The following is a 57671-nucleotide window of genomic DNA, read 5'->3' on the forward strand; positions in this document are numbered from 1 at the left end:
ATTATTAGGTTTACAAAAAAGGACATCATGTTAATTTATTCTTTTGAACGGAATAAAATAACCTTTGTTACTTTATAATTCTCAAGAATCAAGCCGCAATTTTTTTATTTCCCTCAATATTTAACTGTTCCTGCTTTTGATAAGTAATCTTTATTTTTATTAGAACTCTTTAATAAATTAACATCTTAAAACTATTATTAGGTTTACAAAAAAGGACATCATGTTAATTTATTCTTTTGAACGGAATAAAATAACCTTTGTTACTTTATAATTCTCAAGAATCAAGCCGCAATTTTTTTATTTCCCTCATTCTTTTACTGATACAAAGGACACCTTTTTGTACCTATGACACTTAAAAGTACGTACTATACATCTGTGAAGCGCCCCCCTATACTAGGCTCAGAAATCTATAAGGGGGCTTTTTCATGATTCATTCATTAACAGACAAAGTGACATTTAACAACGGAACAGAAATTCCCGGCTTAGGCTTAGGGGTTTTTCAAATTCCTGATGAAGATACTGCGGAAGTAGTCAGCAAGGGGATCAGCAACGGCTATCGTTTGATTGATACTGCTCAAATCTATGGCAATGAAACGGGAACGGGGATCGGGATCAAAAAAGGCCTAGCCGCAAAAGGACTAAGCCGAGAAGATTTATTCGTGACCTCTAAGGTTTGGAACGATCATTTGACTTACGCTGAAACCATCAGCGCATTCGAAGAAACACTGGATCGTCTAGCGTTAGATTATTTAGACCTCTATTTGATTCATTGGCCCGGAAAGGACGCCTTCAAAGAAGCTTGGCACGCTTTAGAAGATCTTTATGCCTCTGGAAAAATCAAAGCGATCGGTGTCAGCAATTTCGAGATCCATCATTTAGAAGAATTATTGGCCTTCGCTAAAGTCGTTCCCGTAGTCAACCAATTCGAGCTGCATCCAAAATTATCCCAACAGGCGCTGCGGGACTTCTGCGAAACACACGATATCAAGGTCCAAGCATGGTCGCCTTTGATGCAGGGTAAATTATTGGCTGATCCTACTATTAAGACGATCGCTGAAAAGCATCAAAAAACACCGGCACAGATCATCCTGCGTTGGGACATTCAACAAGATATTTTACTCGTTGTAAAATCGGTCCACGAAAAACGGATGCAAAGCAATGCCGCTGTATTTGATTTTGCATTAGATGAAACGGATATGATGCGTTTAAATCAATTAAACGAATCTTTACGCAGCGGACCTGATCCAGAGGCGTTTGATTTTTAGTTCGATTAAACCTCTAGATAAATCCCTGTCTCAGTTGAAGGAACTTCCAACTCATTCACCACTTGATTGAAGGCAGCCGCTCGCGTCCATTGAGGAAAGTGAGCGGCTGACTTCATGCAGATAAAGCTTTTAGGCGATTCGAGTTTTTGATAAAAATCAAAGGCGACCCTTTTTGAGACATGATAATCCTGCTCGCCCTCAATCAAAATAATCGGCACTTCAAATTTCCTCTCATTCGTAAAATCGACCCGCGCTACTTCCTGCCACAATCGTTCAATCGATTGCTTCGAGCCTTGGATGCGGTGAACACAATCCCGCAGCGTATAATTTTTAGAACGAATAAAGTGAGGATAAAAACCCGCATACGATTTTTTTCCATAAAGCGAACCGCCCGTCTTGATCAACTGATTCATAAAATACATCAGATCGTCGAACCACTCCCCTTGATCAAAATGGGTATCAATAGAAGAAATTCGTTGCTTAACTGCTGTGCTGGAGGAATGCTCCAGAATATAAGCCCGGCTATCCGCAAACATTTCCTGAGAACTGATCACCTGCCCGACACCAATATAGTGGTCAATCCATTCAGGGTAACGCTTGATAAATTCCATACCAATAATACTGCCCCACGAATGACCCATTAGACACGCTTGCTGCTCATTCCGCTCACTAAGAAGCCGTTCAACCAAAACTTTCAAGTCTGACACAAGTGTGTCAATCGTAATTTCTTCATCTGCTTTAAAGGGATAATAGGATTTTCCAGCACCCCGCTGCTCCCAAATAACCAGTGTGTATTTTTTTGCCAAATCCAGATTAAAATGTTCGATCAAGGGCAGCGCCGCATCTCCCGGTCCGCCATGCAGATAAATCAACAGCGGATTGGCTAAATTTTCGCTGATTATTTGAATGTACTGTTTTACACCGTTGATTAGATACCATTTTCCATACTTTTCCATCGCTATTTCCTCCATTGACACACCTGTGTCATATAGTTATAGTTTAGAAAAGAACTCAACTCGTTTCAATCAAATGAAACAGATTAACTATAAGTGTGTCAGGAGGTCCTCATGGGAAAAGAAGCTCAAATTATTGCAAGTCTATTTGCGGTGATGGAAGTCGATGATTTTTCATTGATCACAGTTACTCAGATTGCTCAAGAAGCAGCAATCGGCAGAAAAACCTTTTACCGCTATTTTAAAAATAAAGAAGAAGTCTTGGAACGCGCCGTCGAAATACTTTTTTCAGAATACGCCGCTTTTGAGAAAAATTACAGTGCCTCAAATTTTGAAACCTTGATCTATTATCATTTCTCTTTTTGGCGGCAGCACTACGCCCAATTGAAAATCCTCTATAAGAATGATTTAATGCTTTATCTATTCAAGCAATACCAGCAGCGCATTCCGCAATTGAATGCGGCCTACATTCGTCGGGCGAAGCTCGATCCCTCGACCGCAAAGTATGCCAATGCCTTCACTACTGGAATCTTTTGGTCGATTCTCTACACCTGGATCGAAAATGGCGCAAAGGAACGCCCCGCCGAGTTAGCCAAAATCTGTGCTGCATTTCTGAAATAAAAAGGAGGAGGGATACTATGTTGTATGAATTTGAGGGACACTGCCTGCAGGAAGGAAAGCGCCATTTTATAAAAATACCTTTTAATGTGTGGGAGGTTTGTGAGACCAAAGGAAACATTCCGGTGAAAGTCGCCATTGAAGAAATTACTTTCGAATGCAAACTGATTCCTAAGGGACACGGAGAGTATTATATTCCGATCGCCAAAAAATATTATCAACAGCTGCCGGTCATGACTCACTATGCCTGCTCCTTTGAGATTCTAAAACAATTATCCCGTATCAACCAGCATAGTCCCTACAATCAGCCCATTCGAACAATCGACACAATCAATCTGGTTTTACAGCCTGATGAGGGCTTATGCGGGCAGGCCTGTCTAGCCATGCTGAGCGGACTGCCGCTAGAAGAAATCATGACGATCATGCAGGCCAAAAAATGGCAGGCTTCTTTGAGTAAAGTAATCGAAACCCTAGATTATTTTAGACTAAAGCATGCCGACAAAATGAGCTATCAAAAGTATAAATTTTCTCACCTGCCAAATTTGTGTTTATTAAACGTAAAGGCAGACGACGATAAGTTGAGCCATCTATTGATTTACTTCAATGGAAAATACTATGATCCTACATCAGGAATACGTGCAAGTTATGATCCCGAACGAATCATCAGCTATTTAGAAATTTTTAGTCCGTAAGTGATCCAGCATTCCTAGAAAAAGCCGCTTAAATTACTGAGTGATTCAGCAATTTAAGCGGCTTTGATCTATTTAAAATACTGATGATAAAAGATATAGCTGGAAACCAGCGACGTAATCGGCAAAATGATCACCGCCGCCATCCCGGTCAGCAAACTAATCAACAGCTCGCCGACAAAGGCTTTTGAGTTGATGATCTCAAGAAAGGAATAATTCAAATCTTGAATCCAAATAATCAGCGCCAGACTGGAACCCATAAAAGCAAACAGCAGCGTATTGATCGTCGAGCTTAATATTTCATGAACGACAGTCATGCTGGAAGCGACCAATTCTTTAAACGTAAGTTTTTCCGTCCGTCGATAGATTTCATAAGTCGAACTGCTGACGGCAATACTGCTGTCAATCACGGCTCCCGAAAAACTCATTAAAATAATCGAGAGATTGAGAGCGGCAAAAGGAACAGAGACTGAAAAATCCATCATCTGCAATTCATCTAATTCCTCTATCGCAAAGCCGTGGACCTTAACCAGCTGAATAAGCGGCAATGTGACCAAAGTAAAGGCGACGAGGAAAAACAAGACACAAAGAAAGGCCGCCTTGGTTTTTTGATTAAAGTCATTGATGTAAAACAGCGTCACGACCGTTACACCTAGAAAAATCAAAAAGGTCACAGGATAAACCGGCAAGCCTTTGCTAAATAAATACAAAAGCAGGATAAACAAGACAAAATTAGCAAATGTCCCGGTAATCATGTAGATGGCGCTTTTTTGAAAAATCAGCAGCATCAAACCCATCAAGATCAAGGTAAGACAGATCAAAACACTCATCGCACCTGCCTCCTTCCCAGTTTTTCAGCCAGACTAAAGGCGAATAAGGCTGCCGGAACAGATAATACGATCGCAAAGCCGCCGCATAAAGTCCGCAAGATTTCTAGAGACAGATGCATCCCGATCACCTCAGAAAAATTCCAACCGTTCGCCAGATAAAAGACGACCGAGGGAATCGCTCCGCTGAGATAAGCGAACAGCAAAACATTGATCATCGACGAAGCCGTATCCTGCGCGATTTCCCGGCCGGATCGCACCAGCTTTTTTAATGGAAGCTGCTCATTTTGGGCGCGGATCTCATCCAAAGCAGAAATGATCGTCACGACATTGTCCATGCTGGCTCCGATCGCCCCGATCAACAAGCCCGCTAAAAAGACCGAACGATATGGCCGAGTGATAAATTGCATTTCTTCGTAGCGCAGCCCTTCGTCCTTCAATAAATTCATCGCGATTAAACAAATCAGAAAAGCCGCAAAAACACTCACCAATGTCCCAAAGATTTTCCGGCCATCAAGTTTTTTAAATCCGTAAGAAGTCCCCATTGCCACAAACACCGCAATGAAGGTGAAAACTACCATCAAAAGCATGAGGGATAAACGGCTGTTTTGTTGACTGAGCCATAAAAAGAATAGCAGCAATCCGCTATTTAGCGCTAAGCCGATCAATGCACGAATCCCTCCTTTTCCGCTGATGAACAACACAATCAAAATAAACAGACCAATCAGAATAAAGACATAGCCGTCGCGTTTCATTGAGAGAACCCGCCAATAATTATCTGACTTTTGTAAAATCAGCTGATTCCCTTTGCGGTATAACGGGGAGACACTTTCATTCTCATAATAGGTCGTTTCTAATGTGACGCTGCCCTTTTGGTTCAGTAATTTTCCTTTTATTTTTTGTGTTTGCTCTGAAGCGTTCGCCTCAACCTCCTCCACCCGCAGCACCGGCTCTGAGTAAAAAATATAGCTCTTGGTTTGAATAAAAAAGCCCAGCAGGATAATAGCGGCTAAAGCGATTATGTACGTTAGATTCTTTTTCATGGAATCCTCCATTCTAGTTCCCATTCATTCTACCATCTAACAATAAAGTTAGGCATACCTGTAAAACAAACATTATGAATATTTAGTTGAATCTTTAATTAGACATTTGCTTTTCAGCACTTCTAGCGGCAAAAAAGACTTCAAGCCAGTTGTAGTTACTAACTTGAAGTCTTTCCTTCTATTTAAATACTGCTAAGTCGGAAGGTTGAAGCTTGCTGCTGGCGGCTTTTTCTAGCTGGATCGTGCGCCGTCCGAAGCCTTTGGCAAATTCCAGATCATGGGTAATGATCACAAAGGTAATGCCTTTATTGGCATAATCGACGATCATTCGTTGGACCCGCCGCATATTTCCGGCATCCAGCCCCGATGTCGGCTCGTCTAAAATCAGCAGCTCCGGTTCCCGCATCAAGCCCACCGCAAACACCAAACGCTGCTTTTGTCCGCCGGATAAGGTCGCCGGATGCTGTTCCTTGAGCTTCCAGAGATTTAGTTCTTTAAGCAGGCGCTCTGCTTTTACTAAATTTTCCTCCGTCTTTTTCGTTCCCAGCAGCAGTTCATTTAGAACACTATCAGAGAACAGCTGATAATCGGCGTCTTGTAATACGAACCAGCATTTTTCACGGCGTTTTTTGGCGGTTTGCAGCTGGCCATTGATACTGATCGAGCCTGCCTGTTCTTTATTCAATCCGCAAAGCGTGCGAGCCAAAGTAGTTTTACCCAAACCGTTTTCACCAGTAATTAGAGCGATCTCGCCTTTCGCCAAAGTTAAATTAAGGTCTTTGATCAGACTAGGCGCTAAACGATGGTAGCCGATCGTTAAATTCTGCAAGGCTAAAAAAGCCGGCTCCTGATTTTCCTCTCTTAACAGCTCCGAGATATAAACTTCCTGTTTCTCACGAATGTCAAAGGAGTGCAGCACCGTTTTTGAAAGCTGTCGGAACTCATCGATCGTCCATTGGGCATTAACTTCGCCTTTTGCCAGGTAAACCACCCGATCCACAACCTCCATCAAATAATGGATTCGATGATCCGCGATCAAAATCGTTTTGCCGGCTTGCTTCAGCTGCTTCACTGTGGCGGCTAACTGTGCATTGCCTTGATTATCTAAATTTGCCGAGGGTTCATCCAATACGAAGATCTCAGGTGAATGAACTTCCACTGCCCCCATCGCAACCTTTTGCTTTTCACCGCTCGAAAGCTGGGCCAGCTTGCGCTTCTTTAAATAATCTATTTGATTCTGCTTCAGCACCGCTTCGATCCGTTGATTAATTCTTTCTGCTTCAAGACCATAATTCTCCGAGGCAAAGGCCAATTCATCTAACACATTGGAGGTAAAAAATTGCGAACGGGCATCCTGAAAGACACTTCCTACTTGCTGGCCGTATTCCCACTCCTCCAGCCCCCGTGCATTTTTGCCATTTAAATGAAGCTCGCCAGTCAGTTCTCCTTCATAATAATGAGGGATCAGTCCATTGATCAGGCGGGTCAAAGTCGTTTTCCCGCAGCCTGAAGCCCCGGTCACCAGAACGCATTCTCCTTTTTCGATCTCCAACGAAAGATTTTTCAGCTGCGATTCCTCCGCGTCATAACTAAAAGTGATATTTGCTAACTTGATCGCTGTTTCTATCATCTAGACCTCCAAAAAGTTAAACGTAAAAATACAAACCATATAGCCGCTAAAAAGTGCGACCAGAATCAAATCTTTGCTGGTTAAGCGGGTCTGGTAAATCGAGGTCCGCTGATCGGGACAGTCGATTCCTTTAGTCATCGCCGAAGCGGTCAGTTCATCTGCGATCTTCATCGTTCGCATCATTAAAGGAACAAAGGTATATTCAAAAACCTGCAGCGGGCGCAGCCAATTTCTCGGCTGTGAATAAGAAAGCCCTCGTAAGCGAGCCGACATTTGAATCGTATCGTTCTCCATTTTAATGATCGGAAAAAAGCGCAAGGTCACAGCTAACGTGAGAATAAAATTTTTCGGCAGCCGCAATGATTGCATCGCAGCCATCAAATGCCCCGTCGGCACCTCCTGCAGCACTCGAGCCATTATGATCACCGGCCCAAAACGCAGAACGAGGAAACATAAAAAGCCCAGAAATTTCACCCATTGCTGATCCGACAGCAGCATATAACCATACAATGCCACTGTCGCTGCAATCACCGCCCCCATTTTACAAGCCGTTTGATACAGACCCGCATACACTAAATAAAATAGTGCAAAGACATTCAGTAGAATCAATTGCCCCATTCCGGCACACAGCACCAAAACACTTTGAACTATCAAGAGCAGAAATTGGATTCTTGGATCAATACTTTTTTTCATAAGCGGCTCCTCCAAGCTAGGCAGATTTGATCACGCCTGCTTTTACAAAATGCTTATTCAGCAGCTTGTAACCAAAGAGACAGCCTAAGCAGATTGCAGCGATTAACGCGACAGTCGAAATCACGATCCAAAATGGGGCCGTCAGATACTCAAGATGATTATCGGTGTAGCCGGTATTTTCCATCATTTTAAAATAGTAATCGGCAGAAATAGCCAAGATAATGTAATTAGAAAAACCATACAATAAATTGTAGATCGTAAACGCAATCGTTTGCGGACCTAATTTTCGATAGCCGTCGGTTTTGGCTAAAATCACTTCACCGATGAAGCCGCCTAAAAGTGTGATCGGCAAAATATAAATGGTTCCCATGATGGCATAAAACACTCCGTTGATGGCACCGAAAAGCAGCAGCGTGCCTTTTTTCCCTACCTTGAAGGCCATCAATAAATAAATCGGGCAAGTAAAAAATAGTACAAAGGCCGTCGCATACGGATAGAACCAGGCCATAAACGGCAAGGTCGCCATGGATAAGACCATCATGACAACAAATCCAACGACTGTATATAAACCGATCGTTAAATAATCTTTTGAGATAAGCGTAGCTGTTTTTTTCTTTTTCATCGTGTCTCCTTTTTTCTATTAAGGAATTACTCTTTGCTAAATTTCCAATTCGTCGCTTCATTTTGCATGTCGACTAAGGTGCGGTAAAGCTCGCAGGTTTGGTACAGATCAGGGTGTTTTCCCTTTGCCGCAACTTTTCCTTTTTCCAATACAACGATTTGATCGGCATTCATGACCGTTTTTAATCGGTGAGCGATGACGACAACTGTTTTGTCTGCGACCAGATTTTTGATCGCTCGCTGAACCCCTGCCTCATTTTCTAAGTCGAGAGCAGCCGTCGCTTCATCCAGCAAAATGATTTCTGATTGCTTAATGAATGCGCGGGCAATACTGATTCGCTGCTTCTCACCGCCGGACAGTGTTGATCCGCCTTCACCGACCAGTGTGTCGTAGCCGTCTGGAAGAGCGCTGATAAATTCATGGCAATGCGCCTTTTTAGCCGCTTCCACCACTTCTTCAAAGGTCGCCTCCTGTTTGCCGACACGAATATTATTTAAGATCGTATCCTTAAATAGATAGACATCCTGAAAAACCATCGATAAATGACCATATAGATTTTCTGGATTCACCGTCGTGAGATTCTTTCCGCCGATTTCAATGACCCCTGTTTGAGCATCGTAGAAACGCGCCAAAAGTTTCACGATCGTAGATTTCCCGCTGCCAGACGGGCCCACCAAAGCGGTCAATGTTCTAGGATGAATCTCTAAATTAATGTTTTGCAAAACGGGCTCTTCTTTATAAGCAAAGCCAACATCGTTAAAACGAATCGTATAATCATCATTCAGCTCTTCTGTTCCCTGCACCTCCGGCTGATTTCGAATCGCCATAATTCGTTCACCGCTGATCAAGGCATAACGCATCTCTGTGTAATTGATCATCAATGTAGTGAAGGGATCATAGATACGGCTGGCTACCACGATAAAGACTAAGAATACCGACTCGACCAAGCTTCGTTGCGCCAGCAGATAAGAACCCATGAAAACTAGGATCGGCAAGCCCATCCGTAAAAGAGAAATAGCCACCATTACAACAGGGCCTAACACGCCTTCGATCCGAATCGATTCCTTCCGCAGATTATCAAACGCCTGCTGAATTCTGGCAAACTGCTGACCGCCTAATGAATAAGCTTTGATCTCTTTGATTCCCTGCAAATATTCTTGAAGACGAGAAGCACTTTCGACCTTCGCTTGAATGTGGCGGCCGCCAAGTTTGTTCATTAAAATATTTGATCCTTTGACTATAAGCAAGACAATCGGCAGCATCGCATATAGACACAGCGTCATCCGCCAATCAATCAAGCATAACGAAACAAACGCCATAAATAATAGAATGACTGCACCCAGTGCTTGCGGCACCAGATGAGAAACCGCGGTTTCTAACAGAGTATAGTCTCCCAGCATCATCGTTGTTAAATCACCAGGATCGCGACTATCTAAAAAGCCCAACGAAAGATTTCGCAAATGATTGGCTAATTTGGTCCGGCCTTTTTCCGACACATCATAAGCGGCTGTATACTGTCTGTCATATGCGATCGTGGAGATCAAGACCTGTACCCCAAACCACACGACACTGGCAAGCAGCAAATAAAGATAGAGACGTGTGTCTAACGGACGATTTTGCTGATAGGATTCGTACAATTCAAAAATACCGTAAAAAGCAATGACCGCCGGCAGCAGGCGCGCGATCGATTCCAGCGTCGCCCAAAAAGTTGATTGAGCTAATGATTTCGGTTCGCCCGAAGTAATATTGTAAATTGCCTCTTTCATCCTACTTCACCTCCCAATCTTTGGTCTCTTCGTTGATCGTCCACAATTTTTGATAAAGCGGATTGCTTACCAATAATTCATCATGGGTTCCAGCGGCTTGGATCTCGCCCTTGTCGCAAACTAAAATTTGATCGACATGCTGGATCGTCCACAGGCGATGCGCGATAATCAAAACGGTTTTCCCCTTAACAAGCTCACTGATCGCTTGCTGGATATACACTTCATTTTCTGCATCCGCATAAGCAGTGGCTTCATCTAAAACTAAAATCGGCGAATTTTTCAACAGCGCCCGCGCAATCGAGATCCGCTGCGCTTCACCCTTGGATAGAAAAACTCCCTGCTCACCAATCATCGTGTCATACCCATTTTCCAGCGCTTGAATAAATTCATCACAGCGGGCTAATTGCGCTGCCCAGCGAACTTCCTCCAAGCTCGCATTTTTGTTGCCCATTCGGATATTGGCTGCGATCGTGTCATTGAATAGAGTGACATCTTGGAAAACAAAAGAAACGTCCCGCATCAAGGTATCGATCGTAACCTCCCGAATATCGGTCCCGCCGATTTTGATCGCACCTTCTGTCGGATCATAAAAACGTAAAAGCAATTGAGCAATCGTACTTTTCCCGCCGCCAGAGGGTCCAACTAAGGCGTTCATCGTATTGGGCTGCAGTTCAAAGCTGACTTTTTTCAGTACAGGATTTCCTTTGGTATAAGCAAACGAAACCTCTTCAAATGAAATCCCATTACCCGAAAAGTTCGTGGTTGTCTCTTTTTCGATCACCGGCGCCTCAGCGAAAATCTCATCGACCCGTTTGACCCCTTCATTAACATTGCTGAAGGTAGAGGCCGCATACATTAATTTCATAAAGGGTCCGGTCGTTCCTGAAGCTAAAATAATAAACATCATCACTGTTAGCGACAGCGTTTTGTCTTGCGGACTTTGACTGATCAAAAAAGCGCCAAAGGGCATCACGAACAAAACAACAGATGTTATTAAAGTAGTAAACAGAACATAGCCAGAACGAAAACCATTCGACCAATCCATGACTAAATTCCGATAATCCTTGATGCTTTGATGGAATCGTTTGAAGTTCCCAACGGATAAACCAAAGACCTTGACCGCCGGCATTGCCCGCACATATTCCACACCATTACTATTCATCGCTTCTAGTGCGTCATGATATTGCTTCACCTTATTGTTCTTCATTGTATTTCCCATCAAATATGAATAAATGCCGACTGCCAGAAAAAGCGGTACTAGCGACATTAAGCCTAAGCGCCAATCAATTTTCAGCATCAAACCGATATAAACCAATGGAAATATCAACGCCGAAACTATATCCGGAATTTGATGTGCGATAAACGACTCCATTTTTTCTACACATTGATCAATGATCTTCATTAATTGACCGCTCGATTTTCGTGTGAAATAGCCCATTGAAACCTTTGATAAATGCTGCAGAATATCCATTCGAATTTCATACAAAATATCAAAAGCGGCGACATGCGAACACATGGAAGAGGCATATAACAAAATCACCCCGGCCAACACGCTTCCCATAGAAACTAAACTCCAGTGAATCATTCCACTGGCTGAATAATCACCGATCATCAATAACTCAATGATTTTATAAATACTGTAAAAAGGAATGAACTGTACCACTGTCGAAATTGTCGCCAAAATTCCTGATACGGTTAACAAGCCTTTCTTCTTCTTGATGTAACGAATCAATACCGATTCATCTTTCATCTATCTAACTCCTTTCTCACTTTTAACTAATTTACCAACAACTGCGAAACTCAAATGATAATGAGATTCATTCTCATTTAACCACTTTTTCTGGCTGTTTACAATATTCTTTTGCATTTTATTGCACAAACTAGCTGCTAGCAGAGCGTTGCTTTGGGAGTTTAGATACATATTTTCTTTTAAGAGTCGCTTATAAATAACAGAATCTATCTCCTAAAAAGGAGATAGATTCGATTATTTCTTTGATTGATTTCTTTTGGCTTCTTTGATGATTTTCAGCGCCCGCTTGCGCGTCTTGATGTTGGGACTTTTCAAGCGGCGATAAGCACTGGCTAGATCGGTCTTTTCCATGAAAGCTACCTCCCAATAATTAGTGTGCCAGCATTTCTTGAGCGATCGCATGACTGCTCATTTTGCTTGGGTAATAGGTCGGCCAATTATCCAGCTCGTTAAACAGGGCCTTTTGACTTTCACCGCCAAAATAAATATGGAAATGTGCGGCTTTGGCAGGAGCGATGCCGTGATCGCTGAACTGAACATATTTATACTCGCCAGCATCAGGGTCCTTGGTTTCAAAGGTGAAGCGTACCCCGCGGTTGCCTTTTTCGTATGTCAGAATTTCATGTCCTGCATATTCGTAGGTATATTTGTGATTCTTGCCGCCGACTATAAAATCAATTTGCTTATCCGTAATTTTGATCTCATCCACATCGGTCTTATAGCCTTTTTCATAATAGGACTTATACTCTGTCGCAGTCTTATCCTTTTTCAGCTTTGCTTTATAATCAAAAACCTGATCCAAGCTTCCATCCTTCAGCAAAGGATAAACCGATTGCCAATCCCCTGCATAGTCAGATAATTTGCGATCCTTGACCTGTGAATCTTTGAAATAGCCGTTATAGGTCGTTTGCTCGGTCTTCGTTTCCTCAAGTGGTTTGATTTCTTTGCCCGCAGCCTCCGTCGTTTTCTTTAAGGCAGCTAGATTTTCTTTCATCACAGATACGTAATCCTCGCCCGCATCTAGTTGCTTTTTCGTCAAACTTTCTAGCGGATTGAGAACCTCCAGCTTGACCTTGGTTTCATCCGCAAGTGTTTGTGCGGCTTTTCCTTGGTTGTTGTTCTCGAAATAAATGTACTTGATCTCATTGTCTTCAACATAATGCTTCAACTCTGCGATACGCGAAGGATCAGGTTCCTGATCCGGGTTAAGTCCGGAAATACCGACTTGATTCAAGCCGTAATCCAATGCCAAATAACCAAACGCTGTATGCTGTGTAACGAAATTCTTTTGCTGGGCATTTTTCAGCGAAGCTGAAAATTCTTGGTCCAATGTCTCAAGCTTCGCTAGATATTTTTTTGCATTCGCTTCAAATTCAGTCTTCTTCTCTGGATACAATTTAATCAATTGATCTTTGATCGAGGTAACTTCCTTGATCGCGCGATGCGGTGACACCCACGTATGAGGATCTAGTTCATGATGATGATCTTCTTCGCCGCTGTGTTCATGCTCTTCCTCGCCGCCCGGCAATAAAAGCATCCCCTTCGTCCCCTCGATAACATTCGGAGCCCCTTTCTTCCAAGACTTGGCCGCCTTTGGTACCCATGTTTCCATGTTCTCGTTATGATAAACAAAGACATCCGCTTCAGTGATTTTCGCCATGTCTTTGGCTGACGGTTCATAATCATGCGGTTCCGAACCAGCTGGTATCAGCAAGCTGACGTCGCCCGCATCGCCAACGATATTTTTCGTAAAATCATACATCGGATAAAAAGTAGTGACGATCTGCAGCTTGTCATTCTTATGCTCTGTTGCCGCCTGATTTCCCTTGCAGGCACCTAAACCGACAAGTGCCAGCAAACTAATCACAATAAATCCTAATTTCTTCATTTCAGACCTCTCTCTTCTTTTGAATTCGCAAACTAAGCGCCTCACGTTAAAAAAACATCACCTGCTTTATACAAGTTGTTTTAGCTAAAATCGAATCGCCGCTGCAAAATGATCCCCACAATACCATTTTGCAATCGTTCATCAAATAGACTTGATTTATCCATTACTATTTGCAGAACGCAAAGCGTAACCGTTACGATTCAACATCGATACTTTATCACTCACAAAAAAGCGTGTCAAGATAAAATAACATGAAATATTATTCATGTGAATGGAGATTCATTTTTACAGGTTCATCCACACAAAAAAAGCGATCAAAGTTCCGCGCCTTTGATCGCTTTTCTTTCTTATGCCAGCTGTTCTTTCTCAAACTGACTATTATACAAATCTGCATAGAAACCGTTTTGTCCCATCAATTCTTCGTGGTTTCCTTGTTCGATGATATTTCCTTCGTTCATGACTAGAATCAGGTCCGCATTGCGGATCGTCGATAAACGATGGGCAATCACAAAAGAGGTACGGTTGTTCATTAGTTTGTCCATCGCTGCTTGGATCAATTCTTCGGTTCGCGTATCAACAGAACTGGTCGCTTCATCTAAAATCAGCATCGGTGCGTCTTTGATGATCGCACGAGCGATCGTCATTAATTGTTTTTGTCCGACTGATAAGCTGACACTGTCATCCAGATACGTTTCATAGCCTTTTGGCAAGGTGCGGATAAAGTGATCGATCCCGACTGCTTTGCAGGCCTTCACGACTGTTTCATCAGAGATATGCTGCTGGTTGTAGATCAGATTTTCCTTGATCGTCCCTTCAAACAGCCACGTATCCTGCAATACCATACAAAATTGATCATGAACTTCTTCACGACTCATGTCTTTTGTGGAAACACCGTCGATCACGATCTCTCCGCGATTCGTTTCATAAAAACGCATCAGCAGATTGACGATCGTCGTTTTCCCTGCGCCGGTTGGACCAACGATCGCGATTTTTTGTCCGGCCTTTGCTTCGACATTGAAATTATGAATGATCGTCCGCTCTTTATCATAACCAAAGCTGACATTTTCAAAACGGACATTGCCTTCTGCGTTGTGCAATTTGATGGTTTTTTCTGACTCATCGGCTAGTTCATCTTCTTCTAAGAACTCAAAAACACGACTCATCGCAGCTCCTGCCGATTGCAGGTTAGAAAAGGCTTGTGCCAGTTGGGATAAGGGTTGTGAGAACAACCGGATGTACACAGTAAATGCCACGATGACACCTAACGTAATATCCCCTCGTAGTGCCAAAACAGCTCCAACCACACAAACTGCGACATATCCGAAGTTGCCGATAAAGCCCATCAACGGCTGCATGATCCCAGACAAGAATTGCGCCTTCCAAACACTGCCATAAAAATCCTGATTCATCTCACCAAATTCTGATTTCATATCTTCGGTCGCGTTGTAAGCATTGATGACTTGCTGCCCAGAATAAGCTTCCTCCGCAAAGCCGTTGATCTTAGCTAATTTTTGCTGCTGCTGATTAAAATGAACCTGTGATTTTGCCATAATAACGGCCATTAATAAAAAGCCTAGTAAAACGGAAACCACCGCTGTGATCGTCAATATCAAATTCGTCCGAAACATCATGACCAGACAGCCGATAAATAGCGTGATCGACGGAAACAATGAACTCAAACTTTGATTCAGCGATTGGCTCACGGTATCCAAGTCATTGGTTACGCGGCTCAATGTATCACCTTGACTGTGTGAATCAAAATAATTCAAGGGAACGTTGTTGATTTTTTCTGAAATCTGACGCCGCAGCTGTTTAGAAAAACGCTGCGTGACGGTCGCTACGATGAAGCCTTGGAAATAGGAAAGGATCGAACCCATCCCATAGAGAATAACTAAACTCAATCCTATCTGACTAATACGCGTAAGGTTGATCGAACCACCCAATCCTTGAGTGATCAGATCCGTGATCTCGCTTAAACGATTCGGACCAACGATTTGCGTAATGCTTCCGATCGTGGCAAATACGATCGCCATGATCAAAGGCCATTTGAACTGATTCAGCGCCTTTAGAATGTTAGATTTTAAAGGCTGTTCTTGTGATTGTGTTTGAATACTATCTAATGTGTTATCCATTAACTAATTCCTCCTTCGACAGCTGTGAATAGGCAATCTCTTGATAGACGTCGTTTGTCTCCAGCAATTCTTCGTGGGTGCCTTGTCCAACGATCCGGCCTTCATCCAAGACAATGATCTGGTCGGCATCCATGATGGTACTGATCCGTTGAGCGACGATCAATTTTGTCGTATCCGCTAACTTCTCCTTTAGCACCTCGCGTAATTTTTTATCTGTTGTATAATCCAACGCCGAGAAGGAATCATCGAAGAGTAAAATCTCAGGCTTGCGGGCAATTACTCGGGCAATCGCCAAACGCTGCTTTTGACCCCCGGAGAAGTTGCTGCCGTTTTGAGCAACATGGCTTTTCAGCTTGTCTTCTTTTCCATTAACAAAATCACTAGCTTGTGCGATCGAAAGTGCTTCTTCCATTTTTTCTTCATCCAAAGGATCATTCTTGCTGTTCCCAAAATCCAGATTCGACTGGATCGTTCCGCTGAACAACACTGGTTTTTGCGGAATATAGCCGACGATATCATTCAGATTCACATGGCTGTAAGTATTGATCGGCTGACCATCGATTGAGATCGTTCCTTCGCTGGTTTCATAAAAACGCGGAATCAAATTCAAGATCGTGCTTTTCCCGCTGCCCGTCGAACCGATAAAGGCGACTGTGTCTCCTTGTTCTGCTTTAAAGTTGATTTCATGAAGTACGGGTTCAGAAGCATCAGGGTAACGGAATGATACATGATCAAATTCCACCGTTCCTTTGACATCCGGCTGAACCTTTTCGCCTGCTTCCGGAAACTCTACGGAAGAATCCTTGGCTAAGACTTCATTGATCCGTTTTGCGGAAACCGTCGCCCGCGGCAAAATCATGAAAATCATCGACATTAAAACAAAGCTCATGACCACCTGCATCGCATAAGAGGAGAAGACGATCATGTCACTAAACAATGTGAGCTTCACCATCCCTTGCGCCTGCTGAATCATATAAGCCCCGATCCAATAAACCGCAAGCGTCAGTCCGCCGGAGATCAAACTCATCCCCGGACTCATCAAGGCCATTACTCGTCCTGTAAATAAGTTCGTCGCTGTTAGTTCTTGATTCGTTGCTTCAAATTTTTCTTCTTGGTAGTCTTCAGCATTGTATGCCCGTACCACCCGTAGTCCGGTTAAATTTTCTCGTGTAACACTATTTACTTTGTCAGTCAGCTGTTGAACTTTGGCAAAGCGCGGCTGCACCAAGGTTAAAATGACCGACAACATGATCAGCAATACCAATACGGCGATGCCTGTCGTTGTCGTCCACTGCCAGTTTTTTCCAGCGATCTTAAAAATTGCCCAAACCGCGGTGATCGGTCCTTTGATCATCAGCTGCAAGCCCATCGCCACTATCTGTTGAATTTGGGTTAAATCGTTGGTCGTCCGAGTGGTCAAACTGGGAATCGAAAATTGCTGAATCTCATGAGCGGAATAATCCATAACCTTGCCGAACATATCCTGACGCAAGCGGCAGGTTAAACTCGCTGCCAATTTTGCAGCAAATAAACCGACGATTGATGAAAAGACAAAGCTCATCAAGGATAGCAAGACCATCCAGCCGCCGGGTTTTAAAATTTCGCTAATAGCTGTGCTCGGTGTCTGCAGCAAAGTTGTGATCTGTGACATATAATCGGGTACCTTCAAGTCCATCCATACCTGACAAATGATAAATAGAACACTTGCCAGCACCAGTAATCGTTCTTTTGTATTGGTTCGTTTTATTAGTTGTATCATAAGCGTCCTCCTTGCTTGTACATTAGCATGCTAACTATTAGCGGGAATAGAAATCTGATCGTCTTAACAACCAGATTAGCGTTGAATGTTTTGTTTGAACTTTTCCAGCGTAGCAAAAAACTGCGCTAACTCTTCCTCTGAAACGCCCTGCTTCATCCTTTTTTCGCTATCTTCGATCTGTTTTTCTATTTCGATCGTAGCTTGGATCGCTTTTTCGGTCACGATCAGGCGTTTCAGGCGTTTGTCCTTTTGAGACGGAGCAGTCGTCAAAAAACCATTTTTGATCATACGGTCAACTAAATTGCTGGCGGTGGGTTTTCGAATCGATAATCGTTCTTCCAAATCTTTTTGATAAATTTCTTTATCTCGATTATTGACCAAGTACCCTAGTGCAAACCCCTGCGGACCTCTAATATGTCCATCTTCATTCGTTCGCTCCATATACCTGCCGATCAATAGAGATAACTCTCTGATCTTGAAACCAATAGTTTCTGGCTCATTCATACGATTCTCTCCTTAAATAGTTATCATGCTAACTATGTTAAACGCAATTTTTTATTTTGTCAACCTTCGTTGTTAATTAGGTCGTCGTTTTACATATAACGTAATAAGATCGCTGATAAGGCTGCAAATAAAGCAAGTAATTATCGCGATAATCGCCTTATTACCAGCAGAAATATCCCCTAACTTAAACAGTAAATACAGCAGAAACGCGCCTAGCGTAAATAGCCCGCCAAACAAGCGATTGGAAAACTGCCAGATTCGTTTGCCGTAAGCTACAAAGGCGATCCCGCGATAACCGAGTCCACCAGTATACGGCTGTAGGCTAACAACCAAAACAACTATTCCTAAAGCACCGAATAAGAACGGGATTGAGTCGACCTCTGCTTTTTCAATAAGACTTACAACCAACATTTTTCACCCTCCTGACTTCTGCCTTCATTATAGTCTCTTCCAATCCTTGAGTGCAAAAAAGAAATGAATATGCTCATTCCACGAAAAAAAGGCATGTCAAAAGTGACATACCTTCGTTTCATAATAGCTTTATTCCGCTTCGTAATTCAATTCTTCCAACGCGGACTCTTCTTTGCTCAGGCGTTTGACCCCGATAACATAAAAGACACCCGTCAAAAGTCCGGCACCCGCATCAGCAAAAGGCGCCGCGTGGAGCAAACCGTCCATTCCCCACATTTGAGAGAAAAGTAAGATTGCTGGAATCAATAAAATGATTTGGCGCGTCAACGTTAAAAAGATCGCTTGACGAGTCCGTCCGGTTGCCTGGAAAAAATTCGAAGCAACGATTTGAAACCCAATGACCGGCAAACACAGGAACCAGATTTGTAAAGCTTTTGCCCCAAAGGTCAGCAGCTCAGGCTCATTGTTAAACATCCGTACCAATTGCTCCGGCATTATTCGAGTAGCCAGCCAACCGAGACAAACAATTATAGTTGCGACCAAGATCGCATATTTTTGCGTTTCTTTCACCCGTTTGAATTTCTTGGCACCAAAGTTAAAGCTGATGATCGGCTGTGCCCCTTGAACAAGACCTGTAATAGGCATCAGTAAAATCGTCTGGATACTGTTGACGATCCCCATGCCGGAAACGGCAATATCTCCGCCATAATTCAGAAGGGTCATATTCAATACGACATTCAGCACACTATTTCCAAGTTGTAATAAGAAATTGGGCATTCCCAATGCTGTTATTCGAGTAGCGACATGAGCCTTGATCGCCATATTTTTTACTTGAATTTGATGATGACTGCGTTTGCTTAGAAAATAAGATAAAATCCAAACCATTGAAATAAATTGCGAAAGGATCGTCGCAAACGCTGCACCGGCCATCCCCATATCAAAGACGTAGATAAATACTGGATCAAGAATAATATTGACCCCGGCACCCATGAACATTGTGATCATCGCCAGCTTAGGCTGTCCATCTGCGCGTAAAAAGTTGTTCAGTCCGATGCTGACAATTTGAAAAACGGCACCTGAGAAAATGATCCGCATATAGCTCATCGCAAAAGGCAAGACCTTCTCACTAGCACCAAATGCTGACAAGACTGGCGACAAGAATAAATGCCCCATAACCATAAATAAAAGTCCGCTGAAAACCAGCAGAGAAAAAGCATTGCCTAACGCAAGCTCAGCTTCTTCGGATTTGCCTTCTCCTAATTTCATCGAAAAAAGAGTCGCACCGCCTACACCAAACAAAATACCGATTGATAATAAGATGATCATGATCGGAAAGCCGATCGTGATCCCTGCCAAACCATTCGCTCCCAACCCCGGAGCATGACCGATATAGATTCGATCCACCACATTATACAGCGCATTTACGACCATTCCGATGATGGCTGGAATCGAGAAACGCCATAGTAATTTTGAAATTTTTTCAGTCCCTAACGGATTTGCTGCTTCCATTTTTTATCCTCCCTTTAAATCATACTGCTCAGTTTTTTCAACCATTTCCTCTAACAGCTCAAAAAGCAATTCACGCTTCGATTCGTCCATTCCTTCTAGCATGATCTTGTTCCAGCCGACAAACTTCTCCACCATCGCTTCGCGCATATCAAAACCCTTTTGAGTCAAAGAAATCTTGTTGCAGCGCTTGTCCTGCTCATCCTTTTCCTTTGTGACCAGACCTTTTTCCAATAATGATTGAATGGTTCGCGTCGTTAAAGCCTTGTCTACTTGAAGATACGCACTAATTTCTTCTTGCGTCACCGCGTTATGACGATAAAGATACATTAAGATCGGCTGCTCGGCTGTCGAGATATTTAGCGGCTTCATCACCGAATTTAAATAAATTTGATTTTTTCGATATAAAATCGAAATCAAACGTCCCACACTTCGCTTCATGATTCACACCTTCCAAATAAAATAGTTGACTACTCAACTAACTTATCAAACAATAGTTGAGCGGTCAACCATTATTTCAGAAAAAAAACGATTGAAATTAAATTCAATCGTTTCATCCTAACAATGGTTGTATTTTCTTTCCGCAATATTGGGTAGTCACCTTCAGCAGCGGACCAATCAGCACCACGCCGATGATCGGTCCCACCATGAACTTTCCGCCTAAAAACATGCCGGTCACAAAACAGATCAGATCCAGACCGATCCGAATCTTCGCTAAATCGATCGACAAGCGATTCGCTAGAGCAAAGCTCAGAGCGATATAGCCTTCTTTTCCTGCATTCGTTGCCGCTGCAATTCCAGAGCCGATCCCGATAAAGGAAATCCCAAGTATGACAATCAGCAGCTTTAGAACTACTTCTCCTTGTATCGTTACTTGTTTGATCATCAGATCCGTAAAAATACTGGTAGCGATCGGGTTCAAAATGGTCGCCAAGCCTAGCTCCTTTTTATCAATTAAAGCTACGATGAGCAAACAGGTGCAGGTAACCAGCAAAGATGCCTGACCCACTGTAATCGGCAGATGTTTTGCTAATCCTTCCCATAAAACGCCCAAGGCATCCGCCCCTAAACCGGTCACAACACAAAGCCCCACACCGACTCCGACCAAGGAGGAGCCCAAAACGGAAATCACATTTCGTAAAAGCATCTTCATTAATCCAAGTTCGTGCCGTCTGAAGCAATTACCTCTTTATACCAATAGAAGGAATCTTTTCTGATTCGTTTGCATTCTTTGACATCATCGTCTGTGCGATCAACGTAGATCAAGCCGTAACGTTTCTTGTAGCCGTTGCTGGTAGACAGCAGATCAATCGCTGACCAAGGCATATAACCAACGACTTCTACCCCCATATCCATCGCTCGTTTCGTTGCTTGGATGTGTTCTCTTAAATAATCGATACGATAGTCATCATGAACTTTCCCATCCGGCGTCAGCTCATCATAGGCACCTAACCCATTTTCGGTGATCATAAATGGCACACGGTAGCGCGTGTATAGATCACGGTAAACATATTCCAAGCCGATTGGATCGATCGCCCAATCCCAATCAGTTGTCCGCAATTCCGGATTTGAACACATTTGATAGAAGCCGGGATGTGTTTCAAAGCCGGACATATCGCCTTTTTTACCAGATAAGTTATAGCCGGACCAACGGCGTTCCTCACCTTCGGGACAAGCATGGGCACATTGGCTGTCATAGTAGTTGATGGCAAAGAAATCAGATAGATTTTCTGCGAAGAACTGTTCATCGCCCTCTTCCATTTCCGGAGCCAAGCCGGCTTGTTTCAAATAGGTCAACGCTGCGACATTGTAGTAACCGCGGAAATAGACATCTAAATAATAGGCATTACGCAGATCATTGGCGTTTAACGCGGCAATCTGATCTTCTGGTTTACAAGTTCGCGCGTAGACTGGTGCATAACCTAAGGCCGGTCCTGCTTTAGCGCCGACTTCATGAGCTAGCTTAACGGCTACCGCTTGTGCCAAATTCATATGGTGATTGATTTGATAGCGAAGCTGATTGTTATCTTGATATTCTGGCAGCACATAGCATTTTTGCGTCCAGTACTGCACGATGATGCTTTGCTCATTGATGGTGATCCAATATTTGATATCATCTTTGAACTCATTGATGACATATTTCGCGAACACTTCAAAATCCTTCACCACTTCGCGAGACAGCCAGCCGCCATATTTTTCGACTAATGGCCACGGCAGATCATAATGGTACAACGTTGGGATCGGTTCAATGTCATTGTCTTTTAATTCCTTGATCAAATCGCGGTAGAATTGGATACCTGCTTCATTGACCACATCATCGCCATTTGGAAAAATCCGCGACCAAGCAATCGAAAATCGATAGCTGGTAAAACCCATTTCCTTAAAGAGGGCAATGTCCTCTTTATATTTATGGTAATGATCACTCGCAACGCTGGCATCGGCAAAGCCGAATTTTTCGTGCCGTTCACTGTTGATGATATCTTGTTGGGATAGTCCTTTCCCATCCTCTTGTGCCGCGCCTTCTACTTGATACGCGCTGGTTGCCGCTCCCCATAGGAAGTCTTTTGGAAATGCATTGTTCATATTCTTCTCGCTCCTCATCTTTTATTAAAACTGAAGGATGAGTCAATAACGGACTGCTTCAGGTTTTACTGATTTATTTTGCCGGGAACAGTTCCCAGCTATTTGTTCTTCATTACTAATTCAAACATATCGACCAAATCTCTGGTCATGTTGACTTCACTCGTAATCGTCATTAAATGATCTTGGGCATGAGTAAACAGCAGACATGGCTGATAGCTTTTTCCCGCCGCTTCATTTTGAATGATCGTTGTTTGCGAGCGATGCGCCAAAACAATATTTTCTTTCGCTTCTTTCAACGCTTCGTAGGCCGCATCAAAATCCTGCATTTTAGCAAACTTGATTGCTTCTTGTGCTTTTGTCCGTCCATTTCCCGCATGCAAAATAATCTGCATTGCGACTGGAATCAGTTCGTTTTCCTCTTCAAGCAATTCTGTTTCTTCCATCTTTTTTCACCTCGTCCATTTTTATACAGCTTCTACAGGAGCAGACAATTCTTCTGCCGCTTGTTCTTCTTTGACTTCATCCGCCAATACCTCTTTTTCATAAACCTTGAAAAATGGGTACCATGTAATCAAGTACATCGCGAACAAAAGAACATACCAGAGAACCGCTCGGAAATCTTGCAGGATCATTACACTGGAGATTGGTGCCGGAATCTGAGCCACCTGCATCAACTCCTGTGGAATATTCAGCAAGCCGCCCCGCATCGCAAACCAAACAACACAGCTTCCGGTGATGGAATTGATCCACATCGGCATCATCAAGATCGGATTCATAACGACCGGCGTACTGAAGACGATCGGTTCATTGATATTAAAGAGTGATGGTCCGATACAAATGCGACCGAGTGTTTTTAATTTCTTGGCTTTTGAGAAGCACATCAATAGATTCAGTGTTAACGTAGCACCTGTTCCGCCCATCATAATCAAGCCTAAACTGTAGACGGTCTCATTCGTTACGATATTCATGCCGACATCCCCATTTTTAAGGGCCAGTGCATTGGCAGCAATCCCTGCGATAAAAATCGGATTTTGAATAGCTGACCACAACCACGTTGAGATCCCCATTGAATAAAAGAAAGCCGGAATCAAAACAAGTAAGATTAACCCTGGTAATGATTGACCAAAGCTTTGGATCGGTTCAAACAAGTTGATGATGACTTCGAAAACATCAATCTTCAATGCAAAGATCATGGTTGACCATAGTGCTAAGCTCAAGAAAATCGGAATGATATTATTGATCCACTCCACGACAAAATCCGGCAGCTCCGAATTTTGCAGCAGATGCAATTTGCTGAAATAATGGAAGATGACACTAACAACTGCACCGACGATTACACCGATCAAAATCCCTGTTGGTCCAACTCGTCCCATGTCATAGACACCTTCTTTGGCACCGACTGGATGCAGCGTCATCATCAAAACACAGACAGATACGATTCCTGCTGTGATGGAATAGTTAGGATGCTTGAACTTTTCCATATATTGATTCGCCACCATAAAAGCCGCGATCATGCCAATCATGCCGAATGAATAATTTGAAATATTGCCTAAATCAGGCAGCTGCGGAATATACGAGCGAAAAACGTTATAAAAGAAGACGATCGAGCCTGTCATAATGAAGGGAATCAATTTCTGCATCGCACTCGATAAGCCGGCAACGGAAGGCTTTTGAGTCAGCTGCTTCGCCTTTGGAGCAAATGAATTCGCCAACCAATCCATAAATTTTTTCATTTTGCTTGTTCCTCCTAATAATTGATGAGTTTATTTTTCTAATTTGCTGATCGCGAAGTCCAACAACCCTTCACCGTCCAGCATGCCGTAAATATCTTGCGGGATCACATCCACCACAACATTGTGAGGTGCAGCCTGTTCAGCCATCTCTTCTTTGAAAGAAGCATAATGAGGGCCCAGCAATAAGATGTCGATCGACTCTAAATAAGAAGCCACTTCACTTTCGCTACGAGCATCGATCGAACCGGAGATCCCGCGTTTTTTCGCTGCTTTTCTTGTTTTCTGTGCTAAAAAACCACTAGACATTCCTGCGCCACAACATAATAAAATATTTAAAGTTTCCATGATAAAGTCCTCCAAAATTGTTTTTTTCTGCACGTGCTGTTCTCTTTTACATCTCTATTATTTCGATTTTTACTATTTCCCTCAACTAGACTGTTGCACGCAGGTCGTGCAACTCACTATTTTTTCTTCCGCAAATTCACGCTATAATAAATAAAATGACTTATGGAGGGATGAGGATATGAAGGAAAAGCAAGAATACCTGCTAAAATTACTGCTGCAGCAAGACACCCCTATCTCTTCAAGAATCTTAGCTGAAAAAATGAACGTGTCTATGCGGACAGTCAAAAATTATATTTACGAGTTAAACAAACTAGGAGCAGCACCAGTAATCGCTTCTTCTAATGCAGGCTACACGGTTATTCGCGAGGAAGCTGAAAAATTATTAGAAGAGCCGAAAAATGATACCGCTTTACCTCAGACATTTAAGGAGCGTTCCTTTTTCATTATTAAACGGATTTTGATGGAAAATCAGCAGCTCAATATTTTCGATCTCTCGGAGGAACTGTTCGTCAGCTACTCCACACTTAAATCAGATCTTTCACGAATGAACAAAGCCTATGAGAAATACCACGTGAAATTTATCCTCAAGCAAGATGAGATCCAAATCATCGGCGAAGAAAAAGAAAAGCGCCGCCTGATTTCCTACATCATTTTTGAAGAGGTGCCGCATAAATTTATCGATAAGCAAATTTTAGAGGCCACCTTTGATAAGCAAGATATTGAAAAGCTCGCTGCGATTATCCATTCGATCATGCAGGAATCGAATTATCATTTGAATGACTTTTCCTTCGTTAACCTGATGCTGCATCTGCTGATTCTGTTAGAATCCGTGCGAAATGACAACTCACTGGTCAGCCGCAACTGGTTCAGCTCTTGGCTGCGAGAAGATAAGGCCAAATTAGTTACAAAGATGATTGAACAAATCGAACAGGAATTTGACCTGACCTTGAATAGTCTAGAAAAAGAAGAAATCCATATGATCTTTCAAGCAAATGCCAATTATATTCCTTCGAATAATTTGAAGGAGCTGGAACAGATCGTGGGTGAGGAGATTTCTCAGGCAGTCGATGTTGTTTTAGAGGATGTCCGACAAACCTTTGGGATTAATTTAATGAGTGAGAACTTCATCGTTCCTTTTTCTTTGCATGTCAGCGGACTTTTTTCACGCGCCAAGCAGCAAACCTCGTTGAAAAACCCGATGGTGAGCTCGCTGAAAAAAGATTTTCCGATGGTCTACGATGTCGCCGTGTACATCTCCTTACGTTTGAGCAATCGCTTCAGCATATCTGTCAGTGAAGATGAGACCGCCTATATTGCCTTACACATTGGCTCTGAGCTGGAAGGACAAAAGAGAAACCTTTCGAAGATTCGAACCGTCCTGCTTTGTCCCAAATATATGAACCTAGACGAGCAGCTCTATGAAAAACTGAATCACCATTTCGGCAACGATTTGATTATTCAAACGGTCGTCTCCAAATTTTCGGAAACCGAGGATTTAGACTTCGAACTTTTGATAACGACATTGCCTGTTCCAGAAACACCGGATTTTCTTGTGATCGAAGTCTCTCCGATTTTTACCGAAGAACAACGCATGACACTGATTACTGAAATAGGAAATATTCGATTGGATCGAAAGAAAAGTATTTTGCGAAAAAATTTCGATGATTACTTCGACGAGAAATTTTTCACCAGCCAATTAGCCGCCGATTGCTCTGAAGCAGTGATCAATGAGCTGTGCCAAGTGCTGGAAGCGGAAAACATCGTCCCTGCTGAGTTTAAAGAGCACGTCTTAGAGCGTGAGCGGGCCTCCTCAACAGCCTTTGAAGCGATCGCGATTCCTCATTCTGTCTACATGGATGCACACCAAACTGTTATCAGTGTCGCCATTTCTGAAAAAGGCCTTCTATGGGGAGATAAAAAAGTCCATGTCGTTTTATTAGCCGCGATCAACGATATCGATCGACGACTATTTACTGATATCTATGAAGCCCTGATCTCCTTATTCGACACGGCCCAAAGCTATCAAGAAATCAAAAAAATCCAGAATTTCGCAGACTTCCGCTCATTTATTTACTCAAAGATCAAAAGAAACTATTGATACGACAAAAAAGCGATTGAAATCAAATTGATTTCAATCGCTTTAAATTTACTTTTTACGCTTTTTTAGTGTTGTCACAGTTTGCACCTGCTGCACTCTCATTCGTATTCGCTTTAGCTAATCCTTTGATCGCCGCACGAATAATCATCGAAGCTGTGAAACCAACCAACGCTAAAACTGCGAAGATTCGTAAAACATTCGTATAAGAATGGAACATCTCAGTAACCTTGCCTAAGAAAATCGGACCAAACATTCCGGCCGCAGCCCAAGCAGTTAAGATATAACCGTGAATCGCACCGACTTCTTTCGAACCGAAAACATCCCCGATATAAGCGGGCACGATCGAAAAGCCTGCACCGTAGCAAGTCATCAATAGACAAATCAATGCTGCAAACAGCAATGGTGAATTTACTACTGATAAACTCAATAGAACGACGATATCGATCACGAAAAGAATCGTAAAGACATTTTTTCGACCTAAGACATCTGAGATCAGCGCCCAAACCAAACGGCCGCAGCCGTTGAAGACACCCATCACACCGACCATCGTAGCAGCCATTCCAGCTGACATTCCGGTAATTTCTTGAGCCATTGGCGAAGCTTCTGAAACAAGCGAGATTCCGCAAGTAATATTTAGAAATAGCATAAACCATAATAACCAAAATGTTTTGGTTTTGATTGCTTGATTGGCGGTCAATTGTACACCGCTGTATTGGACCTTCACTTCTTCTTTTGGTTCTGGCGCTTCAAAGCCTGCCGGCGTCCAGCCAACTGGCGGTTTTTCCAAATAACGCGAAGCAGTGAACATCACTAAGAAATAAGCAACCCCTAAAATATAGAAGGTATTAGAAACACCGACACGCACCATTAATTGTTGGGCGATCGGTCCGGTGATCATGGAAGCAAAACCAAAGCCCATGATAGCAAGTCCGGTAGCCAAGCCTTTTCTATCCGGGAACCAGCGAATCATCGTTGACACAGGTGTGACATACCCCGCTCCTAAACCAATCCCGCCGATAATTCCGTAAGTCAGATACAGCATTGGCAAAGATTGACTAGAAATAGCAAACCCCGTCGAAATAATTCCTAAACCAAATAAAATCGATGCGACCGTTCCGGTTTTTCTCGGGCCAAATTTCTCCACAAATTTCCCCATAAACGCCGCTGATGTTCCTAAACAGAAAATCGCTAAACTAAATGCAAAAGAGATCGACGATTTGTCCCATCCCGTCAATTCTTTGATCGGTTCTTTAAATACACTCCACGCGTATGCTGAACCGATAGACAGATGAATCGCTACTCCTGATAAGGCGATCAGCCATCTATTTTTTTCCCTGCGCATTCTTTTCCCTCCTGATTTCAATCCATTTGTCTGTTTGAGTGCGATAAAAAAGAGATAACATCTGTTATCTTTTTTTATTTAAAAAAATATTTTTTTCAAACACCCAATAATCACGAGTATACGCTCTCATTTACTTAAATTCAACAAAAATTTTAATATAATCCGATTATATTCGACGTTATTAAAAAAAAGAATTTTTGCTGGTACTTTTGATAGAAGTTTCCCCTATTTTTAAGCTGTTCAACCTAGATCAGACTGAATTTTCTGTTAATAAAAAGACCACTAAACGATCAACGCTTAGCAGTCCCTTATTCCAAAGTGAATCCCTTCGTCTACTATTATGCCTTTTTCTTAACTGGCGCATAGAATGACAGCTTTCCGACACTTGTATATTCCTCTAAATTAAAATTACCGGCAATTTGATAGGTCTCATTTTGCATCAATTCGCCGTAACTCTGACCGATTAATTGATCCAGCTCTACCTGATCTGTGTAGCTCAAATCAAAGCATGCGTAAGTTCCAGCGGGCAGCTCGAACTCCGAGGGACGTGTTTCTGCCGTTTCGGTATCACCGATCAGATAACACTGATCCCCATCGATCACCGCATTCACAGCCAACAGCTCTCCCTCAATTTTCGAAGCATACTCTTCTTTAGCTCGCATTTTTTGTTTGCTCATCTCAGCCAATTCCTCCGGCGAATTCGACGGCTGCAAAGTCGTCAGCCATCCATGAACCGTCACCGCTTCTCTCTCAACTATCTTCAACATGACTAGATTCCTTCTTTCTTCGTAGCTATCTATCATTAAACTTTCTTCCAATAAAGAAAATCTGGGATTCACGTATTACATGCTAAATATATGCCCCTCATCTAGCCAATGCAATAAAAACGCTTACTGAAATACCTGTAACAAAACCATTAGAAATGAATCAATCCCGTCGCTGCAAGAATGAAAATCATCAAACATAAAAGTGTCACAAATAAAGCCGCTAATAAGAAAACACTGGCGGCCGTTCGAATAGGAGCAGCCATTTCCTCTTTCAGATTTTTGAAGTGGATCACACACAACCATATCGCTGCGATCACGATCAAAAGCTGAACTGGGATAATATTTTCCAGTCTGCCGCCATTGGACGCTGTCAAAAAACTAATAATTGAAAAGACCAGCAGCGCTCCCCCACAAATTCCTGAAAACAATCCGATCCGGATCGTCTGCAGCAGCCTCGCCTCGTTTGCCATCTTAGCCATATACTTCGCATCTCCTTTCATCAAATAATCAAGAGAGATCTCGTAATAATCACTGATAGCCACCAGCGTTGGAACATCAGGATAATTTTTCTCATTCTCCCAATTCGAGACCGTTTGGCGCGTCACATTAAAAATCTCCGCCACTTCTTGTTGCGTCTGTCCCCGCTTTTTTCTTTGCGCCTTCAAAATTTCAGCAATCACAGTGATCCCTCCCTCTTCATTTAATGATAGAGTTTCTTTTTTAATTATACTAGAAAGCCCCGCTTGCTTACCCATTTTATCGCGCAAGTATTATTTGACATTCCTTATTTAGCGGACTCCTTTTGCAACAAACACATCTTTTAATGCAACAAACGAAAAAAAGATTCTTTCTGTAGCAAATCCTTGCTATGCTAAAGTCACAAAGGAGGAAACACATGAATATCAACTTTACCTGGGTGAAAGAAAAAGCACTAAACGAAATAGATATCTTCGCAAATCCGGAAAATAAACCAAGGCTGCTGCACCTTGAAAAACACTTAAATCAAGAACAAGAAATCCTAGTGATTGATCCAAAAAATAATCGTTCAATTAAATTACCGTTACATCAAATCGAATCATTCGAAACGATGGGACATCTCGTCAAAGTAAATTTGCTAAATCAGCAGAACTATCTCATGCAAAAACGTCTTAAAGAACTGATCAATCTAGAGAAGGAAAACTTCTATCGGATCAATAATTCACAGATTTTAAATCTAAGCAGTATCCAATCTTTTCAATTAGGAGAACACGCCCGCTTAGAAGTTCAAACTAAAACCGATACTACTTATGTCGTCAGCCGTCACTATGCAAAAAATATTAAGGAGAGACTCTCATGTTCAAACAATTAAAAAATTCTTTCTTCCAAGCCGCTTTCGGATCGTTGATTTGGATCACGATTCTTTGTTCCATCACCGATTTATTTTCACAGGTCCCCTTCACTTATACCTGGCACTTGATCGGGATCAGCAGCTTGGTCGGCCTAGTATTCGGTGTGATCTATCCCTACTTATGGAACTATTCAACTTTGAAGGCATCGACTAACATTATTATCTGTACACTGGTTAATACCTTATGTGCCTATGCAGGCGTCTACCTTTACTCCGTTCAAATGTTTGATTTTATCCGCCCATTCTTTATTGGCGTACTATTATTGACCCTGATATTGCACATCATTACCTTCTACTTTTATTCCAAATACGACAACAAAAAAATGGCTAACAGTTTAAATCAGCTAAATAGCTAAAAATTCCCTGACTTGCTGATCCAAGTCAGGGAATTTATTTTGTTAGAATGTCACGATCTTGTCTGCCCACTCCACCATTTCAACGCAATCAAACATCGTTGAGATCGGACAAGAGGTCTGATCTTCTAATTGTCTAGATTTTAAGCAAGTCCCGCAGGCCAATAATTCTCCGCCGTTTTCCTCCAGCTTCTTCATTTCAGCTGGCACATCATACTGTTCGTCTTCGATGCTTTCTACCTCTACTGCTTCTCCCATCAAGAAAAATTTAACTTCATGCGTTTTCTTCAGCGCAGCCACACCAAAGCGAAAGGCATTCCACGCTTTTTCGTGTTCCTTTGTTTCCAAAATGATTGCTAATTTCATTTCATCCGCTCCTTTAATTGATAAAAAATTTGGTAGATATTTTTATCCTAATCACTTTAAAGTATAGCGTTTTCAAACGCTAAAAACAATCTGCCTAAGACTCTAGGTGCACGCCAAAAAAGGTATCAGCCTATACCTGCCGATACCTTAATTAAAATGATTCATTAATCTTCGGAATTGATGACATTTTCCTGCATTTTTCCTTGCGCAAGGATATCTACTCGGGTTTGCATCTCTTCGTATAGTGACAATATAGATTGACGTGATTCGATCACTTCGTCGGAAATTTCCTTCGCCTGTTCATTGATCAAAGCCAACTCTCTCTTGGCTTCTTCGATGATCCGGTGAGCGTCCATCTTAGATTTTTCTACCATCCGATTGGCTTGTTTCCGTGCTGAAATCAACACTTCCCCAATTTCTTGCTGGGTCGAAACGGCATCTTGCTTCAACTGCTCATTTTCTGCTTGGAGCTGCGCAACCTTTTCACGTAGTTCACTCGTTTCCTTTGCCTGAACTTCTTTGGCTGCTTGTTCTTCGATCATTCGATCCATCGCCTGATCCTTCTCAACGATTACTTTATCTAGTTGAGAATACTGTTCGTCCTTCTCATTGATCTCCGCAATAAGGTCATTGATTTGACCTTCCAGTTGATGGATTTTTTCAAGTCGTTGGATTTCTTCATCTTTTTGCTGAGCAACCAGCGCTTGATGTTCTTCGTGAATTTCTTCCAGCTCCTGTTCAACTGTAGCCAAATGTTCCACTGAATCTTTCAGCTTTTTGTTTTCTTCCTGCACTTGTTCTAATTGCTGTTTCAAATTATCCAGCTCTTGCGTTTCTTTTAGTCGCTGAACTTCTTGACGTGCTCGTTGAACCTCTGCCTCCAAGTCTTGGATTTGACGACGGTTTTGCGCCTTTTCCTCACCCATTCGTAAAACTGATTGACGATAGTTTTCATTTTCCTTCGTCAATTGCTGGGTCTGAGCCGTCATTTCTTTTTTATATTTCTGTAAAACCTGCTCCTTTTCAAAAATCAAACGTTTCAGTTCTTTGATTTCTTCTGCCTGTTTTTCCGGCGACTCAGGAACAGTGTTATCAGAAACCATTTTTAATGCAGGTGCAGATTTTGGCTGCGCTGGGGCTGGGGTTGGTGTTTGATTTTGTGTTGGTGCCTGCGTTTCATTTTCCACTTTCTCCTCCGGAACGGAATTGATTTCATCGATAATGTTCTTATTGAAAAACCATCCGCTCTTCTTTTGTTGTGCTACCATTGCTTTCCCTTCTTTCCGTTAGTCTTCTTCTTGAATCATTACAAATTTATCTTCTCCATTCTCACGAGAGAAAGTACAACTATAATCTTGTTTCTGCTGCTCGCCATCCCTTACGTTCAGCTGGAAGGTGATCTGTGTCAGATTTACTACCCCCTCTGCTTCAGCCGCAAACGACTTGATATTATCTTTAATTTGCTGCCGATTATCTTCACTAGTCAAATCTCCCGCCAGAGCAATGTTCAACGTTTGGGTCGGTATATCTAAGACGATCAAGGTCGTCGGCAAACCAAAGTAAGGACTGAGTTTGTTGGAAAGATCACTCTCCATCGCGTATTGCTTTTCGCGACTTTCATCGGTGAATAATTCATCCCATGCATAATCCTGCAGACCAAGCCCTTCTTTAGGGTACTCTTTGACCGGCAGCTTATTGATCAGCTTCTTTTGTTCCTTCTTCATCACCTGAACATCATCTCTCAACGTGCTGTTTTGTTCATTGGCTGCATATAGCTGATCCTGCACTTGAAACAGGCTGAAAGTATTCAAAAAAAGGACTACTGCTAAACAGAAGGTGACGAATAATAACGCCGATATATGCTTTGATTGTTGAATTTGCTTGACGTAATCCAACTTTCGCTGAAAAGTCGCCGAAGCATCTCGCGGCGGCTTAATCAATTGCAATCGAACGTTGATAATCATTCGATACAACCACACTAGGAGCACTATAATAATAAGCCCTACGCAAACCCAATTAATGATTATCACGTGTTTTCCCCTTTTCTTTTAGTTTTTTACTTTAGCGAGATGAATCGCTGGGAAACGGAATTGGACAGTTCCTTCGATTGACTTCCGATGAACAAACCCAAACGTCCGGCTGTCTTTAGAAACATCAACATGATCCCCGATCACAAAATAAACATCCTCTGGAATTCTGTTTAACGTTTGAAATTCATCTGCCACAGTCGGCGATAGGTGAAACGTGTTCGTTGTTTCAAAATCAACCTGTTCACCGATATTCAAAACCATTCGATCATTTCGGACAAACATACTGTCGCCGGGTAAACCAATCACGCGTTTGACAAACATCCCCTCTTCCTTATCAACTGAGAACGTAATAATATCGTAGCGTTGGATTTGAACATTTTTTTTCACTAGAACCTGATCCCTTTCAGTGAGCGTAGGAATCATCGAAGTCCCAGAAATTGTATGAACACTGTAGCGCTTTTGTAACTGTCCTCTCATAACAAACAGCATCGTTATAGATAAAATGATAAGAAGGACGATAGTTAAAATGACTGCCCTCCTGTCATGCGGCGGATCCTCTGCGTGCTCGTGTCGCCTATTTGCCATGAGTAATGGCACCCCTTTATTTTGCTTTAATATAAGTTACTAAATCAGATTTCGCTAAGTTCGCGTCAATCACACGATAGGAAATCACCGTACCTCCATATACGTTACCTTCTGAAATCAAAATCCCCTCTGGTCGAACTGCCTCAACAAAAGCTACATGACCATAGCGCGGATCTGATCCGGCCGTCCCCGGTGTGAAGGAAATCAGCCAGCCTGCTTTAGGTTCGCGACTAACCTCGTAACCCAATGCTTTGCCTTTTGTTCCCCATTCACCGCCATTGCCCATAAAGTCGTCAACGCTCTTTCCTAACTGTTTCACACGATTAAAGGCGTACCAAGTACATTGTCCAACTGGATACGAACCTGAGGTATTGTAATTGACTCCGTTATAATCTGGATAGCGCATCATAGAGCGATATTCTTCTGGAATCTCATCTTTACCTTTAATAAAGACCCCTGATGACTGATCGACTTTTACACGATCGTATTGCGTCAAATTGTAGACCGCGATGATCGAATTCAACTTTCTATCATAAGATGTATCTGTCGCATAAGTTCCCGTCAGCGCATGGGTTGATCGCAAATAATTCTTCGCAGTCGAACGCCAAGTTTTTTGATAGTACCCGTCATTGCCAGAGATGCCGCCACGTAATAATTGAACGTAGTCACCTAATGAAGCGGCATAGTTTGGATACTTGCGAAATGCGGAATTAATCGAGTACAGATCCCCATTTCCGCGATCTTCTTGAGTCGCCATGGAGACGGCTTGTCCTTGATAGGTTCCCTTCACTCCGAAAAGATTATAGTTCGGTGGCAACGATAAGCTGCTGCTGCCAGAACCGCTTTCCAACAATGCCTGAGCAATCATTACTGATGCAAAAACATCATATTCTTGTCCCAGCTTGCGTGCATCTTCCGCAATCGTCGAAATGAATTTCTTCGACGCTTCATTTTCGGTGAAATTGATCGAAGCAGGGTATTCTGCCAAGGTCGTTTGACCATATTCAGTCAAAGTAACCTCTGGCAAAGCTTGCACTAACAGCTCTTCATCAATATCCATCGGCTGTAAAACGACCTGACGCTGCTTTTCTTTTTCAGCTGAATCTTCGGTAGCTTCTTTATCCTCGTTCGGATCAGCTTCTTTTGCATCAGCGTCCTCGGTATTTGTTGAATCCGCGGATGCCTCTACTTCTACATCTTCAACCGTTAAGTAATAATCTTTGCCGATGTATATCCCGATCACTTCAAGCTGATTATTTTTCTTTTGATAAAGCAAACTGCCGACACTGATCTCGTCTGTCTGCTTTTCAGGTGTTCCTGTGATTTCAATCGCGAAAAGATCGCTGTAAAGCTTAGCCGCTAATTGTTCTACATTGAAATCCTGCTCTTGTTCAACCCCAAGTTTTTTGATTCCATCATAGATCAATGCCGCATGTGCTTTATTTTCGAAACTAGAAAGCAAGGGCAGCTCATAGCCTTTCAAATCTGATTGAGCGACTTCGGCTGTCTTCAATTCACTTGGTAGTTGTAAGGTACTGGTTTCAGAAAAAGCATCCGGTGTATCTTGGATAACAGCGGTGCTAGCTTGAACTTTAGGTTCGCTTGGTGCCGGCGGTGTTGGCGTGTTTGGTGCCGGATTTTGAATCGAGCCTGGTGACGTCGGAACCGACGGCGTGCTCGGCTGCGGCTGTTCCTGACTAGTCGCTGGTGGCGGTGTAGACGAACTAGTTGTCGTCGTCCCTGTCGAACCACCGTTGCTTGAGCTGGTAGTGCTGCTCGGAGTACTGCTAGAAGTTGAAGTATCGCTTGTAGAAGTACTAGGTGTCGTTGAACTGGACGTTTGACTTGTAGTAGTCCCGCCAGTTGAACTTTCACTCGTTGTTTCTCCGTTAGTCGTGCTTTCAGTGGCCGAACTTTCACTCTTCGGCGGTTCAACCGTACTGCTTTCCGGCGTTGATTCCGGAACAGGCTCCTTTGCCGACGTATTTTCTTCTGGCGCTTGTTCCACCGGTGTCTCTGGCACAGCAGGCGGCTCAGTTACAGGCGGTTCCGGCGCCGGAGTTTCTGGACTTTCTGCCGGCTCAGCTGGAGTTTCCGGTACAGCTGGCGCCGGTTCTGCCACAGTTGAGCTTTCTGGAACTGTCGTCTCCACGACAGAAGATTCTTGAAGTAAGTTATCAGCTTTTAGTGCCCCGCTGCGCAAGCTAGCTACTCCCCAACAAAATACTGCTACCCCACAAATTGCCATAACAATCTTTTTCATGAACATTTCCCCTTCTTTCTATTCCTAAATCAAGCTAAGTATTCTTTAAAAATACTGGGGCAACCAATGATTTAAAAAAAATCAAGGATGCTGACAATAATCCGCATCCTTGATTCAAACTTCGATAATGATGCATCCATTCTTTACAAGTTACCAATGAATGCTGATCATCCTACGCCGCTCATCGCTAAGACTCTAACTAGCATCTGATAAGTCACAATATTTCACTGATTCGCGGCATTTTGGCTTTTCCTGATAAGGAAAGATGCTATCAACATGATTCATTGATTGAGTACCCATCAACCTTCAGCATGCTGTCAGTAATAAAATTACAATGACCGGATCTCTTATGTCTGTCTCTTATACACATCTAGATGTGTATAAGAGACAGAAATTACAATGACCGGATCTCTTATGTATATTATTTGTTTTTTTATGTACTTTAATAGTAGACAACTGACCACTTTAAAAATTCTCAAAATGAAATCCTTCGATAGTCTCATAAACCAGAGGAAACACCTTCATTACGCACACCATTGGTTACAATATTATTCTACCCGCATTTATAAGGAATGTCTCAGCCATTTTTAAAATATAAAATTTAATTTTTGGGTAAAAATAAGCAATCCACGCGCATGTATCCGCTTTCTTTTCTATGCTTGCTTACATCTAGCTATATTTCAAAGCTGTAAATAGAACTGCGAGGCAAAAATTCTTTTTTTGTTTTTTTTATTCACTTTTTGGGTAATTCATTCAATCGTTATATTCTTCCTAAAAAACAAATAAACACCGACTATAAAAGTCGATGTTTTGCTCTAATCAAATACCGTTTCGATTTTTTTCCCGCGCAGTTTTTGAATCGTCGAATGCTCTTGTAAAACCTCTGCTAACTCCAATAAATTTTTTACACAAAAATCGGCGCCATGCTGGTAGAATTTTTCAGCTGTCAGCTGGTTCAAACGTTCCATCTCTTCCTTTGAAAGACTTTTATACTCTTCCAAAGAAAGTCCCATCTCCGAGCTGCCTTCTGTTACCGCGATACTCAAGACGCCAGCGTTCTTACCTTCTTTAATATCAGAGATGGTATCTCCGACTTTAATCACTTCCTCCATCGAATGATTTTCAAAATAGCGCATATTCTCAAAAATCATAAATGGATAGGGTCTGCCCAGCGAGTCCACATCATCCGGCGTCACAACATAGTCCGGATGATACCCTTCGACTTTAGCCGTTTCAAAAACGACGTTCATCATTTCTTTAGTGTAACCGGTAGTCGAACCGATATTATAGCCTAGCTGCTTGATTTTTTTCATCGCCTGCTTGGTTTCTGGTTTTAGGTGACTGTTTTCCGCCAGATCTGCAAATAAATATTTTTCAAAGTCTTGATAGATACTTAATACATCGGCTTCCACTGATGGGCGGCCATACAGCTCCAACCATTGCTTTCTTACTTTATCAAGCGAAAGCAGCTGCTTGATATGATCGATTTTAAGCATTCCCATGGGTTCTCGAATTTCTTCATACGTAAGCTCGATCTTTTTATTTTCAAATGCTTTTTTAAATGCTTCGACCGGAGCCATACAGCCAAAGTCAACAGTCGTTCCCGCCCAGTCTAAAATAATTGTATTAACTGACATACGCCACCTCCGCATAATTTTCAATCACCTTAACTAAACGATGAATATCTTCAGGATAGATATCACCAATATTACCAATCCGAAAACAGTCTGCTGTGCTGATTTTCCCTGGATAGATCACAAAACCATTCTCCTTCAAATGCTGATAAAAATTGTCAAAATCAAAGGACGCTTGCTTTGGAAACAGGAAAGACGTGATAAATGGTCCTTGATACTGCTTGATAAAGGGTTGATATCCCAGCTCCTCCATTTTTTGCCGCAGCAGTCGATTATTGGTCAAATACCGCATATAGCGCTGGTAGATTCCACCTTCCTCATCCAGTTCTTTCAACGCTTGCTGAAATGCCAGAACTGTATGAGTTGGCGAAGTAAAGCGCCACTTTCCATCTTTTTCCATCGTTTCGTATTGGTCATAAAGATCCAGCGACAACGTTCGAGCATAACGCCGTTTTTCTAACTGATCTCTTTTCGCCAAAATAAAGGAAAAACCCGGAACTCCTTGAATACATTTATTTGAACTTGAGATCAAAAAATCAATCGACAGCCCAGAGACATCGATGGGAATCCCGCCGAAACTAGACATCGCATCAACAATAAACAGCAGTCCATTTTCTTTAGCCAGCTGCGCAATATCTTCTAACTCATTTAAAATACCGGAAGTCGTTTCACTGTGAACCATTGCGATGGCTGTGATAGAAGAATCATTTTTAAGAATTTCCGTAATAGCTTCTGCTTGAGGAATCTCATCCTCAGCAACTTCATACACTGTGTAGGTCAGATTGTGGCGTTCGCTCATACTGACAATTCGGAGACCATAGGCACCATTTACACAAATCAATACATGATCCTCTTCTCCGATGACCGAACTCAAGACAGATTCCACCCCAAATGAGCCGCTGCCTTGCATCAAGATTGTTGTATATTCTGTATCTGTTACTCCTGCTAAGGTCAATAGTTTCTGACGAATATCTTGAGTGATCGTTTTATATTCTTGATCCCACGTACAGTGATCGACCATCATAGCCTGCTTAACTGACTTAGTCGTCGTCAATGGTCCGGGGGTTAATAATTTATATTCCATACTGAACTCCTTAGTCTACCAATTTTTGGTGTTTTTCTAATAATTCTGCGGTTAATTCGTCTGGGAACACTTTCTGATCCTTCGCTACTTGTTCCGAGTTAACCGTTTCTCCTTCGTATAACGCACTAGGGTAAATCTTCAATAAATCCTTGCGGCCTTTTTCTAAGATCAGGTTCAACATTTTTTCTGCTTCTGGATTCGTCTTTTCCCCTTTATCAACCACCGCCAGAGATTCCGTCAACGTGTAAGTCCCCTCTGATGGCTCAACAAAATCAATCGGCAACCCGTCCTGTTTATCTTTGACTGCCTGATGCCGCAGTCCAAAACCAATCGCGACTTCTCCTAGGCGAACCTTTTTCAAAGGACCAGAACCAGAACTTTCTAGGTGATCCCCGGCATTTTTATAGATTCCTTTTAAGATCGTTTTGGCTTCAGCTTCTCCATAGCTGTCAACCAAGCCTTGGAACAATAACCATGCGGTAGAAGATTGCTTGATATCCGAGATGGATATCGCATCTTTGTATTTAGGGTCTGCTAAATCTTTTAGACTTGTAGGAACCGGCAGCTTCAGTTCGTTTAAAACATCCGTATTGTAAAAAATCGTTCCTTCTTGTACCGTGAAAGGCGCGGTATAGTCAGGAATCTTTGTCAATGAATCGACAGACAGGTCCAGCTTTTTAAACATCTTTTCCTTTTTTTGAGCACTATTTAAATAGAAGGTACTCATCGTCACTAAGTCAGCTTCGATATTTTCCCCCTCTGCTAGAAGTTTGCCGCCTAACTCCGACGTTCCAAAAGATTGCAGCGTGTATTTGCCTTTGTAGCCATTTTTGTCTAAAACATTCTTAATCACTTCCACCGGCTCTTCGTCGGCATTGGTGTAGATGGTGACTTTCTCGTTCGCCGCATTACTTTTGCCGCAGCCTCCTAATAATAGAAGGAACAGCAGACTACCTAGTAAAGCAACTAGTTTCCTTTTCTTCATTCATCATTCTCCTTTTTCAAATTAGTGGATTAATTTTTAAGCTTTTTTTCTTTGTACAATAGTAGTTACTTTTGTGTTTAGCTTTCTTTTCGCTTGTCGAACTGGTAAATATGAAACGGACATTTTTTTCAATAGTTGGGTAAGTCCCTGCATAATTAAATTGATTATTAGTAAGAACAACGAAAGCATGAAGATATCGTTAAAGCGGCCAAAGTGCTGCAGTTCCTTCAATTTGGCGGTAATAACCATCGTATTGGCGCTGGTTAAGAAAATCACCGCACTAATCGTGACCATCGAATTGAAAAAGTAATAGGCAAAAATATCTATGATCGTCACTCTAGAGTTGGGAATCAAAATTCGCCAGACTGTTTTTAACCAGCTGTCTCCCATTAATTTGGCGGTATTCTCCCAGTTCAAATTCATTTTTTGCAATGCTTCTTTAGCCATCTGATAGGGTGTTGAAAAATAATGGACGATCGTCACAATAACTAAAACCAGCAAGGTGTTATGCAGCTGGCTGCCGCTAAATAGTAATAGATAGGCAACACCCAGAACCATTCCCGGAATCGAATTCGTGATCGTCGCGATACTGTCAATGATCTGGTTCACTTTATAGATTTTACGTTCTCTAGAAGTCAAAATCGCTGCCAAATAAGCAATGATCGTTCCAAGTCCAGCCGTCAATAACGCCATTAGCAAAGAATTTTTCAAAGTTAGAACCAAGCTGTCATCTTGGATAAACTGTGCAAAATTATTTAAGGTCGGTTTTAGGTCATACGGCCAATTCGTTACCATTGGAATAATAATCAAGACCGCAAATACTCCTAAAATAAACAGAGAGATACTGACAAAAAGCAGTCGGAAGCACCAATCCCTCACAGCATTCTTTTTGATTACTGCCTGCCGCGGCCGTTCGTAACGGACCACCTTCTTTTGCAAATGATTCAAGATCAAAATACTAATGATCGACGGCAGCAGCATTGTTAAAGCGACTAAAGAGCCAAATTGGAAGTTCGGAATCGTCCCCATAAAGCCTTCATATAGCAGTGTGGTAATAAAGGGTGTTTGACCACCCACTGCACTAGGAATCCCAAAATCGGTAAAGGACATGAAGAACCCCTGCAAAAAAGCCACTGCCAAAACCCGTGTCAATGGCGTCAAGATCGTCTTATAAAGCGAGCGATACCAGCTATCCCCCATCAAGCGAGAAACGATGAATAACTGCGTATCCAAATATTTCATCGAGTTGTTGATCAAAATAAAAATCGGCGGCAGCGTATAAATGATAAATCCCAATAAAATACCAATGGAGCCATAGATGTGGAACAATTCCTGTTGAAAAACCTTGCTCCATAATCCCTGCCTGCCAAAGGCATAAATGAGGACAAATCCATAAGTGATCGTTGGTAAAAGCATCGGAAAATGCAGGATGCTCTCATTCAGCTTCAAAAATCTCCGATTGATTCGCGTAAAATTATTCCCATAAGCGAGTAAAAAGCCTAGGACCGTCGAACAGCTAGTTGCGGCCAGCGAATATTTCAAGCTATTGCTAAAGGAAATCCGCCAATCGTGATTAAAGATATCCAGACTAGCTCTATCTGTTTGCGAAAAAGCTGTCAGGATGATTTGAATGATCGGATAAGCTAAAAACAGAAAGAAGAATGCCAATACGATCCAGCTGATCAGCTTTTTCAATGAAACTGTGATTCTCATGATGCCGCTCTTTTCATTGATTGTTGAAAAATTTGCTGAATGTTATGCTGTTTGATCGCTAATTGATTGACGATAAATTCTTCGACGAAATGGCATGAAGCTTGGCTCATGATCTCAATCGGCGAACTGCACTGCGCAATTTTCCCTTCATCAAGAACGACGATTTTGTCAGACATCGTCAGGGCTTCTTCGGGATCATGAGTAACGATCACAATCGTTAGATGCAGTTTGCGCGCAATCTCTTGGATTTTTTCTTTGATCGATTCTTTGATGACCCCATCTAAGGCGCTCAATGGTTCATCTAATAAAAGCAGCTGCGGCTTCATCACCAGTGTTCGGCCAAGAGCGACCCGCTGTTTTTGACCGCCTGATAATTGATGGATTGGTTTTTCTAAATGTTTTTCCAAATTCAACAATTCGATCAACTCGTCTACCTCTGCTTTAGTCGAACATTCTTTATTATTGCGCAATCCATATGTCAGGTTTTGATAAGCCGTCAAATTCGGAAACAGCGCATAGTCTTGAAAGACAATGTTGAACGGCCGCTTCTCCATCAGCGTGTGGGTAATATTACTTCCATTAAAGAAAATCTCGCCTCCGCTAGGTTCTTCTAAACCTAAAATCAGATTCAGCAAAGTTGTTTTCCCCGAACCAGATTGACCCAAGATAGAAACGATCTCGCCAGACGCAATTTCCAAATTGATATTTTCCAGCACCGTCGTCTCTTGAAATTTTTTCGTGATGTTTTCGAGTTTTAGCACACTTATTTCCCCTTTTTTCGTAATAAGGAGCCCATTTCGCCAATACTTGTTGAAAGCAAAAAGCGACTAGCACATCGACATCCTTTGATAAAAAGTATACCGATGCAGTGTAAAGACACGATCAAGTTTGTGCAAAGTTAAAATAAAGATTGTTATGGTTGTGTAAAGAATGTTAATTATTGCACATGGCTTTAGAAAAAATCGGTCGAAAAATTTCAAAGCAGCTTATTGGAAAACTTTCAGCTCATAATCGTTGCGCCCGCAACATTTTTCTTTTATACTGGTATGTGCTTGTTTAATGAGAAATACCGAGGAGGATTTTTTTAGATGGATTCTTTTGTTAAAATGGTCAATCGCATCTCACGACTGTCGGCTTTGTACCGCGAAAAGGAGTTTAAGAAGCTGGGCTTAGGGGAGATGCACCACGCGTATATCCTAAGTGTCTGTGCTGAACCAGGGATTTCGCAAGAGGAATTAGCCTGCAGGATATTCATCAATAAAAGCAATGTCGCACGTCAATTAGCTCAGTTGGAACAAAAGGGCTTCATCATTCGCCAAAGCGATCAAAAGGATGCCCGGCGGTTAAGAATTTTTCCGACAGACAAATCCTTGGCGCTGGAAACAGAAATTCGTTCGATTTTAGCGAATTGGAACCAAACGTTGTTAGCTGAAATTCCGGCTGAACAGCAAGAAGCCGTCTTGTCTGGTTTACAGACCATCATGGAAAAGGCCGAAACAGAAATGTGCGGAGGAAAATAAAGCCTTCAAAGGTTTTTATGAACTGATACAGAATCAAACAACTATGTGAGGAGCAAAAATGAAATTAATAATTAACTACCTGAAGCCCTATCGTTCTCGGGTAACGTTAGGCGTGATCATTAAATTTTTAGGAACCATGATGGAATTGGTTCTTCCATGGAACTTGGCTTATATCCTTGACCAAGTCATCCCGCAAAAAGATCCCAAGAAGATTCTTTTTTGGGGCGGTGTGATGCTGGTGGCTTCTGCCTTTGCTTTATGGGCAAATATCGTCGCCAATCGGATGGTCTCACGGATCGCAAAGGATACGACCGAGCACATTCGTGGGGATCTCTTCCATAAAATTACTTATTTGGATACTACGCAGATTGAAGATGTCGGAGTGTCCTCTCTAGTTTCACGTGTAACATCTGACACCTACAATATCCATTTGACCTTGGGAGTTATGATGCGGATGGGGATTCGCGCACCGATCCTTTTAGTCGGCGGAATATTGATTACCACCACGTTGGACCCGATTTTGACATTAGTTTTAGTCGCAATCATGCCGATCGTCTTCGTGATGGTGACACATATTTCTAAAAAGGGCGTCCCACTCTTCGGCAAGCTGCAAAAGCAAGTCGATCAGCTCGTTTTGACGGTACGGGAAAATGTGACCGGATCACGAGTGATCAAAGCCTTATCCAAAGAAGCCTACGAGCGTCAACGCTTCGAAAACGTCAATCAGTCGTTAGTAAATGCTGAAACAACCGCAAATGTTACGCTGGCTGCTTCCCCTGCTTTGTTGGATCTATTTTTAAACTTAGGTCTGACATTAGTGATCGTCGTCAGTGCCTATCGAGTAAATGCTGGCTTAACACAACCGGGCGTCATCGTGGCTTTCTTGACTTACTTCACGATTATTTTGAATGCGATGCTTTCCATTACGCGGATATTCGTCTTGTATTCTCGCGGTCTGGCTTCGGCTAATCGGATCAATGAAGTTTTACGCAAGAAACCGACACTAGTTCCCGGAGCCATCGATCAAAGAAAACCAACTTCTACAAAATTGGTTTTTGATGATGTTACCTTTGCCTATCCTGACGGCGGGCCGGCGATTGAAAATATTAGTTTCAGCGTTAAGCCCGGTGAAACCTTAGGGATCATGGGGGCTACCGGCAGCGGAAAAACCACGATCGCCAGTTTGATTTTGCGTTTATACGATCGAACCGCTGGGCAGATATTATTCGACGGGCAAGAGATCAAACATTACTCGCTGGATGCTCTGCACCAAAGAATCGGTGCGGTTTTGCAAAAGGATGTGCTTTTTGCTGATACGATTCGGGAGAATATTTTATTTGGCCGCACATTTTCTGAGGAACAACTTCAGCAGGCAATTGACGATGCGCAGGCTCGCGAGTTTATCGATAAATTAGCGGATGGCCTCGAGCATCATTTGGAAGCCAAAGGTCAAAATCTTAGCGGCGGACAAAAGCAGCGGGTGCTGCTGGCGCGGGCACTGATCGGTCAACCGGATTTGCTGATTTTAGATGATTCTTCTAGTGCGTTGGATTACCACACTGATGCCAATTTGCGAAAAGCGCTGCGAACACATTTTGTTGATACAACAAAAATTTTGATCGCTCAACGGGTCAGCTCAATTCAACATGCGGATAAAATTTTATTGTTGGATAAGGGCAAAATGATCGGCTACGGTACGCATGATGAATTGTTAGCCGCAAATCCAACCTATCAAGAAATTTACCAAGGACAGACGGGAGGGCAAGTCATTGAAGAATAACGATTCACGCCGAGGCACGCTGCTCCGTTTGTGGGGATATTTGTACCATTTCAAGTGGCTGCTGTTTTTAGCCGTGATCCTGACGATCGCCAGCAATTTATTTGCGTTAGTCGGTCCACTGCTGTCTGGTTACGCCATCGACGCGATCCAGATTGGTAAAGGCAACGTCGCCTTCCAAAAAGTTTTCTTCTATTGTAGTTTGATGGTGGGCTTCTATTTAGCCTCTGCAATTCTCAGCTACGGGATCAGCCGCTTGATGATCTACTTGAGTCAAAAAATTGCCTTTCGTTTACGGAAGGATCTATTTAACAAAATCGTTTCGCTGCCGGTCGGTTATTTTGACCAGCATCAAACTGGGGATATCGTCAGCCGTATGAGCTACGACATCGACACGATCAATACTTCTTTAGCGAGTGATTCGGTGCAGGTCCTAAGCAGTTTAGTAACGATCATTGGATCTTTTGTCATGATGCTGGTGATCTCGCCATTAATGGTGACGATCTTTTTAGTGACAGTACCGGCTTCGATTTTATTGACGCGCTTTTTGACCAATAAGTTCCAGCCCTTATTCCGGAAACGTTCGGCTAAGCTGGGTGAATTGAACGGGTTAACAGAGGAGCTCTTATCTGGGGAACAAACGACCAAGGTTTATCATCAGGAAGAAACCATGATTTCTCGCTTCGGCAAGAAAAACGAAGAAGCAATGAATGCGTATTACAATGCGGAATACTACGGCAGTATGACCGGACCTTCTGTTAACTTCATCAACAATGTGTCACTATCATTGATCAGTATTTTAGGTGCCTTTTTATTCTTGTATGGTCACCTAACATTAGGGAAGCTTTCCTCTTTCGTCTTATATTCACGGAAATTTTCTGGTCCGATCAATGAGCTGGCAAATATTTTCAGCGACCTGCAATCTTCTATCGCAGCGGCTGAACGAATCTTCAAGCTATTGGATGAAGAACCAGAAGTCCAAGATGTGCCGGATGCTCATGTCTTTGAAAAAGCCCACGGAGATATTCGCTTTGACCATGTCTCTTTCAGCTATCAAAGAAAACAGCCGGTGATCAAAGATTTATCCTTTGATATTCCTGCCGGCAGCGTCGTGGCCATCGTTGGTCCGACTGGTGCAGGAAAAACCACCATCGTTAATTTATTGATGCGTTTTTACGATCCTGATAGTGGCGCGATCTACTTGGATGAACAAAATATCAAAGAAGCGACGCGCGCTAGCTTGCGCAAGCAATACGCGATGGTCTTGCAGGATACGTGGCTCTTTACTGGGACGATCTTTGAAAATCTGACCTACGGAAATGAAACGGCCACTTTAGAAGATGTCATTAGAGCGACCAAAGCCGCCCACATCCATGATTTCATCGCGCAATTGCCAAAAGGCTATGACACCGTGATGACGGAAGATGGCTTAGCGATCTCTCAAGGGCAAAAGCAATTACTGACGATTGCTCGAGCAATGCTTTTAAATGCCGAGCTCTTGATTCTTGATGAAGCCACGTCAAATGTTGATACGCAAACAGAATTGCTGATCCAAGAGGCTATGGGAAAATTGATGGTGAATAAAACCTCCTTCATTATCGCCCACCGCCTTTCAACGATCCGTGAAGCTGATTTGATTCTGGTCGTCAATGACGGAAATATCGTCGAGCAAGGAACCCATACAGAATTATTAGCGAAGCAAGGGCGTTATTATGAACTGCATCAAGCCCAATTTGAAAATTAAAAACCAGAGTATCCACGATTTCTTCGTAGATACTCTGGTTTTATTTTGTCTTTTCGGCAATTTGTTGAACAACTTCTGCAAAGCGCTCACGCTCATTGATCCATGGATTATGCCCTGAATGCTCAAACCAAATAATTTCCTTCTCCGGCGCTGCCAGCTTGTCATAATAATCTTCAGCTAAACTTCGCGGCGCATTCAGATCATGCTTTCCTAATAAAAAATAAACCGGAATATCTAGCTTAGCATAATCCTTTCGCAAATCAATCTCATACAGCTGCGGATAGACTTGATTGAAGGTTTGCAGGATGCCGCGAAGATAATTGACCTTATCCAGTATGCCGTACTCTTTTGCCGAAAGATCACGTATCGTTTGAAAGCCTGGATTTTGAATCTCAGGATTACGTGCCATGCGTTGGCTCAAGTAATTCAGATAGACTGCACTCTTGGTAGTGACCGACTTGCCATAATAAGGCGGTGTCCCATTTTTTCGCAGAGAGTCCACGATCTTTTGATCCCCGTTTTCTTTTGCCAACTTCATCGCTAAGGCATAATCGATTTTTTCTGTCTCTTCAAAGGCCACCATCTGTCCAGTCCCCATAAACGCATGATATAACTCAGGCTGCTCCTTTGCCATGAAGATTCCCAGCGCGCTACCCCAAGATTCGCCAACCAAATACACTTTTTCTTGTCGGAATTCCTTTAACAATGAGCGGACAAGTGCGGTTCCATCCTGCACATAAATCTCAGGTGTCAGCTGCTTTTTCGGGATCGCCGAATAGGATTTCCCTGACCCCGGCTGTTCCCAATTAACCACGACAAAATCCTTCTCCAGTTCTGCCAGCTCATAACGTGTGGCTGCCAGCTGCGAGCCGCCGGGTCCACCTGCTAAAAATAAAAGCAGCGGCTTATTCCGATTTTCTCCCCGAATGCTGACCCACTCTTTGCGGCCGTTCAACTGAACTTTTCTCAGCTCCGCAATACTATTTTCTTTAGCAATTTTCGGTGTAGCTGCCATAAGCTGACTAAAAGCTATTAAGATTATTCCTAACACAACGAGAATCAACATACCCAAAGCTCCTTTTTTAATTCCTTTTGTAGCGAATATCGTCTCTCTTCCCCGCAATCGCTTAAAAAGGAAAACGAACAATCGGATCAGCAATACTAAACCAATCAAAACAGCTAACAACAAAACAAAGATAAATACACCCACTATCAACAAAAGAACCCCTCCTTCATTTTTGACCATCGTTCAACAATTTCATCATAACAACTTTTTGAACGATGGTCAACTTCTTGTGGTATACTATTTTCGGAGGTGGAGTCGATGAGCAAACGAGAATTGATCTTGGACGCCTTGCAGGAATTACTCTATGAAGGAACAGCAGGCACGGCTTCGGTTCAAGACATTGCAAGTAAAGCGGGGATCGCAAAAGGCGGACTCTATTACTATTTCAAAAGTAAAGAAGAGGTGCTGGATGCTTTGGTCGAACGCCAATATAGCAACGTCATCGAAACTTGCCGAGCAAAATTAGCTGAGATCGATGCACCTGCTTCAGAAAAAATAAAATTATTGCTTTATTTCTATCGCAGCACCGCTGTTGATCGCGCGCTTGATGTTGCCTTACATGAACCGCAAAATGCCGCGATCCATCAAAAATCCAACGCCTTCATCATGCAGCAGCTTGCACCGATCGTTAGCGAAATCTTTCAACAAGGCGTTGACGAAAAAATCTTTATCTGCGAACAGCCTGAGCAAACAGCAGAAATACTGCTTTCGCCCATTATTTTTTTACTTGATCCCGGTTTATTCACTTGGACTGATGAAGAAGTTCAGTTGAAATTAAAAGCATTGGCGCAAATGCTCGAAGCCAGTCTTCAAGCACCTGCGGGTTCATTTGATTTTCTTTACGAAAACTGGATAAAACAAAGTTTAAAAATAAAATAGGTTGAAGGCCACGGCCTTCAACCTATTAACTGTTCAGCATATTTTCGACGATTTCTTTACCTAAAAATGTTTTCTCACCTAATTCATCTACGGTCATTCCCTCTGCCGCCAATCGTTTCACCATGACGGTCAGATCTTCACCGACTTGGATTACATGCTTATCGGGATCGTAGAAACAGGCAACCTTTTGTCCCCATTCCATCGTTGCGACGTCTCGCAAGAATTCTAATCCCTCTCCTTTAGTTCGTTCAATGAAGGCGTCAAAATCCTTCGTCTCAAAATAGAATTCCACTGTATTATTTTTATAGTTGAATATCTCTTTGTCACAACCGGTAAAGCGAATCCACGATTCCTCCGTTTGCAGCGATAAGCCCCCATTAAACGTCACATTTTCACCAAAATCAGAAATAATATCTACTTCTAAAAATTTTCGATAGAACGCTTTTGACCGTTCCATATCTTTTACTACCAGCATTGGTCCGCGATATTCCATTCAATCCCTCCATTTTTTAAAGCGTTTACATTATTGTTTACTATATCACAAAAGGGTTGTTTCGTGTTTGGAAAAATTAACAAAAAACTTGGAGCCGAAAGACTCCAAGTGTTAAAAATTATTTTGCTTCTATATAAGTCAGTTTTTTCCCCGTCATTTCTTCATAGTCATTAACCATGATATCCCATGCTTTAGCGAAGAGGCTGTTCTTCGGTACGCATACGATCCAACTATACTTTTTACTCCCTAACTAGTCGTACTTGCAAGATTTTCTTTTTGAGCAAAGTAAACTGGGAAAAGTTGGACTCGCAGCTACCTCGACTTCACTGATTGTATTTTTCTAAAAAACAGAAAAATACTTTTATTTTCGGTGCGCATACCATTCCACTAAACTACTCGGTATCTAGTTTAGTGTGAAATAGTTAGTTTCGATCGACTAATATTTACAAACTGGGAAAAGTGGAACTGGCAAATAAGCGTGAGACTTTTTTTCGTCTCACGCTTGTTTGTATTTTATTCAATTACCAGCCGCCTGATGCGCCGCCACCGCCGGATGAACCGCCGCCGAAGCCGCCCCAAGAGGAGCCGCCGCCACCTGATCTGCTGTCATTATCCCAATTGCTGGAATTATAATTCGACGCCAAGTACGCTGTCGTTAATACATCGCCGTTACCAGAATATAAGGTATCGCCGATCAGTATACGGCCGAACATTTTCTTTTCAGCCGAAGGATTTCTTAGCAATCTTCCTTGAATGATTGCCCGTTTGATTCCTTTTACAGACATCCCGATCAATAAGCCGCTTAACAAAATTTGGTAAAGCTCTGTGTGTTTAATTTTCCGTTGAAACTCTTCTTCACCGGTGATAGAGGCTGTTTCTGACTGATATTTTTTGTAGTTCTCTTTTAGGAAAACGCGTGCTCGTAAAAGGTTGACTACTAATAACAGACTGACAAAGAACAGCAGGCCTAAAACTACCACACCGGTCCAGTGAAAGAACATCAGCTGTGTCCGTGAACTCTTGACCTTTTTGATCTGCGAATCTACCAAGGCCGTCTTCGTATTCATGATCGCGAACACTTCATCCAAGACCTGATTGACACCCTTGTCGTACTCTTCATCCTTGAAGGCTTCTACCACATCATCGTCATTAATGATGTCATCTGCCTTCCCGTCAGGAATCAGACCTTCCAAGCCATAACCTACTTCCAAACGAAATTCTCGTTCGTCTAAAGCAACCAAGTACAAGACACCATTGTTTTCATTCTTATCACCGATCCCCAATTGATTAAAGATCATATTGGCATAAGATTCGATATCTTCTCCTCGAGGCAATTCTGGAATTGTGACCACTACAAACTGTGCGCCGTTAGTGCTTGCGGCTAATTGTTTGTTTAACTGATAAATTTTCTCCTTTGTCTTCTGACTAAGCATCTTGGCGTTATCAGATACAAAGATATTATTTTTATTGATGGTCAAATGACCGTCGGAGCCTTCGATCGCCACATCATAATTATTGGCTTTTTTAGGATATTCCTTCAAATTCGCCAAATTATCATTCATCGTCTTTTTGAAGGATTGATTAACCGTGACTTTTTTACCAGACAAAATATCTTCTCGTTCTTGGTCTAAAGTGGTCAGCTGTTGATCGTAAACCTCTTTTTTTTCGTTGTAGCTGTTACTTGTAAAGAGATTGAACAATCCGAATCCGCTGACCAGCATCACAACCACTAAAATTATGGAAAAGCCCCCATTGCGTTTGCGTACCTTACGATAATTCTCAACGACCTCTTGATGGAGCTGTTTCCCTGAAGTACGCTGTTCCCTTTTCATCTTCCTCACCCATTCTTATTCAAAGCTGACATCTGGCACTTCTTTTGCCTTATCGTCGGCTTTGAAGTTCGCCTTTTTCTCAAAGCCTAAAACTTTCGCTGCCATGTTTTTAGGGAAACGAACCAGGCTTTGATTGTAATCATTGACCTGTTCGATATAGTTTTTCCGTTCAACTGAAATGCGGTTTTCTGTACCTTCCAGCTGCACCATCAACGTTTTGACATTTTCATTTGAAGCCAGTGTCGGATAATTTTCCTGAATAACATTTACCATTGTGCCTAAGCTTTGTTCGATTTGATTATTCGCGTCATTTTTCTCAGCCGGTGTCTTCGCGCTATTGTAAGCCTTCCGCGCATCGGTAATTTCTTTGACGATCTTTTCCTCATGATTCATGCTGCCTTTAACACTGTTCACCAGATTTGGAATCAAGTCTGCCCGCCGCTGCATCACATTTTCCACTTGCGACCATTTTGCATCCACGTTGTTTTCTGCTGAAGCCAATGAGTTGTATGTCGTTATTAAATATGCTCCGATTGCCAGAGCGATGACGACAATCCCAACAATGATACCTGAACCTCTTCGTTTCATTTCTATCCCAACCTTTTTTCTGATTTTTTTATTCTTTGTGGTTGAGCTAATTATAGCACTCGGGGAAACCTGCACCTCAGACTTTCGACCGATATTTGAGTTAGGTGGTTGACAGATAATTTCGCTGAATTTTTTCCTTCATATATAGAGATTGAAAAAAGCCTTCAAACTTTTTTTTAAGAAGTTTGAAAGCTTTTTGGGTTTTTAGCTAAAATGGACAGGTCGTGCTTCGATGTAGCCGCGATAGCCTTGGGGTTCCAACTGGATGCGTGGCGCGTCATTTTCCGCCCACTGGCAATTATTTAACTTAGGATCATAATGATTGATCTGCTCAATCACTGCATTGATCGCTTCGTCAAATCGTGCTTCATCATAAGGATCTCCTTGAAACAGCAGCATCGTACAAGCAGGCAAATTGATCATTTCAAATCCTTCAGGAATGATCCCTTGATAATCAACGGGGACTTCGACTCCTTGCGCATACCTTGATGTTCCGGCTGGCCGCATCGTCTCAGGCAGCCACAATCCTACCGGTTCATACAACGCTTCCTTGATACTTGCAAGAATGCCCCACACATCGCAGCCTGCCTCGCGGGCATATTCGATATAGCTTTCTGCTTTCTTTCCTCGTAAGAGAATCAGCTTGCGAGCGGGAAAATTAATTAGACGTACATGGAGATTTTTCGATATTGGCGGCAAATCAGCATGCTTTTCTCCCATTAAATAATAGCTTTCGACAGGATACGGGGTGAACAGTGGAATCGGCGGTGTCTTTTTTTGATAGCTTTTGGGAGTGACACCAAATTGTTTGCGAAACGCTCGAGTAAATCCTTCATGAGAATCAAAGACAAAATCCAAGGCCACATCGATCACCCGCAGCTGCTCATCTCGCAAAACCAAAGCCGCCTTCGATAAACGTAATTTGCGAATGTATTCGAACGGTGATTTATCCGTGTACTCTTTAAACATTTTGGCACAATGCCACGGCGAATAGCCCGCTTGCTGCGCTAACGCATGCAGGGTGATCTCCTCAGCTAAGTTTTCTTCTATATATGTCTGCATCCGAGTGACTGCCGCCGCGTGATCTAAATTTGCCATAATTTCCCTCCAATTTTTTCTTACTATGTATACTCGATCCACCAAATCATCACAAGGAAGGTCAAGAAATGCTTTCCAGCCTCTCCTATAATTAGGTTATCAGTTAGCGAGAGGTCAGTCCAACGTTATTAAGCTGATCGATCCAAAAATACTGAATCAAAAATGGTATACGGATGGAAAATCAAATTTATTATGAAGAAGGATGCCAGTCCAACTTTTCACAGTTTTATAAGAAATGAGAGAGGGAAAATAAGCTTATCTGAATTACGTCACAAGAATCTAGTTGGATGGTATACGGATGGAAAATCGAACTTATTTTTCCCGAACTTGGAAAAATAAATTCTTTATTATGAAGAAGGAGTGGAAAAAAATGAAAAGTATCAAAAAGAGTGTAGCAGGTCATATGGAAAAATTGTGTCAGGAAATCGGGCCGCGCGCGACAGGTTCAGCTGGAAATAAACTCGCGGTGGATTACGCTGCGGAGAAATTTCGTTTGTTAGGGTTTGATGTTCAGTTACAGGAATTTCCGTGTATGAATTGGCAAAATGACGGGGCAGAGCTTATTGTAGATGGTCAAGCAGTCGAAGTAGAAGCGGCGGAATATGCGATGCCTTGCGATGTTCGCGGAGAAATGATCTGCGTACAAACGATTCAAGAGCTGCAAGCAGCCGATTTAGCCGATAAGATTTGCGTGATGTACGGTGATTTGTGTAAAGAACCGATCATGCCGAAAAGTATGGTCTTTTGGAATCCGGAAGAGCACCAAGCAATCATTCGCGAACTGGAACAAAAACAACCGCTGGCGGTCATTACAGTGAGCTTCCTTGAAGAAGTAGCGGTACCAATCATTCAAGACGGTGATTTCACTGTTCCATGTGGAACAGTGAAGGGTAAATTTTTGCCTTCGTTAATAAATAAAAAGAACGCCGCCCTTCGACTATTCACTGAACGTAGAGCCGCCGTCGCAGCAAACGTGATCGCCACTTACGGCAAAGGAAAGAAGCTCGCTTATTCAGCACACATCGATACCAAGCCTACCACACCGGGAGCGTTAGATAACGGAACAGGTGTCGCAACGCTGCTAACCTTAGCCGAACAATTGGTTGGAACAAAGTTGAATCATCAGCTTGAATTTGTTTTGTTCAATGGCGAAGATTACTATTCGATGCCGGGAGAAATGACCTTTATGGCTCAATCGTTAAATCAGCCGGAAGAATATGAATTTGCCATTAATGTAGATGGTGCCGGAATGCAAAACAGCTCCACCTCCTATTCTCTCTATGAATGCTCCGAACAATTGAGCGCACAGTTAGACACGTTTTCCAAAGCTTATCCGACTGTCGAAAAAGTCGAACCTTGGCCGATGGGCGATCATATGTTGTTTGCAGGAGCGGGTATCCCGGCAGCTGCCATCACTTCCACACAAATCTACTTACTGATGGAAGCAGTCATGCACACACCGAAAGATAATCTATCGATCGTTGATTTCCAACGCTTAGAAGAAACCGTTCAATATTTAGTTGAGCTGACTAAATATTTAAATTAAAAAGGAAAAAGCAGTCTACCGATTTTCGCAGACTGCTCTTTTTACGTTCAAATCTTCCTCTTTATTACTCACTCCACTCACAAATAAACTCAGCGCATTTTTCGATATCCTCGGAAGAGCCGGACTTGCGCCGAATCAAATAAAAATTTCGCTTGTAGCTCTCATCCAGTCGTTGATGGGCGATCCCTTCTGCTGCACGCTCTGAAATCAACGAACAGCCGAAGCCTTGTTTCAACAGCCCCACAATAACTTCATTGTTTTGGATCTCCATGACCGGACCATCAATATCCTTTTCTTCCAAAAAACGCTTTGTATAGTAATAAACGCCGGAAGTATTTTCCCGTACCAGCCACGGTCCTTTTTCCGTATCGCCTGCCAAGACCAGCTGATCCTCCATCAAAGAAAAACGTTTGATGTTAGGAGCAGACAAAGGCTTCTCGATAAACCCGATGTCCACGGTATGGTGCTCCAGCGCTTGTAAAACCTCTAAAGAATTCATCATCCGAACACTAAAGCGAATTTGCGGGAACTTCTGGTGCAGCTGGATCAAAAGTGACGGCAAAACGTAATTGGCAAATGTGTGGGAAGCGCCGATCACACAGCGAATGATCTGCTGCTGTTTTGTTTGGACGGCCTGATACAGCTTATCCCAATCATCCATCAAATCCACGACACGTTCATAAAGAATCTCCGCTTGCGGTGTCACCAGCACTTCTTTGCGCCCGCTGCGGATAAATAATTGGGTGCCAAATTCATTTTCCAATTGCTTGATTTGCGAGGAGACGGTTGGCTGGGAAACAAATAAAATTTCCGAAGCCTTCGAAAAATTTTTCGTTTCATATACTACCTTGAAGGTTTCTAGCCACTTAAACATCGTAATCACTTCCATTATCTTTTTCTATCTAAGGTATTATATCAATAAATTATAATAATGAAAGTTATCGGTTATAATTTGTTTTGCAAATGAAAGGGCCATGAAAAACGTTGACCCTTTTAGTGAGAAACATCTTTTAATAACGTTCGGTATAAAAACGTGAACAATCAAAAGAAACCATCAACTAGAAAGAGGTCGAACTATGTTTACCAATTTTTACACAAAAGCCAAACCGATATTGCCGGGGCTGGGATTATCTGTCGGCGTGGCAATCTTAGCGAAATTATTGGCGTTGCTAGTACCCAAATTAGGCGGAGCCACTTTAGCCATTCTATTAGGGATCATTTTAGGAAACACGCTATTCAAGCAGCCGGCTTTAGCAGTCGGTACCAAATTTTCAGAAAGTCGTTTGTTGGAATATTCCGTCGTCCTGCTAGGTTTTACCGTAACCTTCCAAACAATCGGTGAAATGGGGATCAAAGGGCTGATTTTCATTTTATTAATGATGACAACCGTAATCGCAGGTGCTTATTGGATCGGCCGCAAGCTGGGCTTCAATGAAAAAATGTCCATGATGATGGCGGGCGGAAATGCCGTTTGCGGATCATCAGCGATCGGCGCGATTGCTCCTTCCATCGAAGCAAACGATGAGGAAAAGGGACAGATCATTACCCTTGTTAATCTGCTGGGAACAATCATGATGCTGACGCTTCCTTTTTTAGGCATCGCTTTATTCGGCGATGCGCTATTAAGTAAAAGTGCATTGCTTGGCGGAACCCTGCAATCCGTCGGCCAAGTCGTTGCCGGTGCCAGCTTGGTCAATCCAGAAACCGTCAAATATGCGATGCTGTTCAAGATTACTCGCATCATTTTTTTAGTGGTCGTCGTCTTTGTCTTTGAACGCAAAGCGCAGCGTGACGGCATCGTAACAAAAACAGGATCGAAGAAAAAATTCCCGATCCCTTGGTATGTCACTTGTTTTTTGATTTTCTGCATCATCAATAGTTTCTTTACCTTACCCGCACTTTTCAGTGACGGCGCTCATTTTGTCAGCACATGGTTTGAAACGACTGCCTTAGCCGCGATTGGATTGCGCTTAGACTTCCGGAAATTCTTGAAGGAAGGTCCCCGCTTTTTACTTTACGGTTTTTCTGTCGGAGCTGTTCAAACGATTGCGGCGCTGGTGTTTATTTTTATTTTGCATATCTAAAATTAGAAGGAAACAATTCGGGTTCCGTGTGCCTCTGACAGCTTTAATGTAGTAAGCAACTCGTCCACATTATCAAAACGGATTCCCGCTCCTGGCAAAATAATGATTCGCTCGTTCGCATACGAAATCAATTTTAATACATGCGGAGCCGTTTCGAAAATTGGTTTTTCACCGCTCCCACCATGCGTTAGGATACGGTCCACACCATTTTCAGCTAACCAATCAATGGCTCGATATTGATTCTCCTCACTTAGTTCATCAAAAGCCATGTGAAAAGTAACTGACAGATTTCCGGCTTGATCCAATAGTGCTCGAATGAGGTTTTCATCTAACCAATGGTCTTTTAAACAACCAAAAACAATGCCGTCTGCCTTCAATTCTTTGCATATTTTCACATCAGCAAGCATGATCGCAGCTTCCGCTTCATTATATTCAAAGTCTCCGCCTCTGGGTCTGATCATGACCATGGTGGGGACATTTTTTTCCTTAGCATAAGAAAGGGTCTGCTTTATTACACCATAGCTGGGGGTTGTTCCGCCTTCTGCGAGATTATCACAAAGCTCAATTCTGCCGGCACCAGCAGCGATCGCTTGGGGAATATGTTCAAAATTCTCGGCGCAGTATTCTTTGATTACTCTCTTTTTACTCATATCAAAATCTCCTATCCTAGATCGCGTTATCGTTGAGTGCTTCAAGCAGGCGATCCATTCCTTTGACTAAAATCTCACTTGGACAACCAAAATTTACCCGAATGTACTTTCCATCAATCTCTTTAAAAATCGTTCCTTCATGCACATCGATGCAGTACTTTTCTTTTAATATTGTCCTGATTTCATCCGAATCAGCACATGGACTATCCAATATCTTTATCCACGCCAGATACGAGCCTTCAGATCTGATTAATTCAGCTCGTTCGATATCGGCAAAAATTGTTTCAAGATAGTGATAATTTTCTGATAAAACTTCAATTAGGCTTTCCAACCAGCTAAGCGCCTTCTCTGGGTTTCTATAAAGACAGTCCAGCGTCTCTATGGCAAATAAATCTAAGTCGTTCAAGCCATTTCGTTTAAAGGCTTCTTCTAATTGCTTTTTTATAGCAGGATTTTTCGTAACGACATACGAAGCCTTAATCCCCGCAACATTAAATGATTTTGCTGGCGAAGAAAGTACGATCAGCTTTTCCACAGGACGGCAATTTCGTAAAACCGAGTTGAATGAATATTCATTGAATACAAGGTCGCCATGAATCTCATCCGCTATCAGATATAACTCTCTGCTCTGCACCAGTTCCTTGATTTCATCTAGTTCAGTCCTATTCCAAACGCGCCCGACCGGATTATGCGGATTGCATAGAACAATTGCTTCTACCTGCTGGTCCTCATTCACGATTTGTTTTACCTTTTTAAAATCGATCTGATGACTGTTATCAACATGCAGAAGCGGTATTTCGATCACTTCTACCCCGCTTTTTTGGGCAATAGTTATCAACGGTGGATAACTCGGTGTAAAGACTATTATTTTTCCACCTGTTGATAAGCACGTTTCAATGATTATCCGATAACTGTGTAAAACACTTGTGGAAAAAAGAAGATCTTCCTTCTTCACGTCACAGTCGTATTGCGCTTTATACCATTGGCAAATTCCCTGATTTACCTCCTGCGGAATATCCGTATATCCGAAATAATTATCCTGAGCCCTAGAAATTAAATGCTCCGTTAAA

The 57671-nt window shown here is 42.4% G+C and carries 54 protein-coding genes (1 of these 54 cut by a window edge); 12 read left to right on the top strand and 42 right to left on the bottom strand.

Translation table 11 applies throughout. The annotated features are described in order from the left end of the window. The first annotated feature begins 425 nt into the window (after window positions 1–425). Complete coding sequence (locus tag A5875_RS12270; RefSeq protein ID WP_088933861.1) at window positions 426–1265, top strand: aldo/keto reductase; 840 nt, start codon at window positions 426–428, stop codon at window positions 1263–1265. Between the two features lie 5 nt (window positions 1266–1270). On the opposite strand, the gene A5875_RS12275 is transcribed toward A5875_RS12270, so the two are convergent. Continuing rightward, a complete protein-coding gene (locus A5875_RS12275) occupies window positions 1271–2221 on the bottom strand; it encodes an alpha/beta fold hydrolase (protein WP_088933862.1) in 951 nt (316 codons plus the stop codon). Between the two features lie 111 nt (window positions 2222–2332). On the opposite strand from A5875_RS12275, the gene A5875_RS12280 reads away from it, so the two are divergent. After that, on the top strand, window positions 2333–2839 hold the full coding sequence (locus A5875_RS12280; protein ID WP_088933863.1) for a TetR/AcrR family transcriptional regulator: 507 nt from the start codon (window positions 2333–2335) through the stop codon (window positions 2837–2839). 17 nt (window positions 2840–2856) lie between these two features. Then, on the top strand, window positions 2857–3528 hold the full coding sequence (locus tag A5875_RS12285; protein ID WP_088933864.1) for a DUF1905 domain-containing protein: 672 nt from the start codon (window positions 2857–2859) through the stop codon (window positions 3526–3528). Window positions 3529–3596: 68 nt separating this feature from the next. On the opposite strand, the gene A5875_RS12290 is transcribed toward A5875_RS12285, so the two are convergent. The 20 genes from A5875_RS12290 to A5875_RS12385 all read right to left on the bottom strand — a co-directional run bounded on the left by A5875_RS12290 (window position 3597) and on the right by A5875_RS12385 (window position 24717). Beyond that, window positions 3597–4355 (bottom strand): YibE/F family protein, encoded by a 759-nt coding sequence (locus A5875_RS12290; protein ID WP_088933865.1) that lies wholly within the window; start codon window positions 4353–4355, stop codon window positions 3597–3599. Then, complete coding sequence (locus tag A5875_RS12295) at window positions 4352–5395, bottom strand: YibE/F family protein (protein WP_088933866.1); 1044 nt, start codon at window positions 5393–5395, stop codon at window positions 4352–4354. Before A5875_RS12295 ends, A5875_RS12290 begins: the two co-directional genes overlap by 4 nt. Before the next feature lie 178 nt (window positions 5396–5573). Further along, window positions 5574–7025 carry an ABC transporter ATP-binding protein gene (locus A5875_RS12300; RefSeq protein ID WP_088933867.1) on the bottom strand — a complete coding sequence of 484 codons (1452 nt, stop codon included), beginning with the start codon at window positions 7023–7025 and terminating at the stop codon, window positions 5574–5576. Continuing rightward, on the bottom strand, window positions 7026–7718 hold the full coding sequence (locus tag A5875_RS12305; RefSeq protein WP_088933868.1) for an energy-coupling factor transporter transmembrane component T: 693 nt from the start codon (window positions 7716–7718) through the stop codon (window positions 7026–7028). 16 nt (window positions 7719–7734) lie between these two features. Beyond that, a complete protein-coding gene (locus tag A5875_RS12310) occupies window positions 7735–8340 on the bottom strand; it encodes an MptD family putative ECF transporter S component (RefSeq protein ID WP_088933869.1) in 606 nt (201 codons plus the stop codon). 26 nt (window positions 8341–8366) lie between these two features. Next, window positions 8367–10106: an ABC transporter ATP-binding protein gene (locus A5875_RS12315; RefSeq protein ID WP_088933870.1), complete on the bottom strand. Its 1740-nt coding sequence runs from the start codon at window positions 10104–10106 to the stop codon at window positions 8367–8369. Between the two features lies 1 nt (window position 10107). Then, complete coding sequence (locus A5875_RS12320) at window positions 10108–11856, bottom strand: ABC transporter ATP-binding protein (RefSeq protein ID WP_088933871.1); 1749 nt, start codon at window positions 11854–11856, stop codon at window positions 10108–10110. A 234-nt stretch (window positions 11857–12090) separates the two neighbouring features. Continuing rightward, window positions 12091–12207 (bottom strand): putative metal homeostasis protein, encoded by a 117-nt coding sequence (locus A5875_RS12325; RefSeq protein ID WP_088933872.1) that lies wholly within the window; start codon window positions 12205–12207, stop codon window positions 12091–12093. A gap of 19 nt (window positions 12208–12226) precedes the next feature. Continuing rightward, window positions 12227–13744: a zinc ABC transporter substrate-binding protein AdcA gene (locus A5875_RS12330; RefSeq protein WP_088933873.1), complete on the bottom strand. Its 1518-nt coding sequence runs from the start codon at window positions 13742–13744 to the stop codon at window positions 12227–12229. A 347-nt stretch (window positions 13745–14091) separates the two neighbouring features. Then, a complete protein-coding gene (locus tag A5875_RS12335; RefSeq protein ID WP_088933874.1) occupies window positions 14092–15876 on the bottom strand; it encodes an ABC transporter ATP-binding protein in 1785 nt (594 codons plus the stop codon). After that, window positions 15869–17635, bottom strand: a complete 1767-nt coding sequence (locus A5875_RS12340; protein ID WP_088933875.1) for an ABC transporter ATP-binding protein — start codon at window positions 17633–17635, stop codon at window positions 15869–15871. The genes A5875_RS12335 and A5875_RS12340 overlap by 8 nt, the downstream gene beginning before the upstream one ends. A gap of 75 nt (window positions 17636–17710) precedes the next feature. Continuing rightward, window positions 17711–18139 carry a MarR family winged helix-turn-helix transcriptional regulator gene (locus A5875_RS12345; RefSeq protein WP_088933876.1) on the bottom strand — a complete coding sequence of 143 codons (429 nt, stop codon included), beginning with the start codon at window positions 18137–18139 and terminating at the stop codon, window positions 17711–17713. Between the two features lie 72 nt (window positions 18140–18211). Continuing rightward, window positions 18212–18550 (bottom strand): hypothetical protein, encoded by a 339-nt coding sequence (locus A5875_RS12350; protein WP_171004954.1) that lies wholly within the window; start codon window positions 18548–18550, stop codon window positions 18212–18214. Between the two features lie 129 nt (window positions 18551–18679). Then, window positions 18680–20059: an MATE family efflux transporter gene (locus A5875_RS12355; protein ID WP_088933877.1), complete on the bottom strand. Its 1380-nt coding sequence runs from the start codon at window positions 20057–20059 to the stop codon at window positions 18680–18682. Between the two features lie 3 nt (window positions 20060–20062). Then, entirely contained in the window at window positions 20063–20497 is a 435-nt protein-coding gene (locus tag A5875_RS12360) for a MarR family winged helix-turn-helix transcriptional regulator (RefSeq protein WP_088933878.1), read from the bottom strand. A gap of 112 nt (window positions 20498–20609) precedes the next feature. Beyond that, window positions 20610–21209: a YitT family protein gene (locus A5875_RS12365; RefSeq protein ID WP_088933879.1), complete on the bottom strand. Its 600-nt coding sequence runs from the start codon at window positions 21207–21209 to the stop codon at window positions 20610–20612. Then, window positions 21209–22639, bottom strand: coding sequence for a glycoside hydrolase family 1 protein (locus A5875_RS12370; RefSeq protein ID WP_088933880.1), 1431 nt, complete (start codon window positions 22637–22639; stop codon window positions 21209–21211). The genes A5875_RS12365 and A5875_RS12370 overlap by 1 nt, the downstream gene beginning before the upstream one ends. A 98-nt stretch (window positions 22640–22737) precedes the next feature. Continuing rightward, window positions 22738–23082 (bottom strand): PTS lactose/cellobiose transporter subunit IIA, encoded by a 345-nt coding sequence (locus A5875_RS12375; RefSeq protein WP_088933881.1) that lies wholly within the window; start codon window positions 23080–23082, stop codon window positions 22738–22740. 21 nt (window positions 23083–23103) lie between these two features. Continuing rightward, a complete protein-coding gene (locus A5875_RS12380; protein WP_176244669.1) occupies window positions 23104–24372 on the bottom strand; it encodes a PTS sugar transporter subunit IIC in 1269 nt (422 codons plus the stop codon). A 30-nt stretch (window positions 24373–24402) separates the two neighbouring features. Beyond that, on the bottom strand, window positions 24403–24717 hold the full coding sequence (locus A5875_RS12385) for a PTS sugar transporter subunit IIB (RefSeq protein WP_088933882.1): 315 nt from the start codon (window positions 24715–24717) through the stop codon (window positions 24403–24405). A 178-nt stretch (window positions 24718–24895) separates the two neighbouring features. Here A5875_RS12385 and A5875_RS12390 point away from each other — a divergent pair, with 178 nt between their 5' ends. Continuing rightward, a complete protein-coding gene (locus A5875_RS12390) occupies window positions 24896–26815 on the top strand; it encodes a BglG family transcription antiterminator (protein WP_088933883.1) in 1920 nt (639 codons plus the stop codon). A 55-nt stretch (window positions 26816–26870) separates the two neighbouring features. Here A5875_RS12390 and A5875_RS12395 read toward each other — a convergent pair whose 3' ends face one another. The 3 genes from A5875_RS12395 to A5875_RS12405 form a co-directional block, all read right to left on the bottom strand. Then, window positions 26871–28157 carry an L-lactate MFS transporter gene (locus A5875_RS12395; protein WP_088933884.1) on the bottom strand — a complete coding sequence of 429 codons (1287 nt, stop codon included), beginning with the start codon at window positions 28155–28157 and terminating at the stop codon, window positions 26871–26873. Between the two features lie 338 nt (window positions 28158–28495). Continuing rightward, window positions 28496–28924 (bottom strand): effector binding domain-containing protein, encoded by a 429-nt coding sequence (locus A5875_RS12400; RefSeq protein ID WP_088933885.1) that lies wholly within the window; start codon window positions 28922–28924, stop codon window positions 28496–28498. A 149-nt stretch (window positions 28925–29073) separates the two neighbouring features. Next, a complete protein-coding gene (locus A5875_RS12405; protein WP_088933886.1) occupies window positions 29074–29604 on the bottom strand; it encodes a helix-turn-helix domain-containing protein in 531 nt (176 codons plus the stop codon). 215 nt (window positions 29605–29819) lie between these two features. On the opposite strand from A5875_RS12405, the gene A5875_RS12410 reads away from it, so the two are divergent. Together A5875_RS12410 and A5875_RS12415 are read left to right on the top strand one after the other, a co-directional pair. Then, window positions 29820–30272, top strand: a complete 453-nt coding sequence (locus A5875_RS12410) for a LytTR family DNA-binding domain-containing protein (RefSeq protein ID WP_088933887.1) — start codon at window positions 29820–29822, stop codon at window positions 30270–30272. Next, complete coding sequence (locus A5875_RS12415; protein ID WP_088933888.1) at window positions 30257–30667, top strand: hypothetical protein; 411 nt, start codon at window positions 30257–30259, stop codon at window positions 30665–30667. Before A5875_RS12410 ends, A5875_RS12415 begins: the two co-directional genes overlap by 16 nt. A 42-nt stretch (window positions 30668–30709) precedes the next feature. Here the strand turns inward: A5875_RS12415 and A5875_RS12420 are convergent, their stop codons facing one another. The 10 genes from A5875_RS12420 to A5875_RS12465 form a co-directional block, all read right to left on the bottom strand. Beyond that, complete coding sequence (locus A5875_RS12420; protein WP_088933889.1) at window positions 30710–31030, bottom strand: DsrE/DsrF/TusD sulfur relay family protein; 321 nt, start codon at window positions 31028–31030, stop codon at window positions 30710–30712. A 164-nt stretch (window positions 31031–31194) separates the two neighbouring features. Continuing rightward, complete coding sequence (locus tag A5875_RS12425; protein ID WP_088933890.1) at window positions 31195–32298, bottom strand: hypothetical protein; 1104 nt, start codon at window positions 32296–32298, stop codon at window positions 31195–31197. A gap of 18 nt (window positions 32299–32316) precedes the next feature. Continuing rightward, a complete protein-coding gene (locus A5875_RS12430) occupies window positions 32317–33060 on the bottom strand; it encodes a hypothetical protein (protein WP_088933891.1) in 744 nt (247 codons plus the stop codon). 18 nt (window positions 33061–33078) lie between these two features. Beyond that, window positions 33079–33645 carry a signal peptidase I gene (lepB, locus tag A5875_RS12435; RefSeq protein ID WP_088933892.1) on the bottom strand — a complete coding sequence of 189 codons (567 nt, stop codon included), beginning with the start codon at window positions 33643–33645 and terminating at the stop codon, window positions 33079–33081. 16 nt (window positions 33646–33661) lie between these two features. Beyond that, window positions 33662–35908, bottom strand: a complete 2247-nt coding sequence (locus A5875_RS12440; RefSeq protein ID WP_088933893.1) for a glucosaminidase domain-containing protein — start codon at window positions 35906–35908, stop codon at window positions 33662–33664. A gap of 815 nt (window positions 35909–36723) precedes the next feature. Then, window positions 36724–37545 (bottom strand): phosphonoacetaldehyde hydrolase, encoded by an 822-nt coding sequence (gene phnX, locus A5875_RS12445; protein WP_088933894.1) that lies wholly within the window; start codon window positions 37543–37545, stop codon window positions 36724–36726. After that, complete coding sequence (phnW, locus tag A5875_RS12450) at window positions 37535–38626, bottom strand: 2-aminoethylphosphonate--pyruvate transaminase (RefSeq protein ID WP_088933895.1); 1092 nt, start codon at window positions 38624–38626, stop codon at window positions 37535–37537. Before phnW ends, phnX begins: the two co-directional genes overlap by 11 nt. Window positions 38627–38636: 10 nt before the next feature. Beyond that, window positions 38637–39611: an extracellular solute-binding protein gene (locus A5875_RS12455; protein ID WP_088933896.1), complete on the bottom strand. Its 975-nt coding sequence runs from the start codon at window positions 39609–39611 to the stop codon at window positions 38637–38639. 36 nt (window positions 39612–39647) lie between these two features. Then, window positions 39648–41324, bottom strand: coding sequence for an ABC transporter permease subunit (locus tag A5875_RS12460; protein ID WP_088933897.1), 1677 nt, complete (start codon window positions 41322–41324; stop codon window positions 39648–39650). Then, window positions 41321–42085, bottom strand: coding sequence for an ABC transporter ATP-binding protein (locus tag A5875_RS12465; protein WP_088933898.1), 765 nt, complete (start codon window positions 42083–42085; stop codon window positions 41321–41323). Before A5875_RS12465 ends, A5875_RS12460 begins: the two co-directional genes overlap by 4 nt. Window positions 42086–42412: 327 nt before the next feature. Between A5875_RS12465 and A5875_RS12470 the strand changes: the two genes are divergently transcribed. The 3 genes from A5875_RS12470 to A5875_RS12480 are packed head-to-tail and all read left to right on the top strand — an operon-like array spanning window position 42413 to window position 46365. Further along, window positions 42413–42844: a MarR family winged helix-turn-helix transcriptional regulator gene (locus tag A5875_RS12470; protein ID WP_088933899.1), complete on the top strand. Its 432-nt coding sequence runs from the start codon at window positions 42413–42415 to the stop codon at window positions 42842–42844. A gap of 58 nt (window positions 42845–42902) precedes the next feature. Continuing rightward, a complete protein-coding gene (locus A5875_RS12475) occupies window positions 42903–44624 on the top strand; it encodes an ABC transporter ATP-binding protein (protein WP_088933900.1) in 1722 nt (573 codons plus the stop codon). Beyond that, window positions 44614–46365: an ABC transporter ATP-binding protein gene (locus A5875_RS12480; protein WP_088933901.1), complete on the top strand. Its 1752-nt coding sequence runs from the start codon at window positions 44614–44616 to the stop codon at window positions 46363–46365. Before A5875_RS12475 ends, A5875_RS12480 begins: the two co-directional genes overlap by 11 nt. Before the next feature lie 40 nt (window positions 46366–46405). On the opposite strand, the gene A5875_RS12485 is transcribed toward A5875_RS12480, so the two are convergent. Continuing rightward, window positions 46406–47575, bottom strand: coding sequence for an alpha/beta fold hydrolase (locus A5875_RS12485; RefSeq protein WP_254911899.1), 1170 nt, complete (start codon window positions 47573–47575; stop codon window positions 46406–46408). 114 nt (window positions 47576–47689) lie between these two features. Between A5875_RS12485 and A5875_RS12490 the strand changes: the two genes are divergently transcribed. Beyond that, complete coding sequence (locus A5875_RS12490) at window positions 47690–48310, top strand: TetR/AcrR family transcriptional regulator (RefSeq protein WP_088933903.1); 621 nt, start codon at window positions 47690–47692, stop codon at window positions 48308–48310. 25 nt (window positions 48311–48335) lie between these two features. Here A5875_RS12490 and A5875_RS12495 read toward each other — a convergent pair whose 3' ends face one another. From A5875_RS12495 to A5875_RS12510, 4 genes are all read right to left on the bottom strand, one after another. After that, window positions 48336–48803 carry a VOC family protein gene (locus tag A5875_RS12495; RefSeq protein ID WP_088933904.1) on the bottom strand — a complete coding sequence of 156 codons (468 nt, stop codon included), beginning with the start codon at window positions 48801–48803 and terminating at the stop codon, window positions 48336–48338. A gap of 521 nt (window positions 48804–49324) precedes the next feature. Beyond that, the gene (locus tag A5875_RS12500; RefSeq protein ID WP_088933905.1) at window positions 49325–50635 is read right to left on the bottom strand and encodes a TPM domain-containing protein; all 1311 of its coding nucleotides are present in this window, start codon (window positions 50633–50635) and stop codon (window positions 49325–49327) included. Between the two features lie 15 nt (window positions 50636–50650). Next, entirely contained in the window at window positions 50651–51223 is a 573-nt protein-coding gene (locus A5875_RS12505) for a LemA family protein (RefSeq protein WP_088933906.1), read from the bottom strand. A 204-nt stretch (window positions 51224–51427) separates the two neighbouring features. Continuing rightward, a complete protein-coding gene (locus A5875_RS12510) occupies window positions 51428–52321 on the bottom strand; it encodes an AraC family transcriptional regulator (RefSeq protein ID WP_088933907.1) in 894 nt (297 codons plus the stop codon). A 370-nt stretch (window positions 52322–52691) separates the two neighbouring features. Between A5875_RS12510 and A5875_RS12515 the strand changes: the two genes are divergently transcribed. Beyond that, window positions 52692–53867, top strand: coding sequence for a M28 family metallopeptidase (locus A5875_RS12515; protein WP_088933908.1), 1176 nt, complete (start codon window positions 52692–52694; stop codon window positions 53865–53867). Window positions 53868–53931: 64 nt separating this feature from the next. On the opposite strand, the gene A5875_RS12520 is transcribed toward A5875_RS12515, so the two are convergent. Continuing rightward, window positions 53932–54741: a LysR family transcriptional regulator gene (locus A5875_RS12520; RefSeq protein WP_242551112.1), complete on the bottom strand. Its 810-nt coding sequence runs from the start codon at window positions 54739–54741 to the stop codon at window positions 53932–53934. Window positions 54742–54943: 202 nt separating this feature from the next. Here A5875_RS12520 and A5875_RS12525 point away from each other — a divergent pair, with 202 nt between their 5' ends. Then, window positions 54944–55951 (top strand): YeiH family protein, encoded by a 1008-nt coding sequence (locus tag A5875_RS12525; RefSeq protein WP_088933910.1) that lies wholly within the window; start codon window positions 54944–54946, stop codon window positions 55949–55951. A gap of 2 nt (window positions 55952–55953) precedes the next feature. On the opposite strand, the gene A5875_RS12530 is transcribed toward A5875_RS12525, so the two are convergent. Continuing rightward, window positions 55954–56601 (bottom strand): copper homeostasis protein CutC, encoded by a 648-nt coding sequence (locus tag A5875_RS12530; RefSeq protein ID WP_088933911.1) that lies wholly within the window; start codon window positions 56599–56601, stop codon window positions 55954–55956. 16 nt (window positions 56602–56617) lie between these two features. After that, window positions 56618–57671: the 3' portion of a MalY/PatB family protein gene (locus A5875_RS12535; protein ID WP_088933912.1), read on the bottom strand. The gene runs 116 nt beyond the window's last position; 1054 of the gene's 1170 nt are visible here — the last part of the coding sequence; the start codon falls outside the window, past its right edge; it ends in the stop codon at window positions 56618–56620.

Source organism: Enterococcus sp. 3H8_DIV0648, assembly GCF_002140655.1.
In the GTDB taxonomy this organism is placed as follows: Bacteria; Bacillota; Bacilli; order Lactobacillales; family Enterococcaceae; genus Enterococcus_A; species Enterococcus_A hulanensis.

What these genes read in the sequence shown, in the direction of transcription:
- A5875_RS12285 (WP_088933864.1), top strand. Translation starts at nt 2,857, where the DNA reads ATGTTGTATGAATTTGAGGGACACTGCCTGCAGGAAGGAAAGCGCCAT.
- lepB (WP_088933892.1), bottom strand. Translation starts at nt 33,645, where the DNA reads ATGGCAAATAGGCGACACGAGCACGCAGAGGATCCGCCGCATGACAGG.
- A5875_RS12325 (WP_088933872.1), bottom strand. Translation starts at nt 12,207, where the DNA reads ATGGAAAAGACCGATCTAGCCAGTGCTTATCGCCGCTTGAAAAGTCCC.
- A5875_RS12300 (WP_088933867.1), bottom strand. Translation starts at nt 7,025, where the DNA reads ATGATAGAAACAGCGATCAAGTTAGCAAATATCACTTTTAGTTATGAC.
- A5875_RS12340 (WP_088933875.1), bottom strand. Translation starts at nt 17,635, where the DNA reads ATGATACAACTAATAAAACGAACCAATACAAAAGAACGATTACTGGTG.
- A5875_RS12520 (WP_242551112.1), bottom strand. Translation starts at nt 54,741, where the DNA reads ATGTTTAAGTGGCTAGAAACCTTCAAGGTAGTATATGAAACGAAAAAT.
- A5875_RS12505 (WP_088933906.1), bottom strand. Translation starts at nt 51,223, where the DNA reads ATGAAACGAAGAGGTTCAGGTATCATTGTTGGGATTGTCGTCATCGCT.
- A5875_RS12290 (WP_088933865.1), bottom strand. Translation starts at nt 4,355, where the DNA reads ATGAGTGTTTTGATCTGTCTTACCTTGATCTTGATGGGTTTGATGCTG.
- A5875_RS12515 (WP_088933908.1), top strand. Translation starts at nt 52,692, where the DNA reads ATGAAAAGTATCAAAAAGAGTGTAGCAGGTCATATGGAAAAATTGTGT.
- A5875_RS12495 (WP_088933904.1), bottom strand. Translation starts at nt 48,803, where the DNA reads ATGGAATATCGCGGACCAATGCTGGTAGTAAAAGATATGGAACGGTCA.
- A5875_RS12530 (WP_088933911.1), bottom strand. Translation starts at nt 56,601, where the DNA reads ATGAGTAAAAAGAGAGTAATCAAAGAATACTGCGCCGAGAATTTTGAA.
- phnW (WP_088933895.1), bottom strand. Translation starts at nt 38,626, where the DNA reads ATGGAATATAAATTATTAACCCCCGGACCATTGACGACGACTAAGTCA.
- A5875_RS12440 (WP_088933893.1), bottom strand. Translation starts at nt 35,908, where the DNA reads ATGAAAAAGATTGTTATGGCAATTTGTGGGGTAGCAGTATTTTGTTGG.
- A5875_RS12475 (WP_088933900.1), top strand. Translation starts at nt 42,903, where the DNA reads ATGAAATTAATAATTAACTACCTGAAGCCCTATCGTTCTCGGGTAACG.
- A5875_RS12490 (WP_088933903.1), top strand. Translation starts at nt 47,690, where the DNA reads ATGAGCAAACGAGAATTGATCTTGGACGCCTTGCAGGAATTACTCTAT.
- A5875_RS12460 (WP_088933897.1), bottom strand. Translation starts at nt 41,324, where the DNA reads ATGAGAATCACAGTTTCATTGAAAAAGCTGATCAGCTGGATCGTATTG.
- A5875_RS12270 (WP_088933861.1), top strand. Translation starts at nt 426, where the DNA reads ATGATTCATTCATTAACAGACAAAGTGACATTTAACAACGGAACAGAA.
- A5875_RS12470 (WP_088933899.1), top strand. Translation starts at nt 42,413, where the DNA reads ATGGATTCTTTTGTTAAAATGGTCAATCGCATCTCACGACTGTCGGCT.
- A5875_RS12320 (WP_088933871.1), bottom strand. Translation starts at nt 11,856, where the DNA reads ATGAAAGATGAATCGGTATTGATTCGTTACATCAAGAAGAAGAAAGGC.
- A5875_RS12370 (WP_088933880.1), bottom strand. Translation starts at nt 22,639, where the DNA reads ATGAACAATGCATTTCCAAAAGACTTCCTATGGGGAGCGGCAACCAGC.
- A5875_RS12375 (WP_088933881.1), bottom strand. Translation starts at nt 23,082, where the DNA reads ATGGAAGAAACAGAATTGCTTGAAGAGGAAAACGAACTGATTCCAGTC.
- A5875_RS12315 (WP_088933870.1), bottom strand. Translation starts at nt 10,106, where the DNA reads ATGAAAGAGGCAATTTACAATATTACTTCGGGCGAACCGAAATCATTA.
- A5875_RS12350 (WP_171004954.1), bottom strand. Translation starts at nt 18,550, where the DNA reads ATGTTGGTTGTAAGTCTTATTGAAAAAGCAGAGGTCGACTCAATCCCG.
- A5875_RS12360 (WP_088933878.1), bottom strand. Translation starts at nt 20,497, where the DNA reads ATGAAGCGAAGTGTGGGACGTTTGATTTCGATTTTATATCGAAAAAAT.
- A5875_RS12380 (WP_176244669.1), bottom strand. Translation starts at nt 24,372, where the DNA reads ATGAAAAAATTTATGGATTGGTTGGCGAATTCATTTGCTCCAAAGGCG.
- A5875_RS12305 (WP_088933868.1), bottom strand. Translation starts at nt 7,718, where the DNA reads ATGAAAAAAAGTATTGATCCAAGAATCCAATTTCTGCTCTTGATAGTT.
- A5875_RS12525 (WP_088933910.1), top strand. Translation starts at nt 54,944, where the DNA reads ATGTTTACCAATTTTTACACAAAAGCCAAACCGATATTGCCGGGGCTG.
- phnX (WP_088933894.1), bottom strand. Translation starts at nt 37,545, where the DNA reads ATGTCAGTTAATACAATTATTTTAGACTGGGCGGGAACGACTGTTGAC.
- A5875_RS12455 (WP_088933896.1), bottom strand. Translation starts at nt 39,611, where the DNA reads ATGAAGAAAAGGAAACTAGTTGCTTTACTAGGTAGTCTGCTGTTCCTT.
- A5875_RS12500 (WP_088933905.1), bottom strand. Translation starts at nt 50,635, where the DNA reads ATGAAAAGGGAACAGCGTACTTCAGGGAAACAGCTCCATCAAGAGGTC.
- A5875_RS12410 (WP_088933887.1), top strand. Translation starts at nt 29,820, where the DNA reads ATGAATATCAACTTTACCTGGGTGAAAGAAAAAGCACTAAACGAAATA.
- A5875_RS12385 (WP_088933882.1), bottom strand. Translation starts at nt 24,717, where the DNA reads ATGGAAACTTTAAATATTTTATTATGTTGTGGCGCAGGAATGTCTAGT.
- A5875_RS12280 (WP_088933863.1), top strand. Translation starts at nt 2,333, where the DNA reads ATGGGAAAAGAAGCTCAAATTATTGCAAGTCTATTTGCGGTGATGGAA.
- A5875_RS12400 (WP_088933885.1), bottom strand. Translation starts at nt 28,924, where the DNA reads ATGTTGAAGATAGTTGAGAGAGAAGCGGTGACGGTTCATGGATGGCTG.
- A5875_RS12335 (WP_088933874.1), bottom strand. Translation starts at nt 15,876, where the DNA reads ATGGATAACACATTAGATAGTATTCAAACACAATCACAAGAACAGCCT.
- A5875_RS12415 (WP_088933888.1), top strand. Translation starts at nt 30,257, where the DNA reads ATGTTCAAACAATTAAAAAATTCTTTCTTCCAAGCCGCTTTCGGATCG.
- A5875_RS12425 (WP_088933890.1), bottom strand. Translation starts at nt 32,298, where the DNA reads ATGGTAGCACAACAAAAGAAGAGCGGATGGTTTTTCAATAAGAACATT.
- A5875_RS12295 (WP_088933866.1), bottom strand. Translation starts at nt 5,395, where the DNA reads ATGAAAAAGAATCTAACGTACATAATCGCTTTAGCCGCTATTATCCTG.
- A5875_RS12355 (WP_088933877.1), bottom strand. Translation starts at nt 20,059, where the DNA reads ATGGAAGCAGCAAATCCGTTAGGGACTGAAAAAATTTCAAAATTACTA.
- A5875_RS12420 (WP_088933889.1), bottom strand. Translation starts at nt 31,030, where the DNA reads ATGAAATTAGCAATCATTTTGGAAACAAAGGAACACGAAAAAGCGTGG.
- A5875_RS12510 (WP_088933907.1), bottom strand. Translation starts at nt 52,321, where the DNA reads ATGGCAAATTTAGATCACGCGGCGGCAGTCACTCGGATGCAGACATAT.
- A5875_RS12345 (WP_088933876.1), bottom strand. Translation starts at nt 18,139, where the DNA reads ATGAATGAGCCAGAAACTATTGGTTTCAAGATCAGAGAGTTATCTCTA.
- A5875_RS12310 (WP_088933869.1), bottom strand. Translation starts at nt 8,340, where the DNA reads ATGAAAAAGAAAAAAACAGCTACGCTTATCTCAAAAGATTATTTAACG.
- A5875_RS12390 (WP_088933883.1), top strand. Translation starts at nt 24,896, where the DNA reads ATGAAGGAAAAGCAAGAATACCTGCTAAAATTACTGCTGCAGCAAGAC.
- A5875_RS12395 (WP_088933884.1), bottom strand. Translation starts at nt 28,157, where the DNA reads ATGCGCAGGGAAAAAAATAGATGGCTGATCGCCTTATCAGGAGTAGCG.
- A5875_RS12275 (WP_088933862.1), bottom strand. Translation starts at nt 2,221, where the DNA reads ATGGAAAAGTATGGAAAATGGTATCTAATCAACGGTGTAAAACAGTAC.
- A5875_RS12330 (WP_088933873.1), bottom strand. Translation starts at nt 13,744, where the DNA reads ATGAAGAAATTAGGATTTATTGTGATTAGTTTGCTGGCACTTGTCGGT.
- A5875_RS12365 (WP_088933879.1), bottom strand. Translation starts at nt 21,209, where the DNA reads ATGAAGATGCTTTTACGAAATGTGATTTCCGTTTTGGGCTCCTCCTTG.